This window comes from Micromonospora sp. NBC_00389 (genome assembly GCF_036059255.1).
Lineage (GTDB): Bacteria > Actinomycetota > Actinomycetes > Mycobacteriales > Micromonosporaceae > Micromonospora.
Map to the genome: position 1 here is coordinate 5,076,866 of NZ_CP107947.1, position 57,671 is coordinate 5,134,536.

General features: G+C 70.7%; 50 protein-coding genes and 1 tRNA gene (2 of these 51 running past the window's edge). 20 read left to right on the forward strand and 31 right to left on the reverse strand.

What is annotated here, in order from left to right; translation table 11 throughout:
* The 9 genes in view from OG470_RS24040 to OG470_RS24080 are tightly spaced (at most 35 nt apart) and all read left to right on the forward strand, a layout consistent with a single transcriptional unit that may run on beyond the window.
* Positions 1-680, forward strand: the 3' portion of a protein-coding gene (locus tag OG470_RS24040) for a carbohydrate ABC transporter permease (protein WP_328415669.1). 160 nt of this gene lie to the left of the window's left edge; only the last 680 of its 840 coding nucleotides appear in the window; its start codon lies off the left edge, out of view; the stop codon is at positions 678-680.
* A 35-nt stretch (positions 681-715) separates the two neighbouring features.
* Entirely contained in the window at positions 716-2,008 is a 1,293-nt protein-coding gene (locus tag OG470_RS24045; RefSeq protein ID WP_328415670.1) for an ABC transporter substrate-binding protein, read from the forward strand.
* A gap of 3 nt (positions 2,009-2,011) precedes the next feature.
* Positions 2,012-3,196 (forward strand): ADP-ribosylglycohydrolase family protein, encoded by a 1,185-nt coding sequence (locus OG470_RS24050; RefSeq protein WP_328415671.1) that lies wholly within the window; start codon positions 2,012-2,014, stop codon positions 3,194-3,196.
* On the forward strand, positions 3,193-4,545 hold the full coding sequence (locus OG470_RS24055; protein ID WP_328415672.1) for an ADP-ribosylglycohydrolase family protein: 1,353 nt from the start codon (positions 3,193-3,195) through the stop codon (positions 4,543-4,545). The genes OG470_RS24050 and OG470_RS24055 overlap by 4 nt, the downstream gene beginning before the upstream one ends.
* A 31-nt stretch (positions 4,546-4,576) precedes the next feature.
* On the forward strand, positions 4,577-5,515 hold the full coding sequence (locus tag OG470_RS24060) for a ribokinase (protein WP_328415673.1): 939 nt from the start codon (positions 4,577-4,579) through the stop codon (positions 5,513-5,515).
* Complete coding sequence (locus OG470_RS24065; protein WP_328415675.1) at positions 5,512-7,461, forward strand: SUMF1/EgtB/PvdO family nonheme iron enzyme; 1,950 nt, start codon at positions 5,512-5,514, stop codon at positions 7,459-7,461. Before OG470_RS24060 ends, OG470_RS24065 begins: the two co-directional genes overlap by 4 nt.
* Before the next feature lie 4 nt (positions 7,462-7,465).
* A complete protein-coding gene (locus OG470_RS24070) occupies positions 7,466-9,634 on the forward strand; it encodes an alpha/beta hydrolase-fold protein (RefSeq protein WP_328415677.1) in 2,169 nt (722 codons plus the stop codon).
* Positions 9,631-10,854, forward strand: a complete 1,224-nt coding sequence (locus OG470_RS24075) for a CaiB/BaiF CoA transferase family protein (protein WP_328415679.1) — start codon at positions 9,631-9,633, stop codon at positions 10,852-10,854. The genes OG470_RS24070 and OG470_RS24075 overlap by 4 nt, the downstream gene beginning before the upstream one ends.
* Complete coding sequence (locus OG470_RS24080; protein ID WP_328415680.1) at positions 10,854-11,675, forward strand: HpcH/HpaI aldolase/citrate lyase family protein; 822 nt, start codon at positions 10,854-10,856, stop codon at positions 11,673-11,675. Before OG470_RS24075 ends, OG470_RS24080 begins: the two co-directional genes overlap by 1 nt.
* Before the next feature lie 85 nt (positions 11,676-11,760).
* On the opposite strand, the gene OG470_RS24085 is transcribed toward OG470_RS24080, so the two are convergent.
* The 5 genes from OG470_RS24085 to OG470_RS24105 all read right to left on the reverse strand — a co-directional run bounded on the left by OG470_RS24085 (position 11,761) and on the right by OG470_RS24105 (position 17,739).
* The gene (locus OG470_RS24085) at positions 11,761-12,384 is read right to left on the reverse strand and encodes a DUF305 domain-containing protein (protein WP_328415682.1); all 624 of its coding nucleotides are present in this window, start codon (positions 12,382-12,384) and stop codon (positions 11,761-11,763) included.
* A gap of 68 nt (positions 12,385-12,452) precedes the next feature.
* Complete coding sequence (locus OG470_RS24090) at positions 12,453-13,346, reverse strand: DUF1996 domain-containing protein (RefSeq protein ID WP_328415684.1); 894 nt, start codon at positions 13,344-13,346, stop codon at positions 12,453-12,455.
* A 242-nt stretch (positions 13,347-13,588) separates the two neighbouring features.
* Positions 13,589-14,248, reverse strand: a complete 660-nt coding sequence (locus tag OG470_RS24095) for a C39 family peptidase (RefSeq protein WP_328415685.1) — start codon at positions 14,246-14,248, stop codon at positions 13,589-13,591.
* A gap of 926 nt (positions 14,249-15,174) precedes the next feature.
* Positions 15,175-15,636: a hypothetical protein gene (locus tag OG470_RS24100; RefSeq protein ID WP_328415687.1), complete on the reverse strand. Its 462-nt coding sequence runs from the start codon at positions 15,634-15,636 to the stop codon at positions 15,175-15,177.
* Positions 15,637-15,858: 222 nt separating this feature from the next.
* Positions 15,859-17,739: a Xaa-Pro dipeptidyl-peptidase gene (locus OG470_RS24105; RefSeq protein WP_328415689.1), complete on the reverse strand. Its 1,881-nt coding sequence runs from the start codon at positions 17,737-17,739 to the stop codon at positions 15,859-15,861.
* 254 nt (positions 17,740-17,993) lie between these two features.
* Between OG470_RS24105 and OG470_RS24110 the strand changes: the two genes are divergently transcribed.
* Both OG470_RS24110 and OG470_RS24115 read left to right on the forward strand, forming a co-directional pair.
* The gene (locus OG470_RS24110; RefSeq protein WP_328415691.1) at positions 17,994-18,662 is read left to right on the forward strand and encodes a DUF998 domain-containing protein; all 669 of its coding nucleotides are present in this window, start codon (positions 17,994-17,996) and stop codon (positions 18,660-18,662) included.
* Positions 18,663-18,704: 42 nt separating this feature from the next.
* Positions 18,705-19,145 (forward strand): DUF1801 domain-containing protein, encoded by a 441-nt coding sequence (locus OG470_RS24115; protein WP_328415693.1) that lies wholly within the window; start codon positions 18,705-18,707, stop codon positions 19,143-19,145.
* A 46-nt stretch (positions 19,146-19,191) separates the two neighbouring features.
* Here the strand turns inward: OG470_RS24115 and OG470_RS24120 are convergent, their stop codons facing one another.
* From OG470_RS24120 to OG470_RS24130, 3 genes are all read right to left on the reverse strand, one after another.
* Positions 19,192-19,692: a DUF2231 domain-containing protein gene (locus tag OG470_RS24120; RefSeq protein WP_328415695.1), complete on the reverse strand. Its 501-nt coding sequence runs from the start codon at positions 19,690-19,692 to the stop codon at positions 19,192-19,194.
* Between the two features lie 203 nt (positions 19,693-19,895).
* Positions 19,896-20,531, reverse strand: a complete 636-nt coding sequence (locus OG470_RS24125; protein ID WP_328415697.1) for a LysE family translocator — start codon at positions 20,529-20,531, stop codon at positions 19,896-19,898.
* A 2-nt stretch (positions 20,532-20,533) separates the two neighbouring features.
* A complete protein-coding gene (locus OG470_RS24130) occupies positions 20,534-21,280 on the reverse strand; it encodes a metallophosphoesterase (protein ID WP_328415698.1) in 747 nt (248 codons plus the stop codon).
* 93 nt (positions 21,281-21,373) lie between these two features.
* Here OG470_RS24130 and OG470_RS24135 point away from each other — a divergent pair, with 93 nt between their 5' ends.
* On the forward strand, positions 21,374-21,979 hold the full coding sequence (locus OG470_RS24135) for a CGNR zinc finger domain-containing protein (RefSeq protein ID WP_328415699.1): 606 nt from the start codon (positions 21,374-21,376) through the stop codon (positions 21,977-21,979).
* Between the two features lie 9 nt (positions 21,980-21,988).
* On the opposite strand, the gene OG470_RS24140 is transcribed toward OG470_RS24135, so the two are convergent.
* Entirely contained in the window at positions 21,989-23,035 is a 1,047-nt protein-coding gene (locus OG470_RS24140) for an SEC-C metal-binding domain-containing protein (RefSeq protein ID WP_328415701.1), read from the reverse strand.
* A 191-nt stretch (positions 23,036-23,226) separates the two neighbouring features.
* Between OG470_RS24140 and OG470_RS24145 the strand changes: the two genes are divergently transcribed.
* The gene (locus OG470_RS24145) at positions 23,227-25,311 is read left to right on the forward strand and encodes a phosphocholine-specific phospholipase C (RefSeq protein WP_328415702.1); all 2,085 of its coding nucleotides are present in this window, start codon (positions 23,227-23,229) and stop codon (positions 25,309-25,311) included.
* A gap of 70 nt (positions 25,312-25,381) precedes the next feature.
* Here the strand turns inward: OG470_RS24145 and OG470_RS24150 are convergent, their stop codons facing one another.
* The 8 genes from OG470_RS24150 to amcA (OG470_RS24185) form a co-directional block, all read right to left on the reverse strand.
* On the reverse strand, positions 25,382-25,789 hold the full coding sequence (locus OG470_RS24150; protein ID WP_328415704.1) for a hypothetical protein: 408 nt from the start codon (positions 25,787-25,789) through the stop codon (positions 25,382-25,384).
* 149 nt (positions 25,790-25,938) lie between these two features.
* Positions 25,939-26,775: an aldo/keto reductase gene (locus tag OG470_RS24155; protein WP_328415706.1), complete on the reverse strand. Its 837-nt coding sequence runs from the start codon at positions 26,773-26,775 to the stop codon at positions 25,939-25,941.
* Between the two features lie 214 nt (positions 26,776-26,989).
* Complete coding sequence (locus OG470_RS24160) at positions 26,990-27,661, reverse strand: hypothetical protein (protein WP_328415708.1); 672 nt, start codon at positions 27,659-27,661, stop codon at positions 26,990-26,992.
* A 123-nt stretch (positions 27,662-27,784) separates the two neighbouring features.
* Complete coding sequence (locus tag OG470_RS24165) at positions 27,785-28,447, reverse strand: pentapeptide repeat-containing protein (protein WP_328415709.1); 663 nt, start codon at positions 28,445-28,447, stop codon at positions 27,785-27,787.
* A 71-nt stretch (positions 28,448-28,518) separates the two neighbouring features.
* Entirely contained in the window at positions 28,519-28,701 is a 183-nt protein-coding gene (gene amcA / locus OG470_RS24170; protein ID WP_328415710.1) for a multiple cyclophane-containing RiPP AmcA, read from the reverse strand.
* Positions 28,698-29,834: a cyclophane-forming radical SAM peptide maturase AmcB gene (gene amcB / locus OG470_RS24175; protein WP_328415711.1), complete on the reverse strand. Its 1,137-nt coding sequence runs from the start codon at positions 29,832-29,834 to the stop codon at positions 28,698-28,700. Before amcB ends, amcA (OG470_RS24170) begins: the two co-directional genes overlap by 4 nt.
* Positions 29,831-30,178 carry a hypothetical protein gene (locus OG470_RS24180; protein WP_328415713.1) on the reverse strand — a complete coding sequence of 116 codons (348 nt, stop codon included), beginning with the start codon at positions 30,176-30,178 and terminating at the stop codon, positions 29,831-29,833. Before OG470_RS24180 ends, amcB begins: the two co-directional genes overlap by 4 nt.
* Positions 30,175-30,339: a multiple cyclophane-containing RiPP AmcA gene (amcA, locus tag OG470_RS24185; protein WP_328415715.1), complete on the reverse strand. Its 165-nt coding sequence runs from the start codon at positions 30,337-30,339 to the stop codon at positions 30,175-30,177. The genes OG470_RS24180 and amcA (OG470_RS24185) overlap by 4 nt, the downstream gene beginning before the upstream one ends.
* Before the next feature lie 367 nt (positions 30,340-30,706).
* On the opposite strand from amcA (OG470_RS24185), the gene OG470_RS24190 reads away from it, so the two are divergent.
* A complete protein-coding gene (locus OG470_RS24190) occupies positions 30,707-31,933 on the forward strand; it encodes a helix-turn-helix domain-containing protein (protein WP_328415717.1) in 1,227 nt (408 codons plus the stop codon).
* Between the two features lie 7 nt (positions 31,934-31,940).
* Here OG470_RS24190 and OG470_RS24195 read toward each other — a convergent pair whose 3' ends face one another.
* Positions 31,941-32,621: a YdcF family protein gene (locus tag OG470_RS24195; protein ID WP_328415719.1), complete on the reverse strand. Its 681-nt coding sequence runs from the start codon at positions 32,619-32,621 to the stop codon at positions 31,941-31,943.
* Positions 32,622-32,829: 208 nt separating this feature from the next.
* Positions 32,830-33,549, reverse strand: a complete 720-nt coding sequence (locus OG470_RS24200) for a hypothetical protein (protein ID WP_328415720.1) — start codon at positions 33,547-33,549, stop codon at positions 32,830-32,832.
* A 304-nt stretch (positions 33,550-33,853) separates the two neighbouring features.
* On the opposite strand from OG470_RS24200, the gene OG470_RS24205 reads away from it, so the two are divergent.
* A complete protein-coding gene (locus tag OG470_RS24205) occupies positions 33,854-34,168 on the forward strand; it encodes a phosphotransferase family protein (RefSeq protein WP_328415722.1) in 315 nt (104 codons plus the stop codon).
* Between the two features lie 101 nt (positions 34,169-34,269).
* Positions 34,270-35,160, forward strand: coding sequence for a hypothetical protein (locus OG470_RS24210; protein WP_442931209.1), 891 nt, complete (start codon positions 34,270-34,272; stop codon positions 35,158-35,160).
* On the opposite strand, the gene OG470_RS24215 is transcribed toward OG470_RS24210, so the two are convergent.
* The 4 genes from OG470_RS24215 to OG470_RS24230 all read right to left on the reverse strand — a co-directional run bounded on the left by OG470_RS24215 (position 35,150) and on the right by OG470_RS24230 (position 38,138).
* Complete coding sequence (locus tag OG470_RS24215; RefSeq protein WP_328415726.1) at positions 35,150-35,446, reverse strand: DUF4326 domain-containing protein; 297 nt, start codon at positions 35,444-35,446, stop codon at positions 35,150-35,152. The two genes, OG470_RS24210 and OG470_RS24215, sit on opposite strands and share 11 nt — an antisense overlap.
* 262 nt (positions 35,447-35,708) lie before the next feature.
* Positions 35,709-35,838 (reverse strand) — tRNA-Lys (locus OG470_RS24220).
* A gap of 174 nt (positions 35,839-36,012) precedes the next feature.
* Positions 36,013-36,909 carry a replication-relaxation family protein gene (locus tag OG470_RS24225; protein ID WP_328415728.1) on the reverse strand — a complete coding sequence of 299 codons (897 nt, stop codon included), beginning with the start codon at positions 36,907-36,909 and terminating at the stop codon, positions 36,013-36,015.
* Positions 36,910-37,361: 452 nt separating this feature from the next.
* Positions 37,362-38,138, reverse strand: a complete 777-nt coding sequence (locus OG470_RS24230; RefSeq protein WP_328415730.1) for a DUF2637 domain-containing protein — start codon at positions 38,136-38,138, stop codon at positions 37,362-37,364.
* 303 nt (positions 38,139-38,441) lie between these two features.
* Here OG470_RS24230 and OG470_RS24235 point away from each other — a divergent pair, with 303 nt between their 5' ends.
* Positions 38,442-39,554, forward strand: coding sequence for an RNA-guided endonuclease InsQ/TnpB family protein (locus OG470_RS24235; protein ID WP_328415731.1), 1,113 nt, complete (start codon positions 38,442-38,444; stop codon positions 39,552-39,554).
* 1,031 nt (positions 39,555-40,585) lie between these two features.
* On the opposite strand, the gene OG470_RS24240 is transcribed toward OG470_RS24235, so the two are convergent.
* Positions 40,586-41,083, reverse strand: a complete 498-nt coding sequence (locus OG470_RS24240) for a hypothetical protein (protein ID WP_328415733.1) — start codon at positions 41,081-41,083, stop codon at positions 40,586-40,588.
* 464 nt (positions 41,084-41,547) lie between these two features.
* Here OG470_RS24240 and OG470_RS24245 point away from each other — a divergent pair, with 464 nt between their 5' ends.
* Positions 41,548-41,751, forward strand: a complete 204-nt coding sequence (locus OG470_RS24245; RefSeq protein ID WP_328415735.1) for a hypothetical protein — start codon at positions 41,548-41,550, stop codon at positions 41,749-41,751.
* A 1,114-nt stretch (positions 41,752-42,865) separates the two neighbouring features.
* Here OG470_RS24245 and OG470_RS24250 read toward each other — a convergent pair.
* The 6 genes from OG470_RS24250 to OG470_RS24275 all read right to left on the reverse strand — a co-directional run bounded on the left by OG470_RS24250 (position 42,866) and on the right by OG470_RS24275 (position 49,977).
* Complete coding sequence (locus OG470_RS24250) at positions 42,866-45,214, reverse strand: WD40/YVTN/BNR-like repeat-containing protein (protein ID WP_328415736.1); 2,349 nt, start codon at positions 45,212-45,214, stop codon at positions 42,866-42,868.
* A 243-nt stretch (positions 45,215-45,457) separates the two neighbouring features.
* Complete coding sequence (locus tag OG470_RS24255; RefSeq protein WP_328415738.1) at positions 45,458-45,925, reverse strand: hypothetical protein; 468 nt, start codon at positions 45,923-45,925, stop codon at positions 45,458-45,460.
* Positions 45,926-45,943: 18 nt separating this feature from the next.
* Positions 45,944-46,825: a carbohydrate ABC transporter permease gene (locus OG470_RS24260; protein WP_328415740.1), complete on the reverse strand. Its 882-nt coding sequence runs from the start codon at positions 46,823-46,825 to the stop codon at positions 45,944-45,946.
* Positions 46,822-47,832 (reverse strand): ABC transporter ATP-binding protein, encoded by a 1,011-nt coding sequence (locus OG470_RS24265; protein ID WP_328415742.1) that lies wholly within the window; start codon positions 47,830-47,832, stop codon positions 46,822-46,824. The genes OG470_RS24260 and OG470_RS24265 overlap by 4 nt, the downstream gene beginning before the upstream one ends.
* Positions 47,825-49,126 carry an ABC transporter substrate-binding protein gene (locus tag OG470_RS24270; RefSeq protein WP_328415743.1) on the reverse strand — a complete coding sequence of 434 codons (1,302 nt, stop codon included), beginning with the start codon at positions 49,124-49,126 and terminating at the stop codon, positions 47,825-47,827. Before OG470_RS24270 ends, OG470_RS24265 begins: the two co-directional genes overlap by 8 nt.
* Entirely contained in the window at positions 49,123-49,977 is an 855-nt protein-coding gene (locus tag OG470_RS24275) for a carbohydrate ABC transporter permease (protein ID WP_328415745.1), read from the reverse strand. The genes OG470_RS24270 and OG470_RS24275 overlap by 4 nt, the downstream gene beginning before the upstream one ends.
* 354 nt (positions 49,978-50,331) lie before the next feature.
* Here OG470_RS24275 and OG470_RS24280 point away from each other — a divergent pair, with 354 nt between their 5' ends.
* Positions 50,332-52,245, forward strand: a complete 1,914-nt coding sequence (locus tag OG470_RS24280; protein ID WP_328415747.1) for a Xaa-Pro dipeptidyl-peptidase — start codon at positions 50,332-50,334, stop codon at positions 52,243-52,245.
* Between the two features lie 42 nt (positions 52,246-52,287).
* Here OG470_RS24280 and OG470_RS24285 read toward each other — a convergent pair whose 3' ends face one another.
* Positions 52,288-53,517 carry a PucR family transcriptional regulator gene (locus OG470_RS24285; protein ID WP_328415749.1) on the reverse strand — a complete coding sequence of 410 codons (1,230 nt, stop codon included), beginning with the start codon at positions 53,515-53,517 and terminating at the stop codon, positions 52,288-52,290.
* Positions 53,518-53,873: 356 nt separating this feature from the next.
* Between OG470_RS24285 and OG470_RS24290 the strand changes: the two genes are divergently transcribed.
* Positions 53,874-57,671, forward strand: the 5' portion of a protein-coding gene (locus OG470_RS24290; protein WP_328415751.1) for a DUF4011 domain-containing protein. The gene runs 2,211 nt beyond the window's last position; 3,798 of the gene's 6,009 nt are visible here — the first part of the coding sequence; it begins with the start codon at positions 53,874-53,876; the stop codon falls past the right edge of the window.

Below are 57,671 nucleotides of genomic sequence, written 5' to 3' on the forward strand. Positions count from 1 at the left end.
CGACGGTGCAGAACTTCGTCCAGGCATTCACCGAGCAGGAGCTGGGCCGGGCGGCGCTGAACAGCCTCCAGGTCTCGCTCGCCTCGGCGGTGCTGACCGTGCTGGTCGCCATGCCGGCGTCGTACGCGCTGGCCCGGTTCCGCTCCAAGCTCGGCACCGCGGCGCTGGGCTGGGTGCTGCTGTCCCAGCTCTTCCCGTTCGTGCTGCTGATCATCCCGATCTTCCTGGTGCTGCGGCAGGTCGGCCTGGCCAACACGCACGCCGGGCTGGTGCTGATCTACGTGGTGTGGGCGCTGCCGTTCGCGCTCTGGATGCTGCAGGGCTTCGTCCGCAACATCCCTCGGGAGCTGGAGGAGGCCGCCTCGGTGGACGGTGCGAGCCGGGTGCAGGTCCTGCGCCGGGTGGTCTTCCCGCTGCTCGCCCCGGGCCTGGTCGCGACCGCGCTGTTCTCCTTCATCTCGGCCTGGAACGAGTTCTTCTTCGCGCTGGTGCTGATCAAGACCCCGGAGCTGGCCACCCTGCCGGTCGCGTTGGCCCGGTTCGTCGGCATCGAGGGCACCGCCCGACTCGGGCCGCTGGCCGCCGGCTCACTGCTGGCCACGCTGCCCAGCCTGATCTTCTTCGCGTTCATGCAACGCCGGCTCTCATCCGGGTCGCTCGCCGGCGCGGTCAAGGGCTGAACCGTCCCCCACCCACCACCAAGGAGGTAACCCCCATGCTCCCTACCCGATTTCGTCGACTCGCCGCGGCCACCGCGGTCGCGGTCGTCGGCCTCGGCGCGCTCACCGCGTGCGGTGACAGCGGCGGCGACGAGGCCACGTCCGGCCCGGCCAAGCTGCGCTTCCTCAGCCTCGCCTGGCAGAAGGAGTCGCTGCAGGTCAACAAGGACCTCGTCGCCAAATGGAACGCCGAGCACCCGGACATCCAGGTCGAGTACGTCCAGGGTGACTGGAACTCGGTGCACGACCAGCTGCTGACCTCCTTCGAGGGCGGCGACGCACCCGACATCGTGCACTACGAGGCGTCCGCGATCGGCGAGTTCAGCAAGCAGGGCTACCTGGCCGACCTCTCCGGGCTGGTCTCCGACGACCTGAAGGGCCAGATCGACCAGGGCGTCTGGGACACGGCCACCGTCGACGGCAAGATCACCGGCATTCCGTTCCTGCTGGAGTCGCAGGTCGTCATCGCCAACAAGAAGCTGCTCGACGCCGCCGGTGTCGCGGTGCCGCCGGCTGACGGCGGCTGGACCTGGGACGAGTTCCAGGGCAACGCGCAGAAGCTCACCAAGCCCGGCCAGTACGGCGTGGCCTGGGCGCTGAAGTCGCCGACCAACCGGGTGCTGAACCTGGCGCTCAACTACGACGGGAAGTTCTTCTACACCGACGGCGGGCGCACCGAGGTGCGGGTCGGTGACGCGGAGAAGGAGATCCCAAAGCGGATCCACGACATGATCTACACCACGAAGTCCGCCTCCCCGGAGGCGCTCGGCATGAGCGGCGCGGACACCCTGCCCGGCTTCTTCGGCGGCAAGTACGCCATGCTGCCCGGCTCGGTGTCGCTGCGTCAGCAGATGGTCGAGCAGGCGCCGGCCGGCTTCGAATGGGTCACCCTGCCGCCGGTGAAGGGGCTCTCCGCCAAGCAGGCGGCCAACCCGCAGACGCTGTCCGTATCCGCGGATTCCAAGCACAAGAAGCAGGCCGCGCAGTTCCTCGAGTACTTCCTGAACCCGACCAACATGGCCGCGCTGGCCAAGGGTGACTGGCTGGTACCGACCGGCAAGCAGGCCAACGAGGAACTGGTCAAGCTCACCGCCGGCAAGCAGGGCTGGGACGTCGCCGCGGACAGCGCCGCGGACCTGACCGTCGCCCCGTTCCAGCAGGCCGACGGCTACCCGGAGTGGAAGACCAAGTACGCCACCCCGGCTCTCCAGCAGTACTTCGCCAACAAGATCACCCTCGATCAGCTCGGTACGCAGCTGGTCGACGGTGGCAAGCAGGTTCTGAGGTAGGACATGTCACTCTTGCTCGACACATCGGTCGGCTGCCTGGTCGGCGCCGCGGTCGGAGACGCCCTTGGCGGCGCCACCGAGACGGCACTGCCGGAGCAGATCCGCGCGCGGTTCGGCGGCTGGGTCGAGGGCATCGTGCCCCCGTACCACGCCGACTGGTCCACCGCGCGACCGCTCGCGCCGTACCACAAGGGCGACGGGCACATCACCGACGACACGTTGATGACCCACGCCCTGGTCCGCGCCTATGCGGCCAAACGGGACCACCTCGACGCGTACGACGTGGTGGAGCTGCTGGTCCCCGATCTGATCGAGCGGGTGGTCTACATCCCCGACCTGGAGCGGGAGGGGGTGACCTTCCACCGGCTCGCGGCCGCCGAGCGGTGGTTGGTCACCCGCCTGCACCACGCTCACGCGGACCCGCGCGAGGCCGGGGTCGGCAACATCGTCAACTGTGGTGCGGCCATGTACATGGCCCCGGTCGGCATCGTCAACGCGGGCGACCCGGCCGGGGCGTACGCCGAGGCGGTGGAGATCGCCGGAGCGCACCAGCACAGCTACGGGCGGGAGGCCGCCGCCGTCTTCGCGGCGGCGGTCGCCGCGGCGGCGACCCCCGGCGCGGGCGTCGAGGACGTCGTCGCCGCGGCGCTGGACCTGGCCCGAGACGGCACCCGGGCGGCCATCGACGCGGTCGTCAAGGAGGCCCGGAGCCACCACGACTGGAAGCAGGCGATTCCGGCGTTGCGCGCCGCGGTCGCCCCCTACGACACGGTGGGGGAGGAGTACCGGAGCCCCGGGCTCGGCGCGCGACGGCCCAGTCGGCTGCACGCCATCGAGGAGCTGCCGGTGGCCATCGGCATGCTCGTGGTGGCCGGCGGCGAGTTCCGCCCGGCGGTGCTCGGTGCGGTCAACTACGGCCGGGACGCCGACTCCACCGCCACGATGGCCGCTGCCATCGCCGGAGCGCTCGGCGGCGCCGCGGCGGTGCCGGCGGAGTGGTCCGAGGTGGTCGCCACCGCCTCCCGGACCGACCTGGTGGAGCCGGCCCGGGTTCTCGCGGCGGTGGCCAGCGAGGTCTTCGAGCGGGACCAGGCCCGGTTCACCCGGCGGGCGGAGCGCTTCGCCGGGCTGGCCGGCGGCGCCGGTCGGGCCGTGGCGGACGCATCCGACGGCGAGTCGACCCGGTGAGGATCACCTGGGTTCAGCCGGAGGACCTGCTGCCGCACGAGTTGGCGGCCAGCCGGGACGAGGGGCGCGACGTCGCGGCCCTCGCCCAGCGGTGGGCGGTGGCCGGCGGGGACCTGACCCCGCCGGTCAGCGGGGCGTCGCCGACCCCGGCGTCGCCGGCGCTGCGGGCGCTCGCGGCGGAGCTGCTGGACGCCGCCGACGCGCTGCCCGCCGTCGCCGCCGACGATGAGCCGGATGAGCTGGCCGCACTCCGGGCCGAATGGCCGACGAGTTGGTCCCTGCCGACCGACGTGACGCACGACCGGCTGCACGGCGCGTGGCTCGGCCGGGCGGCCGGCTGCCTGCTCGGCAAGCCGGTGGAGAAGATCCCCCGGGAGGGAATCCGGGAGATCCTCACGGCGACCGACCGGTGGCCGCTGCGCGACTGGTTCACCGCAAAGGGGCTGCCGGCCGAGGTCGCCGCCCGCTGGCCGTGGAACCGGCGCAGCGCACCGACCAGCCTCGCCGAGAACATCGACGGCATGCCCGAGGACGACGACCTGAACTACGCGCTGCTGGCGCTGCGGGTGCTGGAGACGCACGGGCGGGACTTCACCAGCGCCGACGTGGCGCAGGCGTGGCTGGACTGGCTGCCCGCCGGGCGGGTCTTCACCGCCGAGCGGGTGGCGTACCGGAACCTGCTGCTCGGGCTCGCTCCACCAGAGAGCGCCCGTCGGCACAACCCGTTCCGGGAGTGGATCGGCGCGCAGATCCGCACCGACGTGTACGGCTGGGTCAACCCCGGCCGGCCCGACCGGGCCGCGGAGCTGGCCTGGCGGGACGCGACCGTCAGCCACGTCCGGGGCGGGGTGCACGGCGCGATCTGGGCCGCCGCACTGGCCGCCGCCGCGCCGGTCGCCGCGAGCATGGACGAGGTGCTGGACGCCGCCGAGGCGGTGCTGCCGCCGCGCAGTCGGTTCGCGGCCACGGTCCGCGAGGCGCGCGCTCTCGGCGAGGGGGCCGACGACTGGGAACGCGTGGTCGACGAGCTGTATGTCCGGCACGGCCACCTGCACTGGGTGCACGTACGCAACAACGCCGCGCTGGTGGCCGCCGCGCTGGCGTACGGCCGAGGCGACCTGGAGCGGTCCATCACCGCGGTGGTCAGCGGCGGCTGGGACACCGACTCGACCGGCGCGACGGTCGGTGCGGTCACCGGGGCGCTCACCGGGGCGTCCGGGCTGCCGGCGCGGTGGGTCGCCCCGCTGCGCAACCGGCTGGCCAGCAGCATCGCCGGCTTCGACGGGATCGGCTTCGACGAGCTGGCCGAGCGTACCCAGGCCCTGGCCCAGTCGGGGAGCGGATCGTGAACCAGCACCGGTGGACGGAAAGGAGCCCCGCATGAGCGCGCGCGTGGCGGTGGTGGGCAGCAGCAACCTGGACCTGGTGGTGACCGCGTCGCGGCTGCCCCGCCCCGGTGAGACGGTGCTCGGCGAGAACTTCCGGACCGTGCCCGGCGGCAAGGGCGCCAACCAGGCGGTCGCCGCCGCACGGGCCGGTGCCGCCTGCGACTTCGTCGGCGCGGTCGGCGACGACGAGTTCGGTACGCAGATGCGGGCGAGCCTGGTCGGCGCGGGGGTCGACGTTCGCGGCCTGCGGACCGTCGCCGGTCCCTCCGGCATCGCGCTGATCGCCGTCGACCGGGACGCGGAGAACTTCATCGTGGTCGCGCCCGGCGCCAACGGCACGTTGACCGAGCTGGACGCCGACGACCGGGAGACGATCGCCGCGGCGGACGTGCTGCTGCTCCAACTGGAGGTGCCGCTGGCCGCCGTGGTCCGTGCGGCCGACTGGGCCCGGGCGGAGGGCACCACCGTGGTGTTGAACGCCGCGCCGGCCGCCGTGCTGCCGACGGACCTGCTCGACCTGGTCGACGTGCTGGTGGTCAACGAACACGAGGCGGCGGTCGTGGCCGGGGTCTTCTCCGACGACCCGCCGGTGCTGCTCGACGCCCTGCTGGAGCTGGTGCCCCGGGTGGTGCTGACCCTCGGCGCGCGCGGTGCCGCGTACGCCGACCGGCGAGGTCTGCGCCTGACCGTCCCGGCCCCGCGCATCGACGCGGTGGACACCACCGCCGCGGGCGACGCCTTCACCGGCGCGCTCGCCGTGGGCTGGGCCGAGCGTGGCGGCGCCAGCACCGAAGACACCGTCACGGCGAGCCTGCGCTGGGCGTGCGCTGCCGGCGCGGCCTGCGCTCAGCGGCCCGGCGCGTCCACCGCCCTGCCTGAGCGGTCCGCCATCGACGCCCTCTACGACGCGACCTACCGAGGTACCCCGTGAGCTTCAACCCGTATGTCCCGCGCCCGATCGACCGGCCGACCGAGGTGCCGCTCGGCGGGCACGCCGACCTGACCACCCTGGACGAAGCGAAGATCTTCGCCGCGCCGGCCGACCCGGCCGTCTGGCCGGCCTGGCGGGAGCAACTCACCCGCTGGCGGGCCGACGCCCGGGCCCGGATCGGCTACACCGGCACGCACTACGACGAGATCGCCGGCGACTGCTTCAGCGTCTGCCTGACCTGGCTCTGGGACGAGGCGCTCTACGACCACGAGCGCGGCGTCTTCACCGTCGACGACTTCCTCGACGCGGCCGGGCAGGATTTCGGCGGCTTCGACGGGGTGGTGCTCTGGCACGCGTACCCGGTGATCGGCCTGGACGACCGTAACCAGTTCGACTGGTACCGGGACGTGCCGGAGCTGCCCGAGGTGGTGCGCGCGTTCCAGGAGCGCGGGGTGCGGGTCTTCATCGACTACAACCCGTGGGACACCGGCACCCGCCGCGAGCCGGGCAGCGACGCCGAGGAGGTCGCGGCGCTGGCCGGCAAGCTCGGCGTCGACGGCGTCTTCCTGGACACCCTCAAGGAAGGTGCCGGAGAGCTGCGCGCCGCGCTGGACGCGGTCCGCCCCGGCATGGTCCTCGAAGGCGAGAGTCGGGTCCCGCTGGCCCGGATCGCCGACCACTCGATGTCGTGGGCGCAGTGGTTCGCCGACTCCGAGGTGCCCGGCGTGCTGCGGGCGAAGTGGTTCGAGCGGCGGCACGTGCTGCACCACACCCGCCGTTGGCACCGCGACCACCTCGACGAGTTGCACTCGGCCTGGCTCAACGGCGTCGGGGTGCTGGTGTGGGAGAGCGTCTTCGGCGTCTGGGTCGGCTGGAACGACCGGGACCGGGCGGTGCTGCGGGCGATGCGCCGGGTGCAGGCCAGCCACGCGGCGTGGTTGCGCGCCGAGGACTGGGTCCCGCTCGCCGACCACGCCGGCCAGGGCCAGGTGTACGCGTCCCGCTGGACGCACGAAGACGAGCCCCTGTGGACGGTGGTGAACCGGGGCGCGGACCACGACGGGCCGTGGCTGGTCACCGAGGCCCAGGCCGACCGACGATTCGTCGACCTGGTCACCGGCGCCGAGCTGACCGTCACCGAGACCGGTGACGGCCGGCTGGCGGTGGGCGGTCCGCTGCCGGCCGGCGCGATCGCCGCCGTGGTCGTCACCGACGCCGCCGTGCACCGGCACGAGCCACCCACCGGCGACCCGTCCTTCCCGGCCCGCTCCGCGGTACGCGTCCGGACTCCATGGGCACCCCGGCCGCAGTTGCCGCGAGGCATGGCCACTGTCGAGGCCGGCCGGCGGGAGCTGGTGGTCCGGCACCGGGTGCGGGAAACCGGGCTGTACGGCGAGGCGCCCTACGTCGACGAGTGGAAGCCACTGCCACCCCGGCTGCACCACACCGGCACGCTGCGCCGCAGCGTCCGGCTCGGCCGGTTCGCCATCGCCACCCACGAGATCACCCACGGCGAGTACGCCGAGTTCCTGCGGGCCACCGACTACCGGCCGGTGCGCCCCGAGCGGTTCACCGCGGGGCACGGACCGGCCGACGCCCCGGTGACCGGGGTGGACCTGGCCGACGCCCGGGCGTACGCGGCGTGGGCCGGGCTGCGGCTGCCCACCGAGGACGAGTGGCAGGTGGCCGCCGAGGCAGGGCTGCTCGTCCGCCGGGAGCCGCTGGTGTGGAACCTGACCGAGAGCGAGCACTCCGACGGGCGTACCCGATTCGTCATCCTCAAGGGCGGCGCCGGGTACCGGGCGGACGGCTCCGACTGGTACCTCGACGGCGGCCCGCAGCCGGCGGACGTCTCGGTGAAGCTGCTACTGACCGGCGCCGGGCTCACCCGCTCCGACCAGGTGGGCTTCCGCTGCGCCGCAGACCTTCCGACCCCCAAGGAGTGACCTGATGGGCAGACGCTGGCGGATCGGCGGCGGCGTGGCCGCCGTGCTCCTCGCGCTGGGACTGACCGGCGCGGTACCGGTTGGGGCGAGTGCGGAGCGCCTCCGCGCGGGCACGCTGACCACCGCGTCCGCGCCGTCCCCGGCGTTGGACGGGACCATCGACTACACCGTCTACCTGCCGTACGGGTACGCCAATGCGACCGCCGCCCGCTACCCGGTGCTGTACCTGTTGCACGGGCGGGGCGACACCATGCAGGCGTGGACCCAGGTGAAGGCCGACCTGGACCGGATGATCGCCGACGGCGAGGTGTCGCCGGTGATCGCGGTGCTGCCCGACGCGCCGTGGAGCAGCCGGGGTAACTGGTACGTCGACTCCTCCTACACCGGCGCGGACGACCCGGGCCGGCCGGTGGAGACCGCGCTCACCCGCGACCTGGTGGCGCATGTCGATGCCACCTACCGCACCGCCGCGCACCGCGGCGCCCGCCTGGTCGGCGGCTACTCGATGGGCGGCGCCGGGGCGCTGCGCTACGCCCTCGCCCACCAGGACCTCTTCGCCAACGCGCTGGTGCTCAGCCCGGCGGTCTACCGGCCGCTGCCGCCGGCCGACTCGTCGGCGCGCGAGTTCGGTGCCTTCGGCTCGGGCGCGCAGCGCTTCTCCGACGAGGTCTACCAGCAGCTGAACTACCCCGCCCTGCTGTCCGGCCTGGACCCGGAGTCCCCGGTCCGGATGTACGTCGCGGTCGGCGATGACGAGTGGGCCAACCCCGACCCGGCCGACGCCGCGCACGACCTCGACTACGAGGCGGCCACCCTCTACAACACGGTGCGCCGCGCCGACGGGGTCGCCGCCGAGCTGCGGGTGCTCGACGGGGGGCACGACTGGGATGTCTGGCGACCCGCCTTCGTGGACGGTCTGAAGCACCTCGCCGGCACGCTGAGCGTCACTCCGCCGGCCGGGCTGCCCGGGCCGGTGCACGGCAGCGCGGGCACGGACTGGGCCGGCGGCGTCGCCGCCCACCAGGATGGCACGACCACCATCGGCTACGCCGCCTCCGGCCCGGTCGACGGCCAGCCGTACGCCGGCGGGCTGGACGCGGTGGTGAGCCGGCTCGCCGCCGACGGCACGACCGCGCGGTGGACGACCCAGTTCGGCACCGCCGCGAACGACCGCCTCTACGGGCTGATGCCGCTCGCCGACGGCGGGGTCATCGCCGCCGGCTACACCCGCGGCGACCTGGACGGAAAGCACCCCGGCAACCCGGCCGACGACGCCTTGGTGACCCGGCTGACCGGGTCCGGGCAGCGGGCCTGGCTGACCCAGGCCGGTGACCCGACGAAGGCGGACCGGTTCTACGCCGTCGCGCCAGCGCCGGACGGCGGTGCGTACGTCGCCGGCTACACCAGTGGCTCGTTCGCCGGCGAGACCGGTGCCGGCGACAAGGACGCCGTGCTGGCCCGGATCGGCCCGGACGGGCGCGTCGCCTGGAGCCGGCAGTTCGGCGGGCCAGGCGAGGACAAGGCGTACGCGGTGATGGCCGACGCGCAGGGCGTGTACGTGGCCGGCGGCACCTCGGCCGGCCTGCCGGGCACGACGGCGCTCGGCGGCGCAGACGGCTGGCTGGCCCGGTACGACCCGGCCGGCACCCGCAGCTGGGTGACCTCGGTGGGCGGCGCCGGAGACGACCTGCTCGGCGGCGTCGCGATCAGCTCCACCGACACGGTGCTGGCCACCGGCTCCACCGGCGGCGAGGCGACCAACGGTGGCAGCGACGTGCTGACCGTCGCGTACACCTCGACCGGTCGGCAACGCTGGCGGACCGTGACCGGCGGCCACGGGGCCGATGCCGGCGCGGAGGTGGTGCCGCTGCCCGACGGCGCGGTCGCCGTGGTCGGGTTCACCAACAGCACGCTCGGGCTGCCGGTCGGCGGCGCGGACGTGCTGACCGTGCGGCTCGACGCCCGGGGACGCCAACTCGGCGTCGCCCAGTACGGCACGGTCCGGGACGACGCAGCCGACCCGTTCGGCGAGGAGAACGTCTACGCGACCCTCGGCGCCGACGGCCGGCTGCTGGTCAGCGGGCTCACCGCCGGAGCGCCGGTGGGCGGCGGCGCCCTCGGCAACGGCGACGTCTTCCTCACCGCCCTCGACCCGACGAAGGGAACGCCGTGACCGCCGCGACTGATCCGGGGGCCGGGCGTGCCACCCGTGGCCCGCTCGACCGGGTGAAGGTGGTCGACCTGGCCACCCTCTTCGCCGGGCCGCTCGCGGCCGCGTTCCTCGGCGACTTCGGCGCCGACGTGATCAAGGTGGAGCACCCGGCCAAGCCGGACCCGTCGCGGGGTCACGGCCCGGCCCGGGACGGCGTCGGGCTCTGGTGGAAGGTGCTCGGCCGCAACAAACGGACCGTCACCCTCAACCTCTCCGACCCGGACGGCGCCGCCCTGCTGCGCCGGCTGCTCGCCGACGCCGACGTGCTGGTGGAGAACTTCCGTCCGGGCACGCTGGAGCGGTGGGGGCTCGGCCCGGCCGAGCTGCACGCGGTCAATCCCCGATTGGTGATCACCCGGATCAGCGGCTTCGGGCAGGTCGGCCCGTACGCCCGCCGGCCCGGCTTCGGCACCCTCGCCGAGGCGATGAGCGGCTTCGCCGCGGCCACCGGGGAACCGGACGGCCCACCCACCCTGCCCCCGTTCGGGCTGGCGGACTCGGTGAGCGCGCTGGCCGCCGCGTACGCGGTGATGCTGGCCCTCCGGGCCCGGGACGCCACCGGCACCGGGCAGGTGGTGGACCTCGCCATCATCGAGCCGATCATGGCGATGCTCGGCCCGCAGATCACCTGGTACGACCAGCTCGGCTACATCCAGCCCCGGCTGGGCAACCGGTCCAACAACAACGCCCCGCGCAACACCTACCGATGCTCGGACGGGCGCTGGGTGGCGGTCTCCACCAGCGCGCAGAGCATCGCCGAGCGGGTGCTGCGGCTGGTCGGCCGACCCGAGCTGATCGACGAGCCGTGGTTCGCCACCGGCAGCGGCCGAGCCGAGCACGCCGACGAGTTGGACGCGGCCGTGAGCGCCTGGGTGGCGAAGCGGGACCGGGACGAGGTGGTGGCCGCGTTCGAGGCGGCGCAGGCGGCGGTCGCGCCGGTCTACGACGTGCGGGACATCCTCGCCGACCCGCAGTACGCGGCGCTGGGCACCGTGCGCAGCGTCCCGGACGAGGAGCTGGGCGAGGTGCGGATGCAGAACGTGCCGTTCCGACTCACCGACACGCCGGGGGAGATCCGGCACGCCGGTCGGCGGCACGGCCAGGACACCGACGAGGTGTTCGGCGCGCTCGGCCTGAGCGCCGACGAATTGGCCGCGCTGCGCGAGCGGGGCGTGCTCTGATGCTGCTCAGCTGGCTCTACGTGCCCGGCGACCGCCCGGACCGGTTCGCCAAGGCGGTCGCCTCGGGTGCCGACGCGGTCATCCTCGACCTTGAGGACGCCGTTGTCGCCGGGCGTAAGGCGTACGCCCGGGACGCCGTCGCCGAGTTCCTCGCCGAGGTGCAGCCGGTTCCGGTGCAGGTCCGGGTCAACGAGCTGACCGGGCCGGACGTCGACGCCGACCTGGCCGCGGTATCCGGTCGGCCCGGGCTGGCCGGGCTGCGGCTGCCCAAGGTGGAGTCGGCCGCAACGGTGGCGGCGCTCGCCGACCGGGTCGACGTGCCGCTGCACCCGCTGGTCGAATCGGCGCTCGGGCTGGAGGCCGCGTACCCGATCGCGTCCGCCCACCCCGCGGTGGCCTCGATCGGGCTCGGCGAGGCCGACCTCCGCTCAGACCTCGGGGTGAGCGACGACGACGGGTTGCTCTGGGCACGCGGTCGAGTGGTGGTCGCGGCCCGCGCCGCCGGACTGGTCCCGCCGGCGATGTCGGTGTACGCGGACGTCGCCGACCACGCCGGTCTGGCCGCCTCCTGCGCGGTGGGTCGGCGGCTCGGCTTCCTCGGCCGCGCGGCGATCCACCCGCGCCAACTGCCGGTGATCGTCGAGGCGTTCCGGCCGGCCGATCGGGAGGTGGCCCGCGCCGCGGAGCTGCTGGCCGCAGTGGCCGAGGCGCACCGGCGGGACTCGGGGACGGTGGTGCTGCCGGACGGCCGGTTCGCCGACCGGGCGATGGTCGCCGCAGCCCGACGCACCGTGGACCTGGCCGCCCGCTACACCGCCTGAGCGTCGCTGTCACCGGGCTCGGCGGGATCGGCTGGCGAGTGTCCGGCGCTGCTCGACCAGATCGTCACCAACCGGGGCTGAGGGGTCAGCGGCTCGGCGCACTGTCCAGCCGGTCGAGCCGCGCGAGTTCGGCGTTGCCGCCCCGGACCACGGCCGCGGCCAGCGCGGTGGTCGCCGGGTGAACTCCACCCTGCTGCTCGGCGGCGGCGATCCGGACCGACTGCGCCAGGTGCGCGCGCAGGTGCTGAGCGAGCAACCGGTCGAACGGCTTCCCGGCGGCCGACCGCAGCGCGGTCAGCTCCTCAGCGGTAATCATGCCGGGCATGTCGTGCCCCTCATGCGGGTTGGTCGCCGGCGCACCCGAGTCGGCCAGCAGCCGGCGGGACCGGTCTAGGTCGACGCGGTGGGACGCCCCGACCTGGGCGGCCAGCCGCCGCCATGCCGGGTCGGTGGTCCGGGCCGGCACCAGGTCGAGTACAGGCTGCAGTCGTTCGGCCATCGCCACCGTCAACTGGAGCCAGGCGTTGTCGGTGCCGCTGAACGGTCCTGCCGTACCCGTGGCTTGCACCGCGCTCGGCGCTGCGACTGCCGGCGGCACGGTCGCGGACCGTGCGGTGCTGCCGGCCGGGGCCGGTGACCCGGCAGCGCAGCCGGCGACGAGCAGAACTGCGATGAGCAGAGCGGGCGGTGCGGCGACGAGGGCTCGCATCCGACCTCCTTTCCGCCCGGGCGGGCGGGCCCGGTGACCGGGCCCGCCCTCGAGTCGAACGTGTCGGCTCAGATCGGTCGGCCGTCGTGCCCGCACTTGATCACCGGACGGATGCAGTCCTGGACGCGGCGTGCCATCTCCGCCACCGGCCAGGCGTTGAAGAAGTCGCCGTGCATCGTGTAGCCCGCACCGGAGGCCAGCCGGAACTGCGCCGGGTTGCCGTTGACCGGGTACCGCAGCACCTGCCGCAGCTTCGGCACGTGCACCGGGTGCGTCGCCGGGCAGGCCTGATTCACCGGGTACGCCATGTGGCTCTTGTGGTCGGCCGAATCCAGGTCGCGACCGTTCCAACACTGCGGGAAGTCCAGGTACGACTCCAGCATGGTGCCGGACGGGCAGTTGACGAAGTCCTTCGACGGGGGCACGTGCCCGGCGTGCAGGCACGACCAGCGGGCGATGCTCTCGTTCGGCCCGGTCGCCCGAGCGTTGCCCGCCACGATCCGCAGCCCCTGCGGGATGGGCTGGGTGGCCGCGACGACGTCGGCGCGTACGCCCTCACCCAGGTAGTAGAACGTGGAGATGGCCGGCTCGACCGGCACATTGTTGTTGTACAGCGTCGGCACCCAGTACGACGAGACGTCCGTCCGCGGGTTGCAGGTGGTCGGAGAGTTCACCAGGTCGGGGAGCGTGGTGTGGGCGTTCGTCACCGTGCTGCCGAAGAAGCTGTGCATGTGCGAGGCACCGGGCAGGCCGGGGAAGATGATCGGGTCGTCCGGCAGCCGGTGGCTGTACGTGCAGTCGGCGGGGAACTCGGCGACCCGGATGACGTTGACGCCCGGGGCGGCGTCGGCCCGGTCGGTGGTCGACACGATGTACGTGCCGAGTAGCGCCAGCAGTGCGCCGATCGCCGTGGCGAGGCGCAGCCGGCGGTGGATGCCGGAGAGGGGTGCGGCCCTGTCCATCTCGTGACTCCTGTCGGGGGGACGGGTCAGGGACAGCTCCGGCGCCGCCGCCGAAGACATCGGAGTTTGCCCTGGGCCAGACTTTGGTGGTGGTCTGTTGTGGCCGGGTGCGAGAGAGCGCTCTCCCGTCCTAGCCTCACCCCGACGTCGACACTTGTCAATACGTGCCGCAGTTCGTGGAAATGACGACGAAGGGCCGGACCCCTGTAGGGGTCCGGCCCTTCGTTGTTGGTTGCTGGGTGTCAGCTGGTGGCGTAGCCGCGGGTGGCGATCCAGTCGGCGAGGTGCTCGACGGTGACCTCGTAGGAGGCCTGGTTCGGGTCGGCCGAGTCGGCGATCTTGACGATGTTGCCGTTGTCGCGGTAGCCGACGACGCTGATGTAGTGCCCACCCTCGAAGGAGTGGCTGGTGCCGTCGACGTCGACGCTGGTGCCGGCGATGTTCGCGACCACAGCCCGACCGTCATCCACGGTCTTCACGACGTCGGTGCGCAGCTTGTCGGTCTGCTTGCTGTCAGCGTTGGGGGTGCTGATCTCGACGCTGCGGTAGGCGTCGTTCTTACCGGTTTCCTTGTTCAGGACCGGGGTGATGTCGTTGATGGAGTTGGTGCCGGCCTCGGTGGTGCCCATTTCCTTGGCCATGGCGTCGACGCTGATGTCCTTACCCTGCACGGACAGGGCGTTGCGGGCGGCGGCGGGACCGCAGTAGTAGAAGTTCGGCTGCGCCTCGTAGCGCACACCCAGCTGACGCTCACCCGACGGCTTCCGATCGGACTGGGTCTGGCTGGCGGGCTTGGCATCCGACGCGGCGTAAGCGGCGGTGACGGGGCCGGCGATCGCGCCGCCGGTGAAAGCGAGCCCAGCAGCGGTCAGAGCGGTCTTACGAATCAGATCGGTACGCATGATGGCGTGCTCCTCTGCATCGGGGGTGCGCGGCACACAAAGGCGGGGGCGTGCCGCGTCAAGGAAGTTCAAGAAGGGGGGAACGGCCCGGCGATCGGAGGGGACCTGCTCGGGGTTCCGGGGGATGTAACCGTGGCGGCCGGTCGGGTGTTCCCGGCGGCTGGCGGCTGGCTACAGGGGGATGTAACCGGGGCGGCCGGTCGGGTGTTCCCGGCGGCTGCCGCGCACCGGGCCAGGGGGCCACGGCCGCATGCCAGGTATAACGACCCGGGCCGGCCCCCGATTCCACGCTGAGGGTGGCCCCGACCACGGGACGGCCCACCCCAAACGGGACGACACCCCAGCCCGCCACGGGCCGACAACCCCAACCCGCCCGTCCGCCCCCACAACCGGGACCCACCGGCGATCTACCCCGAGCGCGTCACACCCGGGCTCGCATCCCGAACCGGACACCACACCCACGTGGCCGCCCACGTCGACCGGCGTCCAGCCACGCACTTTCAGGGAAAGTGCTGCCTCGACGCGCCGAGGCCACACTTTCCCGGAAAGTCCGCAGACCTAAGAGGCCGCCGTGGCTCGGCGGGCGGGTGCGTGCTTTTGAGCGTGATGACTCTGAGGTATCAATATGACTCTCAGGTATCACGCTCAACGATGCGGATGTCCCGCCGTCGCCGACCCGCCCGACTGTCGGTCTCCCAGCAGGGCTCACCGCCCGCGAGGGCCTGGGTGACGGGTGAGGTGAGGTCGCGGGCGTGACGCGGGCCCGCCGGGCGTGACGCAGGCTGCGGGTGTGGCGGGGGCCGCCGACGTGGTGTGGGGTGCCCGTGTGACGGCGGCCCGTGCGTATGACGCTTTCAGCGCGCGTGAGTGGGGCGCGCATAGGACGTGGGCGCGCATGTGACGTGGGGCAGGGTAGGCGTCGAAGCTCAGGTCTTCCGCGCCGTACGCCGGTTGCCGAACGACTCCATGGTGGTCGCCTTCTTGGCCGGAGCCCTGGTGGCGGACGTGGTGCGGGCCCGGGTCGGCGCGGCCTTCTTCGTGGGCGCCTTCTTCGCCGCGGCCCTCGCCGTGGGCGCCTTCTTCGCGGCGGCCCTCGCTGCAGGCGCCTTCTTCGGTGGTGCCTTCTTTGCGGCGGCAGCCTTTGCCGTCGGCCTGCGGCTGGGCGAGGCCGTGGTGGCGGAGACGTCCTTCTTCCGGGCGACGCGGGGCGTGGTCGGCGTGGGCTTCTCCCCGGGCGTCTTGGCCGCGCTCGCGCCGGTGGCCCGCTTCGTGGCAGCGGCGACCTTCTTGGCCGCCACCTTCCGGCTCGGTGGCATCTTCGTCGCCCCGGTGGCCTTGGTGGGCCCGGGTGACCTGCGCGCCGGGACGGTTGTCCTGCGTGGGCTCATCCTCGCTCCTCCTCGGGTCTCGCCGGCATCGCCAGCGCTGCCGGACGACGGACGTGGCGGGTCGCCTGGGCCCGATCGGCGAGGTCTTCCCGCGCCTCCGGCCGCCAAACGCGGGACGGAAGGGCCGCGTCCAGCAGCCCGGACGGGTCAGGGGCGGTCGGAACGCGCAGGTGGGGCAGTCCGACGCGTCGGACTGCCCCACCTGTTCGGGAGAAACTGGTGTCAGAACCCGAGTACGGACCGGCCCCCGACCACCGGCAGCCGCAGCTCACTGTCGTTCGGCGCGACCCGTAGTTCGGTGCCACCCAGTGGCAGCAGGGTGTACTCCTGATCGCTGGAGAAGACGACCACACCGATGCGGTGGCCCGCCGGGAAGATGTAGTCCTTCGGCTCCAGGGTCCACCGGTAGTCGTACAGCTTGCCCTGTTTCACCGGCTCGGTGCGGGCGGGGCCCTTGCGGTTCTGCGGGTCCATCCAGCCCCTGGTCACCACGGTCGGCGCGGCGGTCGAGCCGGCCGGGCCGTAGTCGACCAGGTACGCGGTGAGGTTCGCGTCCGGCTTGTTGTCGATCGCCATCCGTAGCCGCATTTCCGGGCGCCCGGAGATGCGGACGTTCTGGGTCAGGGTGGGGGAGCGGTAGGCGAGTCGGTTCGGGCTCGCCGTATCGGGATTGGCCACCAGGGTGTCCGGGTGGATGGTCCGGCCCTCGTCGACGAAGCCCTGCTCGATCCTGGCCTTCGGCGCCTTACCCGAGGTGAGCGTGCCCGGGGCGGTGGCGTCGGTGGTGGCGAACGTCAACCCGACCGTACGGGCGGCAGGGTCGGGCCAGTTGGCGTACGTGGTGTAGGCCCGGTCCTCCCGCTGCAGCACGGCGGTCGGTTCGTCCATGATTCCGTTGCGCACGTTCCACAGCCAGAAGTCGAACCAGCGGTTCTCGGTCTGCTTGTAGGTCCACGTCCGACCGTTGGGCAGGGTCACCGACGCGCTGCTGCCAGGGCCGCCGTGCCCGCCCTGGTGCAGCCAGATCTTGCGCGGTACGTCGCGCTTGGCCAGTTCGTCCCACCAGCCGGCGAAGTGCTCGGTCTTCACGTTCCAGTCGTTGAGGCCGTGCACGACGAAGACACTCGCCCGCACGTCTCGGGCGTCGAGGTAGTCGCGATCCTGCCAGAACTTCGAGTAGTCGCCGGTGACCCGGTCCTGCTCCTCGGTGATGTCGGCGATCTCGTCGGCGCACTGCCCCTCGGCACGAGCCTGCCCGGCGGTGTACTGGGCCAGGATGTCGGTGTCCTCGCCCTGGAACGTCCCGGGCGCGACGACCAGACCGTTGGCCCGGTAGTAGTCGTACCAACTGCTGATCGCGGAGACCGGCACGATGGTCTTGAGTCCCTTGACGCCGGTGGTGGCCACCTGGTTGGGCAGCGTGCCGTTGTAGGAGACGCCGGTCATGCCGACCGCGCCGGTGGTCCAGCCGGCGGTGACCGGGGCGCCGTTCGCGTCGTACCCCTTCGCCCGGCCGTTCAGCCAGTCGATGACCGCCTTGGTGCCGAGCGTCTCGGCCTGGTCGCCGCTGGTCGGGCAGCCGTCCGAGTCGCCGGTGCCGACGCTCTGCCCGAGCACCACCGCGTACCCCCGCGGCACGTAGTAGTCGTCCAGCGAGCCGGGCAGGTTGGCCTTCGCCTGCGCCCGCTGCGCCTCCACGTCGGCCGCCCGCAGCCCGGAACGGTTCGTCGAGCCGTTCTGCGGCAGGTCGTCGACCAGCACGCTCGGGTACGGCACGTCGCCCCAGGTGCCCTTGCGGTACGGGCTGTGCTCGAAGATGACCGGCACCTTGAAGCCCTGCGTGGCGGTCTCCCTGGGGCGGGAGATGTCGATCGCCACCCGGTCGGGGCGGCCATCGTGGTCGGTGTCCAGCGGCGTCTGGACGAACACCCGCTCCTCGATCGCGTCGGCGAAGGAGAACACCGGTTGGGTCATGCCGTCGCTGACCACGATGCCGGTCGGCGGGGTCGCCGCAGGCGGGGCGGCCGATGCCGCCGGAGCTGCGGTAATCAGTAGGGCGCCGGACACACCGACGCCGAGTAGTGCCAAGGGGGTTCGACGCACGCGCGTTTCCCTTCGGTCGGACTGGTTGCCAGGGGTCGGCCGGGGGCTCGATCCCGAAGATCCATTCGTGCCCATGCTAAGTCCGGGCTGACCTTCCCGTCGATCCCTTCGAGTAGGGATGCGCCCTTTGTTCACAATGGATTACCAGGCTCGCGCCCGTCGTAGATCCGGTGCCCGGTACTTCTTTCGCCGGAGGTGTCGATCCGGCGGGGTCTCGTTCGTCGTGACGGCAGTACGTGACGAGAGGTCCGCCAATGACGTCCTTGACCGCTGCCCCCGACGGGGCGGTGTCGGCCCGGCGCCGCCGGACCCGGTACCTCCTCGGGTGCGGCACAGTCGCCGGCATCCTCTTCCCGGCCCTGTCGTTCGGGCAGGCCTTCACCCGACCCGGGTTCGACCTGCGCCGGCACGCGCTGAGCTCGCTGACCCTCGGTGACCTCGGTTGGCTGCAGTTCATCGCGTTCGTGGGCACCGGCCTGCTGGCCGTCGCGTTCGCGGTGGGCCTGCGGCGGGCGTTGCGCCCGGGCCGGGCCGCCACGCTGGTGCCGCTGCTGGTCGGTGTGTACGGGGTGGCGATGGTCGGCGGCGGGGTGTTCGTCCCCGATCCCGCGCTCGGCTGGCCGCCGGGCGCCCCGGCGGGGCTTCCCGAGCACGCCAGTACGGGCAGCATCCTGCACACGGTCTGCGGCGCGGCGGCGTTCCTGTCGCTGATCGCGGCCGGTCTGCTGCTCGCCCGGAGGTTCGCGGGGCAGGGGCGACAGGGCTGGGCGGTCTACAGCGCCGCCAGCGGTGTCGTCGCGTTCGTGCTCACCGCCCTGCCGTGGAGCGAGGAGAGCGCGAGCATCCGTTTCGCCGTCGGAGCGGTGATCATCTCGGCTTGGCTCGTGGCCCTCTCCTGGCGAGCGCGCGAGGAGGTGTCCTGACCGCGGCGACGCTTCGCCGTACTCGCGTGGCAGCATCAGCTCATGGCCACATCGAAGCAGCCAGTGACGGTCCCGACCGAGGTCAGCGTCGACGATTTCCTGGCCGCCATCCCCGACGAACGTCAGCGGGCCGACGCGGGGCGGCTCCGCGCGATCATGGGCGAGGTGACCGGCGAGCCGGCGGTGATGTGGGGCCCGAGCATCGTGGGCTTCGGCAGGTACCGCTACACCTACGCCAGCGGGCATTCGGGCGAGGCGCCGCTGGCCGGCTTCTCGCCGCGCAAACAGAATCTTGTCGTCTACCTGGTGGGTGGTTTCGAGGATCGGTACGGCCCGATCCTCGCCCGCCTCGGTCCACACCGCGCCGGAAAGGGATGCCTCTACCTGAAGCGGCTCGACGACGTCGACGGGAGCGCGCTGCGCGAGCTGATCGACCGCACGGCGCGGGTGCACAAGGGCGTCGACCGGGCCAGCCAACGCTGACGCTCCGTGGCTGCGGCCGGCCCGTTCGGCCCTGACCCACGGGGGGTCACTGACCCGTCCAGACCGCCTTCGCGCCGGAGTCGCCGGTGCGGATCACGTAGTACAGCGCGATGCCCGCGGCCACCAGCGACAGCACCTGCAACGACAGGGTCAGCGCGCGACCGTGCCGGGCGCCTCCGGTGGCGCTCGCCTCGGCAGTCCGCGGCGGGACGAACCACACCAGTGCCAGCGCCACGACCGCCAGCCCGATGGTGGCGTAGAGCGTGAAGTTGCCAAACTGCTGGTGCGCCTCGATCGTCGGGACGAACTCGGGGGTGACCCGGTTGGCGGCCCGCATGCGGTCGAAGAATGCGTCACCGGTGAGCTTCGCCAGGAGCGCGGAGACCGGTGCGGCCAGGGCGAGCAGCCCCAGCACCCAGCGGGTGTGCGGACGGATCGGCGCGACGAGCGCGTAACCGATCGTCAGTAGGGCCAGCAGCGGCACGAACACGACCGCGGCGTGCAGCACGAGAGGGTGGGCGGGAATGCCCATGAACTCCTCGAACATCGGCGTCTCCTCTGACGGGTGACGAGCGGGCCTCGATCGTCCAGGTATGGACGCTATCGGTACCGGCCGGGCGTGTCAGCCCCCAAGATTGCCGGCAGCGCCCGTCCGGCCGGCCACCGTGCTGACCGCCGGATGGGGTACCCGTCGCTCAGCGGTCACAGCCTATGCGGCCGCGCCGGCGGCGGCCGGGCACGACGTCGGACTCAGGTCACCGCTGTACGCACACCGAGGCCGAGCAGGACCACACCGGTCAGCCGATCGAGCATGCGTCGCACAGTTGCTGTACGGAGCAGCCGGGCGGCGGCGCCGGAGACGGCGGTCCAGCCGGCGAGCCAGCAGGTGTGCAGCGCCGCGTGTGCCGTGGCGAGGAGCAACATCGGCACCAGCACCGGTCGGCCCGGTTCGAGGAACTGCGGTGCGAGGGTGAGGTAGATGGCGGCGGCCTTGGGGTTCAGGACGTTGCCGAGCAGCCCCTGCAGGTATGGATGGTGGACGCGCCACGGCAGCCTCCGGGCACGAACCGTCGGTGGCCGTCCCGCACCCGCGGGGCGGCGGGACGCGGACCAGAGCAGCCAGAGCCCGAGCCCGACCAGATAACCGGCGCCGACCAGCTTGACGACCCAGAACGCCTGCGACGAGCGAAGCACCAGCGCGGCCAGGCCGACGGCGGCCAGGGTGGCATGCAGGTAGATCCCGGTGACCGTACCCAGGATCACCCACCACCCCTCCCGCCGCCCGCCGGCGGCGACCCGCGAGACGACCAGGGTCAGGCTCGCTCCCGGCGTGGTGGTGATCGGCGCGACGGCGAGAAGGAAGCCGAGCACCGCGACTCCGTGCATGCTCAGACCACCACCCGGTAGTGGGTGGTGAGCAGCCCGCTGTCGTCGTACACGTGGAATGCGACGCCGGGCGGCTGGGTCTGGGTGGTCAGCCGCCCATCGCCCTCCCAGGGCATCCGGAGGGTGGAGACCACACCCGGTGCGATCCGCAGCGGGCGGCCGGCGAAGGTGCTCGCGGCGGCGGTGTGGAAGTGCCCGGTCAGCACGGCGACGACCTGCGGGTGGGCGGTGACCAGTTCGGCCAGAGGGTCGGCGGGCAGCAGCCGGGTCGGGTCGATGACCGGGTGGTGCAGCACGACCGGCGGGTGATGGAAGGCGATGAACGTCGGCGTTTCGGCCGGCACCGAGCCCAGTTCGTCGGCGAGCCACGTCGTGGTCTCCTCGTCCAGGTGGCCGTCGTCCTCGCCGGGCACGGAGGAGTCGGCGAGGAGGAAAACCGCTCCGGCCACGTCGTAGCGGGCGTTGATCGGGCCGGTGCCGCCGCGGTCGTCACCGAGCAGACCCTTGCGGTACGCGTCGCGCACATCGTGGTTGCCGGGGCAGACCATGACCGGCAGCGGGGATTCGAAGAGCTTCGCGGCAGTCTGGTATTCGGCCACCTCGCCGTGGTCGGCGATGTCCCCGGTGATCAGGATCGCGTCGACCGGTCGCGGCAGGGTGTGCAGGTAGTCCATCACCCGGGCGGTTCGCTCGGCCGATCGGGGATGGCTGTCGAGGTGGGTGTCACTGAGGTGCGCGATCACCAGCACGAAGGCTCTCCTAATGGTTACTACCGTTAAGGGCGTTAGGGAAGCTACTCTGGGCCACGCCGGCCGCACAAGCCGGATCGGGGAGGAGAGCCCATGTCACCGCACCTCGCGCTCGCCCTGGCCAGCACGATCCGGCACGACGGCAACGGCGGGGTCGCCGACGACCTCGGCGATGTCGCGGGCTTGACCGCCTGGCTTCGTGAGCAGGCCGAGCCACTGCGGGAGTACGTCGGCGGGCTCGACGCCCTCGCCAGCGCGGTCGAAGAGCGGACCCGGCTCGACGTGGTGGCGGTACGGCGCGCCGCACGTACCCTCTTCGCGGTGGCGGTCCGCCCGGGGCCGCCGAGCCGGGCCGACTCCTCCTCGCTGCTCTCCCCGCCGGAGGCGGTCGACCGGCTCAACCAGGCCGCCGCGGCGCTGCCGGTCCGGCCGGTGCTGAGCTGGGCGCAGGAGGGCGCACCGACGCTCACCTGGCACGGCGAGACGGCTGACGCGGGACTGAGGCTCTCCGCAGGGCTGGCACGCGCCGCCATCGAGTTCCTCGCCAGTCCGGCCCGCGACCTGTTGCGCGCCTGCCCCGCGCCACGCTGCGTCCGCTATTTCGTCAAGGACCACCCGCGCCAGGAGTGGTGCAAGCCCTCCTGCGGCAACCGCGCCCGCGTCGCGCGGCACTACCAGCGCCACACCGCGGCTCGATAGCTGACTCCCTCAGCTACGGGAGCGCGGCAGGCAGTCCTTCTTGTACTTGAGGCCCGAGCCACACCAGCAGGCGTCGTTGCGCTCCGGCGGCCAGGGGATCCGCGCACTGGGCCGAGCCGACAACTCAGCCGCGTAGCCCGCCCGGATCGCCGCATCGGCAGGGTCGCCGTTGCGTCGACCAGCGAAGGCGTTCAACCCGGCCACGGTCGCGCTGAACACACCCAGCCCGGTCTGACCGGCACTCGTCTGACGCACCAGCTCCTTCTCCAGCCGGGCCCGGTGCGCGTCCCAATCCGGGCCGTACACCTCGGTCAGCGCGGCGTGCTCGGCGAGCAGACGATCGAACTCGGCCCGCGGCCAGAAGAGCAGATCAGACTCGGCGCCCCTGCGCTCTCCGGCCCGGCGGACGAGCTGATTCTCCAGCCGGTCCGCCAGATCGTCCTGCCGGTCGTGCGGCAGGTTGAGGTCCCGGCGTACCCGGTGCCGCTGTTGCAGCAGGAAGAAGAGAACACCCGGTGCTTCCGGCGGGCCGAGATCCACCACGGGGTCGGTTGCGGTGATGGCCTGCGCGGCCGCCCCGGCGGCGGCACGCTCGCCGAGCAGGGTGCCGACCGCCTCGCTCAGCCACGTCTCGGCGGTCGCCGAACGACCACCGGCGTCCAGCGCCGCGCTCAGGTAGGCGGGGGCGTCGGGCTGCACGAGCAGGAGCGGGCGCAGCGCGGTCAGCTCCGCCATCGCCTCGTCGTCCCGACCACCGGTCCGGAACAGGACCCGGGCCCGCAGCGCGTGGGCCAACCCGGCCCGGGGGTCGTCGCCCGACGGGTACGCCGCCAGGGCCTGGTCCGCGTACCGCAGGGCGGCATCCGGTCTGGCCCGGATCTCGGCGATCTCGGCGGCCAGGGTCAGCGCGTCCCCGGCGTCGTCCGGATCCTCCAGCCGGCCCTGCTCCGCCGCCTCGGCGACATCGGCGGCGACACCGAGCGGGTCGGCCGCCCCCAGCGCAGAGCGGCGGAGTTCGGCCAGGTCACCCTTGGTGATTACGTCTCTCGTCGGCACGATCTCACCGTACGTCGGAGGGCTTCCGGCATGCCGGCAGATCACCTGTAACGCTGCTCGCACACTGCCACGGCACCCGCCGCCGGTCGTCGAGTGGTCGCAGAACCAACCAACTGCAGCCATCTCCCGTCAACCCGCCGTCGGTAGCGTCCGGTCGCCAGTTTCCCGACCAGACGTACAGAGGGTGAGCTATGGCCACGGTGGATCGGCGCACATTCCTCAAGGCGATGGGAGTCCCCGCGATCGGCGCGGCGCTCCCGTTGGACCTCAGCAAGGCGCTCGCCATCCCGGCGAACAACCGGACCGGCTCGATCAACGACGTCGAGCACGTCATCATCCTGATGCAGGAGAACCGGTCCTTCGACCACTACTTCGGCACCATGCGCGGGGTACGCGGCTTCGGTGACCCGCATCCGGCGACACTGCCGTCCGGCAGCGACGTGTGGCACCAGCCCGACGGCGCCGACGAGCTGCTGCCGTTCCGGCCCGAGGTGAAGGACCTCGGCCAGACCTTCCTGCCGGACCCTCCGCACGGCTGGAACGACGGGCACGCCGCCTGGAACGACGGCCGGTTCGACCAGTGGGTGCCGAACAAGGGCGTCACGGCGATGACCTACCACACCCGCCAGGACCTGCCCTACCACTACGCTCTCGCCGACGCCTTCACGGTCTGCGACAGCTACCACTGCTCGCTGATGGGGCCGACCGACCCGAACCGCTACCACATGTGGAGCGGCTGGGTCGGCAACGACGGCAAGGGCGGCGGCCCGGTCATCACCAACGCGGAGGCCGGCTACAACTGGTCGACGTACCCGGAGCGGCTGGAGCGCAACGGCATCTCGTGGAAGATCTACCAGGACGTCGGCATCGGCCTCAACGCCGCCGGCTCCTGGGGCTGGACGAACGATCCGTACATCGGCAACTACGGCGACAACTCGCTGCTCTACTTCCACCAGTACCAGAACGCGCAGCCCGGCACGCCGCTGGCGGACCGGGCCAAGACCGGCACCGAGATCAGGACCCAGGGCCGCGACCCGGAGGCGTTGCTGGCCGACTTCCGGGCCGACGTCGAGGCCGGACGACTGCCGCAGGTCTCCTGGATCACCGCACCCGAGGCGTACACCGAGCACCCGAACTGGGAGCCGGCCTACGGCTCGTGGTACATCTCGCAGGTCATCGACATCCTCGCGTCGAACCCCGAGGTGTGGAGCAAGATGGCGCTCTTCATCACGTACGACGAGGAGGGCGGCTTCTTCGACCACGTGGTCCCGCCGACACCCCCGCAGACCCGCGAGCACGGGCAGTCGACCGTGCCGACCACCAACGAGATCTTCCCGGGCGACGCCGACCACCCGGCCGGGCCGTACGGCCTCGGCATCCGGGTGCCGATGATCATCGTTTCGCCGTGGACGCGGGGCGGCTACGTCAACTCGCAGGTGTTCGACCACACCTCACTGATCAAGTTCCTGGAGGCGCGGTTCGGGCACGGCCGGCCGGACCTCATCGAGCAGAACATCACCCCGTGGCGGCGCGCTGTCGTCGGTGACCTGACCACGGCCTTCGACTTCCGGCACCCGAACCGGTCGCAGCACCCCACCCTCCCGGACACCGACGACTTCAAGCCCGACGAGCTGGTCCGGCACCCCGACGAGATGCCGGTCCCGCCAGCGGACCAGCGGCTGCCGAAGCAGGAGCGCGGCGTACGCCCGGCGCGGGCGATCCCGTACACCCTGCACGCCGACGGGCGTGTCAGCGACGGCGCGGTCCGCGTCGACTTCCGTAACTCCGGCCGTGCCGCGGCGGTCTTCCAGGTACGCCGGGCCGGCAGCGCGGATGCCCCCCGCAGCTACACCGTCGAGTCGGGCAAGCACCTGACGGACACCTGGGAGGCCACGTCCGGGTACGACCTGTCGGTGCACGGGCCGAACGGGTTCTTCCGACGGTTCACCGATGGCCCGTCGAGCCGGCACGCCACGAACCTCGACATCACCCCCTCGTACGACGAGCGGGACGACAAGGTCACCCTCACGCTCAAGAACCGTGGCGCCAAGCGGGTGGAGGTGACGGTCCGGGACGGCTACCGCACCCGTTCGGTCAAGCTGTCGCTGCGGCCCGGCGAGACGGAGCGCGCGACGTGGACGCTCTCGCGCACCCACGGCTGGTACGACCTGACCGTCACCGTCGCAGGTGACGCCGAATTCGCCTACCGCTACGCGGGCCACGTCGAGAACGGCAAGGACAGCATCAGCGACCCCTCCCTCGGCGGGCTCGTCTGAGCGACGTCGCGTGACCCGGGCCGCTGCTGGCCCGGGTCACGCGACGTCCAGGGGGTCGCGGACGCACCCGCTACAACTGCAGGAAGCTCTGCACCCCGGCCAGCTTGAGGGCCTCGGTACGTACGTCGGCGCACTGCTCCTTGGTGAGGGTGTCGATCTGGGAACCGTCGGGCACCCCGCCGCGCTGGTCGTACCACCCGCTGAGCCCGGTGGCGAGCCGCCCCATCACCTCGATCTCTCCGGGGGCCTTGCGCAGCGCCGGCAACTCACCGCGCAGGTAGTCACAGAGGGCCGTCGCCGTGACCCCACCCGATTCGGTTCCCGCTCCGGTGGTCACCGACGGCGCCGCCGCGGCGCTCACCTCGGCGCTCGCTTCTGGAGACGACGAGGCGGTGGTGTCGTCGTCGCTGCTGCCCCCGCACGCGGTGAGCGTCACGCTCGACAGGACGACCAACGCGAAGAGCCTCACCTTGATCATTCTGATTCTCCGATCGGTGCCGAGGCAGGCCGGTGACGATGCATGCGTCGACGCTAGGCCGGATCCGCCAGCGGGGAATCGGGTGATTCCCTATCCACCGGATCGGCCGGCGACACGGGCGCGCCCACCCGTACCCGTGATCGGGCCACTCAGAACTCCTCGTACACCGCCGGGTCCTGGTCCGCGAGGCGCCCGTCGGCGCGGCCCAGCGCGGAGATGGCCTCGACCTCGTCATCGGTGAGCTTGATGCCGAAGATGTCCAGGTTTTCGGCCTGCCGCTGCGGGGAGGCGGCCTTGGGCAGCGGGATCACCTGACGCGCCACGTGCCAGGCGAGGATGGCCTGCGCCGGGCTGACGCCGTGGGCGGTCGCCATCTCCACGATCACGGGGTGCTGCTGCAGGTCGTTGCCACGACCGAGCGGGCTCCAGCCTTGCACGAGGATGCCGTGCTCCCGGTGGTAGTCGATCGCCTCCTGCTGCGGGAAGTACGGATGCACCTCGATCTGGTTGACCACCGGGGCGACACCAGTCTCGGCCACCAGCCGGTCGATGTGCTCGGGCAGGAAGTTGGAGAGTCCGATGTGCCGGACCAGACCACGCTCGCGGGCCTCGATCAGCGCCCGCCATGCCTGCACGTACAGGTCGACCTTGGGGTTGGGCCAGTGGATCAGGTACAGGTCGATCCGGTCGAGGCCGGTGCGGAACACACTCTCCTCGATGGTGGTCAGCGCCTCGTCGAAGTGGTGGTGCCGGCCCGGCAGCTTCGAGGTGACGACCAACTCGTCGCGTACGTCGCCGGCCGACCGGACGGCCCGGCCCACCGCGCCCTCGTTCTCGTAGTTCACCGCGGAGTCGATCAACCGGTAGCCCGCCCGAATCGCCTGAGCCATGGCGTCGACGCCCGCCGAGCCGTTCAGCCGGTACGTGCCGAGCCCGATCGCCGGCAACGTCGTGCCGTCGGCGGCCGTCAGGTGGGGGATCGCCATGGTTGATCTGCCTCTCGTCGACCCGTGAATTGGACCCTACCCGCACGAGCCGCGTGCCGGCGGAGGCTCGATGCTGAACGCGTTCCGGTTATCGGGTGATTGCCCGCCCCGTCGAGGATTCGCCGCTGAGCAGCGGGTCGGTACGCCGCTCGATTTCGGGTAGATCCATCGCTGCGGCCAGGAGATTGCCGAGCCGGCGGGCGTTGTCCAGCCCTTACCCCTTGCCGGCCCAGTCGTCGAAAGTGAGCCTGATGTTCTCGTCCGTGGTGATGACGTCCAAAACGGGGCCTCGCTTGTCGCGTTCGCGGAACCGCACGTAGCGAATGTCCGAGAGGGGGAACTCGCGCTCGATCGTGCCTTGTTTGCGCACTGCGTTCTGTGCCGAGATGAAGAAGCGTTCGGGTGTCACTCTGAGGTAGGCGTTTTCGTCGACGAGGCGGTCGAGATTGACATCGGCGATGGCCAGCAAGGGGTCCTCGCCAGGCACCACCCAACGTAGGATCCGCAGTACCTCTGCTGGCACAGCCTCATTGAACACCGTGAGAGGCGGATCCAGCGGAGCCGGTTGAGTGTTAGCACGGTTGCGAAGGGCCGCCACCCGCTCGGCCAACGCCTCGGCCATGCCAGCGACGTCTCGGATGCTCTGACGCTTAGTGGTGAACGGCAGACTGCGCTCGGCCGGGAGTTCGGCGATCAAACGGCACTGACGCTCAAGGTCGGCGAGGAGACCCGCGACGTCGTCCATGGCTCGAGTGTGCTCGCGCTGAGTGTCGGCGGCCAACTCGGCCAGAAGTCGTTCGTTCTCGACAGCATTCGCCTCGTCGCGGCTGATGTGACCGGCGCGCAACACCTGAGAGCGATACCAGGACCACTGCGCCATGAGCATGCCGTGAGCGTCGGCGAGAATCTGCTCGATGTTCTTCAGAATGTCGGCGCGACGGCTCTGTCCGTCAGTATCGAGCGCCTTGATGTGCCCGCGGACGAGCGCTCGGTGCCTTTCTTGATGAAGTCAGTCGTTGCGCACGGTCAGGCCCAAGGCGGCGATGGCCAGCTCGGTGAGATCGGGCAGTTGGTCCTCGGCGAGGGTGACGCCGGACAGGTTGTCGAGTGGCGTGTTGAGCCCGCGGAGCCGGGTGCCTCGCAGGTCGGCGCCGTCGAGGTGACAGGAGTCCAGTTCCAGACCGGCGAGGTCGCAGGACCGCAGCGCGATTCCGGGCAGACGGCAGGTGGACCAGGTGCCGTGGGTGAGGGTGCAGTCGGTGAAGGCGACCGAGCCGACGGCGGTAACGCGCTGGAACGTGGTGTAGTCGAAGCGGCAGCCGTCGAACAGGACGTCCTTGAGGCGTACGTCGGTGAGCCTGGTGCCGGTGAACCGTGAGCCGGTGATGGCGCACCGTTCGATGGTGACGCCGGTCAGGGTCGCGCCGGAGAAGTCGGTGCGGGTGATGTCGCAGCCGTAGATGCTGCCTGCTTCCCAGGTGCTCTCGCTGAGGTCGCCACCGGTGATCAGGCTGCTGCGGATGCTGCAGTCCTCCAGCTGCACACCGCGCCACGACGCACCCTCGACGAACGCCTCGGTGAGGACATCGGCCAGGTCGGTCACGCGGTCGAGGTCCTCCGGGTCGAGGTCCGGTAGCAGGATCCTCACGTCGCCGACTGTCGTGGTGCGCATGTGTCCTCAACCTGTGTGGGCGCGGGGTAGGCACGCCACCCCGCGCATCCGGTCGTTCTCGCCTACAGCGGTTACTTCTTCTTGTTCCAGTTGTCCCAGCCGGGCCGGCTGTCAAACTTGCCCTTGTTGGCCCAGGCAGGGCGGTTGTCGAACTTCGCCGCATCGATCGACGCTACCGACCGGTCCGGGTCGACACCGAGGCGGGCGAGCTGTTCCGGTGCGGCGTTGACGAGGGTGGCCAGCGCGTTGGTCATGGTGGTCCTCCTTCAGGGGTGAGGTGGTCGGCGGTGGCGCGGACGAGGGCTTGTCGGGTGGTGCGGCAGTAGGTGGTCTCGCGGGCGGTGAACGTCGCATGCTCGAAGTAGCGGTTCCCGGCTTGGGCGCCACGGCAGAAGTCGTAGAAGGTGCAGTGGTCGGCGCAGTCGTTGAGCGCGGTGACGAATTCGGTGACGTAGCGTAGGTCGCCGGCACGAGCGATCATGGCGGTGATCGGCTGACGGAGAACGTTGCCAACGATGAAGTCGCCGTAGCGCGGCTCGGTGATGCCGAGGAGTTCCGGTGACAGCAGCACCACCTGGCCGTCGCAGGAGACGGTGGGGATCGGCTCGTATGGAGCGTGGTCGACCTGGTTGGCACGGGTGGCGGCGAGGTAGTCGGCCAGCCGGTCCAGGTCACGAATCCGTAAGGGACTGCCGTTGACACGGCGTTGGACGAGGCGGAGCCAGAATCGGTACGCGGACTCCTCGGTCACCGTGGTCCGGTCGGCGCCTTCCTGTTCCTCGATGTTGAAGCCCACCGACTGGCAGCCCGGCAGGTCGGTGAAGAAACCGACGAGGGTATTGGCGTGGTCGATGGTCTCCGGTGTGACGACACAGATCACCGAATACCGCAGACCGGCCTCGGCCAGGGTCCGCATCCCACGCAGGGTCCGACTGTCCGTCGGGTTGCCGGCCCGGTCCAGGCGGTTGCGGTTCAGCGGGCCGGGCCCGTCGATGCTGACCCCGACGTCGAATCCGTAGGCGGCGAAGAGCTCGCACCACCGCCGGTTGATCAGCGTGGCGTTCGTCTGGATCTCGTGCCGCACCCTCCCTGCACGCCGCAGGTCCTCGAACGGGGCCAACAGATCCCGGAACACGTCGACGGGTGTGGCGGTGGGTTCGCCTCCGTGCCACACGACGCTCACGGGGAAGTCGCTGTTCTGCTGCGCGATCGATTCGGCGCACGCCTGCGCCACCGCGTTGCTCATGATGCGGCGGGACCTGCGGTCGGGTAGGTAGCAGTAGCTGCAGTCGAGGTTGCAGAAGCTGGTCGGTTGCATGACCAGGGTGTGGAAGGTACTGGCGATCGCCGGATGGCCGGTCGCGTTGATGACACCAATGCCGTTCACGATGGTGGTTCCTCGGCCGGCGCGCCTTCCACGATGGTGACGCGGTAGGCGTGGGTGTGCCGGGCGGGCCAGCCGAGGAACCGGTCGAACATGTCGGCGGCGCTGCCCGTCACGCTCGGGTTGAGCCGATGCAGATCGTCGATCGCGTCGTGCAGGCACGCGGCCAGATAGAGGAACAGGCTCACCGGTGCGTCCTGGTACTCGGCCAACAGCGCGAGCTTCGCCGCGCCGCAGGGCCATGGCTGCCCGCACCGGCGGCACAGCCACAGTGGACGCATCGGCAGGTGCTCCACCCCGGCCGGTGTGCTCCGTTGCGCCGCGGGACGGCCCTGCGGCCCGGTCACCGCCGACCGCTTTCGCGGGCCTGCTGGTCGAACAGCCGACGCCACACGTAGGTGAGCAGCGGCGGATCAACGGGCCGCACCGGCCACTGCGAGGACGCCGGCCCGGCCTGGGGGCGCCGGGACTGGTCGGCCATCGCGTTACGCGAGACGTACACCGTCATGCCGCCACCCTCATTCGAGACGATGAGCGGTGGGCTCGCCGGGGGAAGGGCGAGCCCACCGCACCGCGGCGGCTGGGAGGAGACCGCCGGTCACCCACCCACGCAGCCCTCACGGCGGTACGCAGGCGGGGAAAACGCCGAGACAGTTCGCTCCTGGACGGGCCGAGCCGGCGGCCCAGGCCGTGGTGTGGTGTGCCGGTCATCGATCCCTCCATCTACAGCTCTTTGTCAGGCCCTCCCGGCACCGGCATCGACACGTGCCGGTGACCTGGGGTGAACTGAACGTAGGGGCGACCTGTACGGAGAACCGGGAAAATCCGTACCGGGTCCGGCGGTCATCAGCAGGCAGGGTGATGGTGTGCGAGGGATGACAGACGACATGACGATCGGCCAGCGCGTCGCCTTCTACCGGCGCAGGCGAGGGCTCTCCCAAGAGGTGCTGGCTGGTCTGGTCGGCAAGACACAGGAGTGGTTACGCAAAGTCGAGACGAACCGGGCCGACCTGGATCGCCTCTCGGTCATTCGCGCGATCGCCAAAGCCCTCGACGTATCCCTGGGGGACCTGATCGGCGCACCAAGCCTGTTCGAGTGGTCCGACGACTCAGGTCGCGAGACCATCCCCGCACTGCGCGCCGCGCTCCACGACTACCGGCATCTCGCGCCCATGCTGGCCAGCACAGCCGACGTCGAGGCTCCCGCCCTGCGGGAGATCGAAAACGACGTCGCTGAGATCTGGACCGCCTACCAGCACTCGCGGTACGGCACTCTCGCCCGCCGGCTCCCTTACCTCATCCACGACTGCCTCACCGCCACCGAGGCCTACCACGGAGACGACGGTCAGCGCGCGCACGCGATGACCGCCTACGCCCATCAGCTCGCCGCGCTTTTCCTCACCAAGCTCGGCGAAGGTGACCTCGCCTGGACCGCCGCCAGCCGGGGCCTGGCCGCCGCCAACGCCAGCCATGATCACGTCGTGATCGGCTCGCTCAGCCGCTCCGCCGCGCATTCCCTCGTCTCCATCGGCGAATACGCTCAGGCTCGCGGCCTCGCCGCCACCGCCGCGCAGTTCCTTGAACCACGGCTCGCCAGGCCCACGCCGCAACTACTGTCGGTCTACGGCAGCCTGCACCTCGTCTGCGCGCTCGCCGCTGCCCGCGACGACGACCGCGCCTCCGCCGACACCCACATCACCGAGGCCGATGCCGCCGCGACCCGGCTCGGTGCCGATGGCAACCACGTGTGGACCGCCTTTGGGCCGACCAACGTGTCGATCCACAAGACAACCGTGGCGATGGAACTCGGCGACGTGCAGCGCGCCATCGCCATCGGAGCTCCACTCGACACGACCGCCCTGCCCGTCGAACGGCGGGTTCGGCACGCCATCGAAACCGCCCGAGCCCTCGCCCGGTGGAACCGCATCGACGACGCGCTCGCCGCCCTCCTGAACGCGGAGGTCATAGGGCCCGACCAGGTGCGCTACCACCAGCTCTCTCGCGACCTCGTCCGGGACGTCCTCACCCGCCCCCGGCCGCCCCGACTGGCTGTCGAACTCAGCGAACGGATGGGCGTCCGGTCGGGAGGACCTCGCTGGTAACTGGGGCTCAGATCAGCCGGGTCGTGTAGCCGACCGCCACCAGGCGACCAAAGGCCACCTGTACCTCGTCCGGCATCTCCTGCGGAATCGCGAATCCACGCTCCGCGTACACCTCGATCCGCTGCGTGTCACCGACCAGCATGTTCACGACCCGCCGAGGGTCGCCGATGCTGCTCACGTAGTCGTCAAGGTCCAGAGGATTCGACGCGCACACCACATCCACCTCCGGCCAGATCAGCTTGCAGGTGGCGTAGGCCCGACGTTGCTGATACGGCCGCGACATGATCAGCACCGACTTCACCGCGATACCCCGTTCACCCAGGAGCTGACGCGAGTACTCCAGGTTCTCGGCGGTGTTCGTCGCCCGCGGCTCCACGAGAATCGACTCCGCCGGCACGCCCTGCTCAATCGCGTGCTCGCGGTAGTGCACCGCCTCTCCACGCGGGAACCGCTCGACAGTCGTCGGTGCGTTCGCACCGGTGAACACGATCCACGGGAACAGGCCTTCATGGAACAGGCGCGTCGCGATGACGGCTACGCCGAGATCATGACTGCCCAGCCCGATCCCCACGTCGCACGGACGCAACTCGTGGTGCATGTCGTGGTAGCGCCACAGCGTCTCCACGTCTGCCCGGATATCGTCAGGGATCGCGTCGACCGGCGCCGCTGCATGCCGGTTCATCAGCACCTACTAGACAGGGCAGTCACCGGGGCCCCTCGTCGGACCTTCCCAGGGCCGCCAGCCCCGCCCTCGCCACCCCCAGGAACGACGGCGGCCACCGGCTCGTCCCGCTCACTCAGCTGGCCCTGGCGCGCAATCCGCAGCAGTTCAGGCAGCACAGCCGACACTGGGAGGCTGCCAGGCGTGGCGTAGGTCCGGTCCGCGCTGGGCTCCCTCATGCCGCCAGCGTAGGGGTAGCGAGACAGCGGGGCGACGCTGACTCCACGCACCAGGCCACCCGGCCTGGTCGAGTTGAGGACGTTGGCGGCGGCCGCGGCGTCCTGGCGCGGTGAGGTGAGGCTCCAACCTCGATGAGGCGGCGTCTGTCATTCTCGCCAGCGATCTGCCACACCTGCTCATCAGGCCAGTGGCGGTACAACGACTTCCTCGTGGTGGTGGCGACAGGATTCCGTAGAGGCCTGCGGACCAGATCGGCCAGCAGTTGCTCTTCCCGTTCGGCGTCCTGAGCGATCATCAGAACTGCTCCGACCGGCACCACTCGGTCGGTACGCCGGTAGCCGGTGAGCAGCCCGCCCAACCCCGACGTCCGCCGCTCATGCTCGGTGATAGCGTCCCCGACCACGCCACGGTCGACGTGCACTAGGAACCGCAGGCACCGCCCGTCCTCCAGCCGTACGCCGTAGCCGTCGGCCCGCAACTGCGCCAGGTCGTGCTGGCGCAACCACGCCGAGGTCTCCATGGTCGCCAGCCACTGGAACAGCTCGCACCGCCCCGGGTTCCGCCGCGACACCTCGACCAACGGTAGGAACAGCAGAGCGTGTGCCGCGCTTGGTAGCCGACGGCCCAGCTGCAGGGGCACATGCCGCCCCGAGGCCACCAGATCGCCGCGCACCACCTCGGCACCCTCGGCCGTGACCTCGTACCACCAGGACATCCAGGAAGTCCACGCCTATTGCGCCTGGTTCCCGCCCTCGGCGACAGGGCACCCCAACTGCTCGCGGAAACCGACGACCCACCGGCAATCATCATCACCGCCGTACCGGGCATCCCGCTCAGCCAGCGGCAGCTCGACCCCGAAGCCGAGCAGGATGCGTACCGACAGACAGGGCAACTACTCAAGAGACTGCACTCCGCCGGACCGCCTCGCCTCACCGGACTGGACAGCCTGGCTCACCGAACGCGCCGAGTACTAGTTCCACCGCGCTGGGGACGGCATCACGGCCAGCTACCGGGCCCAGGTGCGCGCCCACATGCGAACCCTACGGAACCTCGTACCCCTGCCGGCCGTCCCGTGCCACCTCGACTTCATGCCCCGCAACCTGATCCACGGCGACGACGGCATTATCCGGTTGATCGACTTCGGGCGCAGCCGCTACGACCTGGCCGCCCGCGACCTCGTACGCCTCGCCGCCCGCATCTGGCCACTACACCCAGACCTCCGCAGGAGCTTCGTCGACGAGTACGGCCAGCTCAGCAGAGTCGACCACAACGTCCTGGAATACTGCGCCCACCTCGACGCCCTGACGGCATTGTGCACCGCACCCCTCAGATGACCTCAAGCGCCAGCCAGGTCGTCCCTGTTGGCTGGCGCCCTCTCGAGTTTGATGCGAGACTATCTATGTAACGCTAAGCATGTGGGAAGCTACATCTAGCGATATTGGTGGTTGCCTTGGGACAGCTTCCGTTGTGGGGACCGGGCACCGGCGAGCATCCGGCACCGAAGCCAGTCCTGGCACGACCAGCGACACTCCGCCTCCTGATCACAGTGAAGGCGGCACCCAACCCCTCCGCACGCTATGGAGAGACAGTCTGCGTCGGTGCACTGAGCATGGGCCCTCCATGGACGGGTTGGGTTCGGCTCTACCCCATCCACTACCGCGAATTGGACGACGACAGCAAGTTCCACAAGTACGACATCGTCCACCTCGAGGCACTGCCGGCCAGGCAGGACCAGCGCCGCGAGAGCTGGAAGCCGATCGTGGACACCATCACCACCGAGCGGCACATTGCCAGTCGGCAGTCGCGTCGAAACCTCCTCGATCCACTCGTCGAAGACTCCATGTGCCGGCTCAACAAACAGACGCGCGACGACCCGAGCGCACGATCGATCGCGCTGATTCGCGTCGCCGACATCTCGGCTCTGCAGGTCAAGCGCCACCCCGGCTGGTCGGCGGAGGATCGCAAGAAGATTGCTGGCTACCTCAACCAGCTCGACCTACTGGAACCGGCCAAGCGCAGCCCGCTTCAGGCACCGCGATTCACCGGCGCCTACCGCTACCGTTGCGCAGACCGTCATTGCCGCGGTCACCAGCAGACGCTCTGGGACTGGGAGTTCGTCGCCCTACAACATCGCCTGAGCCAGCTCACCGACGCGGAGGCTGCGGATCAGCTGAGACACAAGTTCCTCACCCAGCTCTGCGCCGCCGACCGGGACGTCGCCTTCTACGTGGGCAACCAAGCGGCAAGACCACAGTCCTTCAGCATCGGCGGTGTCTACGCACCGAGACGGCCCATCAATCGATACCGATTGCGCGTCAACCGATGATCTCGGTCAGCACATCAGCGTGGCACGTATCCTCGACGCGGCACCAACACGCCAACTGCTTCCCCGTAAGCTCCCGACGCGCCCGATCAACAAGCGCTGGCTGCCGCACAAGCCACTGCCGGTAAAGACGTAACGCCTCAGCCCGATCGTGCCTTCGAAGGCTGAACGGATTGGCCCAGGGAGAACGCCGCAGCCCGAACCCCTGCCGCCCCACATAGACGGCACCGGTCGGCACCACCGGGTGGTAGAGGTCCCCCTGCACGCGAACCCGCGACTGTGCCACCACGGGGCCAGCCTAACTGGCAACGACAGGCATCCGGTTGATGCTCGCCGCCGGCCGGGCAGGCCGGGCCGCTGCAGTAATGACATCGATCGGCTCCTCCGTGCTGCCCGCCCCGGATAACGAGGAGCCGTGTCCACGAGACGTCGCCGCGTCCTGGCCACGCTAACCAGGTCCAACGGCTCCCGAGCACCCATCGAGCGACCACCCCCACCGTCAGACGCGAAAAGGGCCCCAGTGAGAACCGCCAGGTCAAGGCCTTGATCGTTGGTGCGCCGCCAGGGACTCGAAACCCGAACCCGCGGATTAAGAGTCCGCTGAGAAGCGAGAGCGTCAAGGAAGCGCTGCGCCTACCGGGACTCAGGCTGGCGGGGGTAGTCCTTCTCCTCGACCGGCCCCCAAGCACTCGTTACTCGGCTGAGCACGAGGAAGTTGGCGTGTTCCATCTACGACGAGGTGCCGCATCTGCACATACCCGAGCCCTACAAGCGGACCATCCAGCGCTGGCGTGAACGCACGCTGACCGCCTAATGGGGCCCCGCCTCACGACCACGGGGCCCAGAGGCGCGGGCTCAGAAGGCGATGTCTTGGTCGGCGGCGGTGTATGGCAGATCGACCAGCCGGACCCGACCGGCGGTGCCCCAGACCTGCCATACCGGCTCGGCAGGGCTGGCGCCGAGTGCGGTGCGCAGTTCGGCACTGGCGGTGGCGATGGCCGCCTGGGGTGCGAGGGCGGCGAGTCGATGGTGCAGGTTCGCCTCCCGCCGGGCGGACGGTAGGTGGAACAGGACCGGCCATGTCCAGGTGGTCATCGCGACCAGCCGCTCGTACTTGGCGACTTTCTCGACGAGGATGTCGAGGCGCTCCCCGCCGGTGTCGTACTCGAGGAAGAACGGCACGGACCGCCGGTGTTCGGTCCAGACGCCGGCCCCGTCCGGGCGGGGCAGCCCTGTTGGTCCGCGGGCCATCATTTGCGGGTCGTCCCCGACGCGGTAGAACACTCCTGGGCTGTGGAAGGCGGAGGCCGGCTGCCACCGGTCCAGGCTGGTGTTGGGGTGGGTGCGGGAGTGGGCGGCGAGGTCGATGAAGACCTGGTTGCCGCCGAGCAGGTGTGGCAGGTCCCGCCGCGACGTGAGGGACTGTTTACGGCGGCGTGCTTGGTCCCGGCGGGGTGCTCCCAGTCCGCGTTGGGCGTGGACGTGGTCGTAGCCGAGCTGGTTCAGGACGTAGTGGTAGGGGTAGGAGCCGCCGTAGGCCCGGTTGGGTCGGAACCGGTCCGCCGCCTGTAGGAGGGTGAGGCGGCGCAGTCGGCGTTGGGCGAAGTCCAGGGATGGGAACAGGGCCTCGGCGATCTGGTCGGTGGTGAGCACTCCGTGGTCGTACAGCCAGCCGAGCAGGTGGTCGTCGCGGGCGGTGATGCTTGCCTGCAGGCGCAGCAGCGGATCCGCAGCAGGTAGCCGGTTACGCATAAGCGTCCCCTGGGGGGAGACCCCAGAGTCGAGGGTCTGTCTGGAGCTGGTGTGAAGTCGTGAAAGCCGATCTGGCCTGGGCTGTTGGTCGGGACAGGGGGTCGGTTCGGGGGTCGGTATCAAGGCGGACGGTCAAACGGAGACCGACACCGACATCGGCACCGCCGGTCACCTCCATTGCCTTGCCGTGGTGACGTGAGAAAAGGCGCGACGCGGCACGGTGACGGTGCTGCCGACGCGGAGAAGGGTCGTTGAGCCGAATCAGCATGATCATTCTTTCCTTGATCGGGATGCGGGATGGCGGGCGAAGCGCACCGGCCGTTGCGGCGAGGTGGGCGGGCGGATGCGTTGCCAGGTCGGGTCAGGTTCTGTCAGTCGGCGCAGGCCCTGACAAACGCACGGTGTCTGACAGCGATGGCTCGGGCTGACAGGAGTCGCAGGTCGTGGTTCCGTCACGCGGCGGCCTTCTGCGACAGATCCGGCGCGGCGGGGATGGGTGGAGTCGTTTCGGCGCGCAGGACGCGCACGAGCGCCGAGGCGGTGGCATTGGACAGCTGGTGTCCCTCCGCGCGCAACTGTCGGGCGAGCGCCGTACGGGACAGCGGCGTCCCCTGCACGGCGAGAGTGCGAGCGGCGGTCCGGGCGTCCGGGACCAGCGCGACGAGCTCCGGACGGCCGTCCCTGTCCGGCGCGCTACCGCCCCGTCGGTCCGGGACCGCCGGACCCTGGTCCGCTGCGGCCGGGACCGCGGCGGTGGAGTCCCGGACGGCGGCCGTTCTGGGGTGGACCGGCCTCCGGCGGACCCGGACCGACTCGCGGCCGTCCGGGACCGGGGGTGCGTTGACGGGCGCCGGTCCGGATGTGGTCCGGACGGGCCGCGTGGTCCGGTCGGGCGGGGCAGGGTCGGCGCGGCCGAGAGCGATCTTCACCATCGCCAGGAAGCCCAACGCCGGCAGCGCGGCGGCGATCCAACCGATCACCGACGCCTCCGCCTTCACCACCTGCGCCGCCAGAGACAGGACAACCGCCACCGTCAACACCGTGGAGGGAAAGGCGACGCTCTTGCCCAAGCGCCGGTTGCGGCGCAGCTCCAGGCCGCCCGCGATCGATGTCAACTCCAGCACGACCGCGTCGGCCCACGCCAGCCAACCCGGCTGGCCATGCGCAGCCGCGACGTCGTGGACGTGACGAAACGACGCGGCGCCGGCCGTCCCGCCGATCACCAGCATGATTAGCACCTGGACCTGGTTCTCCAGTCGCTCCCGCCCTGACCGCGCCTGGCCGGACGGACCCTGCCGCCGATGCTCAGCCTTCGCCAAGGTCACCCCACCTGCCGGGAGGGATTCCGTGTATGGCGGTGAAGAGGGTGTCTGGGCAGGCGCGGACGGCCATGACCGCAAGCCCCGCCGTGGTGATGTTGAGTGAAGTCATCAGGATCGCGGCGTGGAAACTCGGCCGTTTAGGGCCGGGAGGTAACGCCGCTGCCTCCCCTCGATGCTCGTCTTGCATGATGGGTGGATAGATTGTGAGGCGTGGGTAAGGTGGTGAAGCGGGCATACAAGTACCGCTTCTATCCGACCCCGCTGCAGGCCGATCAGCTCAACCGCACCTTCGGTTGCGTGCGCAAGGTCTACAACCTCGCCTTGGATGCGCGCACCCGCGCGTGGGCGGTGCACGGGCAGCGCAGCACCTATGTGCAGTCCTCGGCGTGGCTGACCGAGTGGAAGCGCACCGAGGAGCTGGCGTTTCTCAATGAGGTCAGTTCCGTGCCGTTGCAGCAAGCCCTGCGGCACCTGCAAGCCGGGTTCGCCGCGTTTTGGGGCAAGCGGTCGCGCTACCCGCGTTTCAAGGCCAAGCGCAAGTCCCGGGCGTCGGCGGAATACACCCGCTCGGCATTCCGCTGGCGCGACGGGCAACTCACTCTGGCCAAGATGGACGCCCCGCTGGGCATCGTGTGGTCTCGGCCCCTGCCCGAAGGGGCCGAACCGTCGACGGTCACGGTGTCCCGCGACGCGGCCGGTCGGTGGTTCGTGTCCCTGCTGGTCGACGACCCCACCGTCAAGGCACTGCCGTCGCTGTTCACGGCGGTCGGGGTGGACGTGGGAATCACGAGCCTGCTCACCTTGTCCAACGGGGAGAAAATCACCAACCCGCGTCATGAGCGCGCCGACCGGCGCAGGTTGGCCAAGGCGCAGCGGAACCTGTCCCGTAAGGGCAGGGACACCAAGAACCGGGCCAAAGCCCGGCTTGCCGTGGCCCGCATCCACTGCCGCATCGCCGACCGGCGGCGGGATCACCTGCACAAGCTGTCGACTCGACTCGTCCGCGAGAACCAAACGGTCGTGATCGAGGATCTCAGTGTGCGCAACATGCTGCGCAACCACTCGCTGGCCCGCGCCATCTCTGACGCGGCGTGGACACAACTGCGCAGCATGATTGAGTACAAGGCCGCCTGGTACGGGCGGCAGGTTATCGCCGTCGACCGCTGGTATCCGAGCACGAAGACCTGTTCGGCGTGCGGGCGGATCAACACCGCGATGACCCTCGGCGTTCGCGCCTGGACGTGCCTCGGCTGTGATGCCGTGCATGACCGGGACGTCAACGCCGCGTGCAACATTCTCGCCGCCGGGCTGGCGGAGAGGTAAAACGCCTGTGGAGGGACGGTAAGACCCGACCCGCGCAAGCGGCGAAGGCACGGCCCGGTGAAACAGGAACCCCCTCGGGCGACCGAGGGAATCCCCGCCCTTCAGGGCGGTGGAGGATGTCAAGTCGTTGCTCCAACTTCCGTTACAAGAAACCGAGGTATGTGGATTGTGGTGGTCGCATTCGCTACGGCGTCCTTACGGGCACCGTGACGCGGCGGGCCGGCCGTGCGGAACCGATCGCGTGCAGCGGCCGGAGAACCACCGAACGAGCGGACCCCGCGCAGCGGCAGGCAGCAGGACGACAGGCGTCGCCACAACCTGCACAACAGACTGGGGTTATCGGGCGGACACAGGGCAGACGGCTAAGCCGAGCCACGAGGGTCAGGAACCACCACGGCGTAAGACAACAGACGCCGTAATGAGGTGGCTCAACTTGCCGGCGGGCGAACCTTCATGGGGCCTCCCATCTCTCGACGTTCCCGGCTGGCATCGACGCGAACAAGAGCAGGCATCTGGTCTTGAGGATGCCTGACCGCCATCAATCGCCGAGCGCGCCAGCCGACAGTGCGGGAACGTGTATCCAGTACGCCCCGTGAGTAGCCGTCGCGTCAACCCTCCCGTCGCCTCGCGGCTGACGAGAGCCTTCGCGCGCCCTACTTCACCGTGGACATCGCCTCGGGCGGGCAGACGGCCCGCGGTGGCAGGTCACCGTCATGCCGGACGGCCCGACTGAAGAACCCGCCTGACGGCGGCCGACCAGGACTCGGCACCCGCGTTGCTCCGCACAATCATGGGCTGGCCGAAGGCGGTGCGATTCTGGCTGGCGGCGTCGGTCCACGACCGGGCGGCGATGCCCGGTCGGGTCGACAAGGCACTCATCCGAGCCGAGGTCGTATGCGTCGAGCTCATGGTGCGCGCCCGGGCAGGGATGCCTCTGGCGGAGCTGAGCGACGTGGAATCGCTGTAGCGCCGGCGGTGCCGCTGGTCTGGCTGCTGACGTCGAACCAGCGGTCCGCCACATTGTGGGAAGTTCAGCCGGCGAGCGGGTTGAAGGTGCGGCCGTCGAGGACGTTGATGAGCGCGTCGTCGCGGTTCACCTCGTAGCCGCGCTGGCGTAGCTCCGCCGCGAGCTCGGCCTCTCCGGCGAGCGGAATCATGAGGATGTCCCCGTTGTGCACGGTGGACTCCCGCTTGCCGAACTGGACCTGCAGGTCGTCGGGGAGCAGCTTGAACGCCCGCTCCGTGACCATCGGGGGCCAATCGCCTTCCGCGACGGAGCTCACCTCGTTGATGTCGAAGGGCTGGTCGTCGGCGTAGCCGTCTGCCGGCTCGTAGTGGTCCGGGCCAGCGGGGTTCCACAGGTGCGTCATCTGGACGTGTCGGGCTTCGCCCCAGGTGCGGGCGGCGTCGAGGGCCTTGATCTCCGCGGCCTCCGCGGCGGCGGTGTTCGCATCGGCGAAGGCGAGGCAGTCGTGCAGTTGCGCGTGGCCGTAGACCAGGCGCTGGGTGGCGGGGTGGTGCGTCGTCATGAGGCACATCGTGCCGTAGAAGTACGACATCCAAGATCAGATCTTGATGTGGCGAGTTGAACCGGGAGCGGCCATTTCATCGGCCGGACAGGTCACTGATGATCACGAAGGGACGATGGTGATCGCGCACCGGATGGATGATCTTGCCCAATCGGTCCAGCCACCCCGCGGCGCTACCGCCCCTGGTCTGATCCGCACAGCACCGATCCCCCGCATGACGAAACCCACAGGACCCCCGGACCCGGGCAGCATTGCCGGCCGGAGCAGCGGCGTTGAGGGTCGCAAAGAAGGCCGCTTCTGTCGATCCCTGTCCGTGCCGCGCGGGTTGAAGATCAAGTTGGCGGGAACCGCTCTTATCAATGATGTACGGCCGGTTCTGACTGGCTTGTGTCTGATGCCGACCTGGTAGCGAAGCTGCTGCACTCGGGGCAGGTTGACACCACCGGGTGCGCGCAGGTGAGTACGTGATCAAGGAAGTCCTGCGCGGCGTGCAATCGGCGGATCTGGTCGACGATCCGGTCCCGCCGGTCCCGCACCAGCGCGGCGCGGCGCTGACCGTCGCCGCGATACAGGTCTCCGGTCTTCTGCGACCTCAGGTTGCCTGGCGGCCGGCGCTGCCTCCTCCGCGCCGACCACGACGGCCCTGCGCCCGCCGGTTGCGCCGCTGACACAACCAGACGATCCGGCATCTCAACTGCCCGTTGTGCCGACTGCGATGATGATCATCAGGCCGCTAACGTGCGCAGCACGGGAGGTGGCGGGGATGGTCGCTCGGCGTTGGAACGCCTGGTTCGAGGAGGAGCACCTTGTCCTCCGGCGTCGGCGGTTGCTGCCGTGGCCGAAGGCCTACGTCAGGCGGATACCGCTGGCCGCGATCCTCGATATCGGGTCAATCACCGCAGCCGACCACGCGAAGCGACGCGCGCAACTCACCGTTCAGGACCCGTCGGCACCAGACCTGACCGAGGTCATCCCGGTCAGGTTCACGTCAGAGCAGTGGGAATTCGCCGGCTGGTTCGTGGGGGAAAGGCAAGCGGCCCCGACCGAGCCACCGCAACTTCCTGGAAAGGCATCGTCGGGAGGGGCGGCCTCGCCCCGCCCGACTGTCGATGTCCCGGCACAGTCGCGGCGACGAGTGCAGCCGCCGGCCGCTCTGCAAGCCCACCTCTTGGCCAAGCCGGCCTCGTCCACACCGTCGTCGAAACCAGCTACCCCATCGACAACTCCGGCAATGCGGGCCGGCGATGGCAAGCGGCCGGTGTGGCTGTGGCTTGAGAATGGGGAGATCCACGGGTCCCTCGTCTCGGCCGGCAACGCCTCACCGCGCAATCTGACCCCTGCCGATGTCGCCCATCTCCTGCTCGCTGACCCGTCCCGGGCTATGCCGGCCATCCGTGCGTTGACCGGCACAGCTGACAGCCGGCAAGCTCTGGCTCGCCTTCGGGGCTGGCAGCGGTCAGCACGGGTTGTCGTCGACCTGAGTGCCTCCGACCTTGCCGGACGGCGGGTAACAGAGGCCCAACAGAAGCCGGGCCGGAGCAACCCGGACGGTAGCGTGCGGACCGTGTCCGGCGGCCTTCCGAGTCTGAACAAGCGCCGGCGCTGAGCGCTAGCCACGGAGACGCCGGCTCGCGCCGGGCCGACCGACCACCGTCGGTGGGCGTTGGCCGACCACTCGAAGGGCTTCGGGTGTCGAATGCGTTGCGCGTCGACGAGCAGGCCACCTCCCGGGTCCGGGAGGTGGCCTGCCAGCCGCGTCAGACGCGACGAACTACCGATCGATCAGCCCGCTCGGCAGGAGGCGAGCACGCCGATCACGCCGAGGCCGGTCGGCTTGAGCGGCAGCCTGGTCGACGCTGCCGGGCAGCGGGGCACGGCGAGGTCGTAGACGCCCCGCCCGAAGGTCGCCGCGGTGAGCTGCCGGCTCGGTTCGTGGTAACGCAGGTACATCACGGCCGCCTGCGGCAGGTTGGTGCCCAGCGCCGCCCACTCGCCGCCGTTCCACGCCGACATGAACACCCCGACGTCGGTGCCGACCAGCAGCAGGCCGTCGGCGGTCGGGACGACGGAGTTCACTGGCGCGTCCGGCAGACCTCGGCCGATGTTGCTCCAGGTACGGCCGCCGTCGCGGGTCATCATCACGTGCGACCGGTCGCTACCGGACCGGAAGGCGGAGAAGGTGGCGTAGGCGATGTTCTTGTCGGCGGGGTTCACCGCCAACCGGGTGACCCAGGTTCCGGGCAGTTGCCCCGGGTCGACCTGCTGCCAGTTCTGCCCGAGGTCGTCGGTCCACCACAGCCTCCCGTCGTCGGTGCCGACGTAGAGCTTGTTGCCGTCGGTGGGCGCGGCGGCGACGGTGGTGATCGTGCCCCACGGGTAGCCGTTCGGGTCGTTGGGGCCGCCGCCGGTGAGGTCCGGGCTGATCGGCGTCCAGGTGCGGCCGTTGTCTGTCGAGCGGTTGAGGATGTTCCCGGCGTAGTACATGACGTTCGGGTCGCTCGGGTCGAACTGCAGCGGGGTCAGCCAGTTGCGCCGCTGCGAGGTCGTCTGGCCGGTGCCGATGTTCTGGCGGGGGGTGCCGCCGGAGTTCTCCGACCGGTAGCAGGAGCCGTACTGGCTGCACCCGAAGACGATGTTCGGGGAATCCGGGTGGATGACCACCTGGAGGCCGTCACCGCAGCCGATGGCGTTCCACGGGCCACCGACGCCGTTGTAGCCGCGATTGCAGCCGTTGTCCTGCGCGCCACCGACCTTCAACACCGGATCGGTCTGCGCCACGTCCACCGTGTAGAACTGGGTGTAGGGCTCGTAGGTCGCCTTGACCCAGCCGCTCGCGCCGTTCGCCTCGGATCGGTAGAGGCCGCCGTCGTTGCCCAGGTAGACCCGTCCGGGCACCTTCGGGTCCCAGCGCATCGCGTGCTGGTCGGCGTGCACGCCGCTTACCGACGAGAAGCTCTGCGCGCCGTTGGTCGAGCGCATCAGGTTGACCCCGGTGAGGAAGACGTGATCGGAGTTGCCGGGGTCGACGAAGAGCTTGCCGAACCACCAGCTGAACGTGGACTGGGATGCCTGACCGGCGGTGACCGGGGTCTGCGTCCAGCTGTCGCCTCCGTCGTCGGAGCGGTAGAAGGCGCGGAACGGGCCGAGTGCGGTGCCGACGTACGCGTACAGCCGCTGGGGGTTGTCCGGGGCGACCGCGATGCCCCAGCGGCCCTGGTCGGCGTCGGTGGGCAGGCCGTTGGTCATCCGCGACCAGGTGCGGCCGGCGTCGTCGGAGCGCCAGAGGCTGGAACCGAGCCCGCCGTAGGTGCGCTGATGCGGTTCGCGCAGGTGGTCCCACATCGCCGCGTACATCCGGCGCGGGTTGCTCGGGTCGATGACGACCTCGGTGGCGCCGGTGGTGGCGTTCGGCGGCGCGAGCACCTGCTTCCAGCTGTTCCCGCCGTTCTCCGAGAGGTAGACGCCGCGCTGACCACCCGGTACGAAGAGGTTGCCGCTGGCGGCGGCGAAGATCCGGTCCTCGTTGCTCGGGTCGATGGCGAAGCGGCCGATGGCGTGGCTGTCCTTCAGGCCGACGTGCCGCCAGGTCCTGCCTCGGTCCTTCGAGCGGTAGATGCCGTCGCCGCCGAAGGTGATCGAGCCGCCACCCGGCTGGGCCTCGCCGGTTCCGGCGAAGAGGACGCCGTCGCTGGTCATCGCGACCGCGCCCATGCTCTGCGTCCCGTCGTCCGGCCAGGCCGTCTCGAACGTGGCGCCGGCGTCGTCGGACTTCCAGACGCCGCCGGAGGCGGCGGCGATGAAGATCTGGTCGGGGACCTGCGGGTCGACGGCGATGTCCACGACCCGGCCGCCGATGTTGCTGGGCCCGAAGAAGTTCCATTCCCGCTGCGCCAGGTGGCGGTAGAGGAGGCGGGTGCGCAGGTTGAGATCGTGGGCCTCGCCGCGAGCCTTCGCGTACTTGGCCACCGAGAGGTCCCGGCTGCCGTCGCTCATCCGCTGGGCGGTCATCCACTCGTCGGGGATTTCCATCGGACCGGTGGGCGAGTTGGTGGCCAGCGACTCCTGGACCGGCCGGGGTGCGGACGAGGCGGTCAGCGCGAGCGCGATGACCAGCCCCAGGCTCGTTGTCATCGCGAGGCCGCGGTACCTTCGGACGAGCGTGAGTCTCATGCAGTCTCCCTGTCCACGCGCCATGGCGACCGGAAAGTGGCCCTCAGTGCGCACGTTAGACAGTGGAGTGACCGACGTCACCGAGCATCTGTTGCGAGTCGACCGGTCTGATTAGGACACCTGTCGAGAGCGAGCGAGCCCGATCGCGCCGGCGTGCACGGGACGCCCGGTTCCAGGTGGGCGTGCACCAGCTCAGTCTGATGGTCAGTTGCTCTGGAACTCGGGTAGGCCGGCCTCGTCCGAGTCCGGCCCGACCACCGCGGTCAGCGTCGTTCCGTCCGCGCAGAGCGCGGTGGCCCGCAGATACGTCCGTCGTTCCTGCGCCCGCATCAGCACCTCGGCCTCGAACACCTCATCCTCGGCGCGCAGCAGGTCGATGTCGCCACGGCTCTCATAGTGGGCGCGGACGTCCAGCGGGGTCATCCGGATGGTGGCCGCGACCGTGGTCAGGGCGCCCTGCTCGACCACCGAGGTGACCCGCGCGCCTTCCGGCAGGAGCAGGCCGGTGACCTGGCTGTCAACCTCGGCGTCGGCGTCCAGCGGCACCCGGTCGCAGCTGGGCAGGTTCGCGAGCATTCCCGGCCCCCGGTCGGTGGGCTGCCCGGCGTCCGTGCCGCCGCAGGCGACGAGCAGCGGAACCGTGACGACGACGGCGAACATCCGGAGTCTCACCGCAGCAGGATGTCACGCTTAGCGCAGCACCCGCCAGCGTCGCACCATCAGCAGCAGCGCGGTGATGATGCCCCCGGTGACCACCATGAGGACGCTCGTGATCATGGCCCCGTAGGCGAAGCCGGAGAACTCGAAGACCTGGTCGAAGATGTAGACCGGCAGGTAGAGGGTGGCGTTGGCGGGCCGGCCGTCGGTGAGGACGTACGCCGGCACGAAGTTGACCTGCAGGGTGAGGATCGTGTCGCGGACGGCGAGCAGCACCAGCACCGGCGCGAGCAGCGGCAGCGTGAGCCGGCGCAGCTGGCCGAACGGGCCGCAGCCCTCCAGCGCTGCCGCCTCGTACAGCCGTCCGTCGAGCATCCGTCGGGCGGCGAGCACGACGATGAATCCCTCACCGATCGGGAACGCGAGCATCAGCGCCACCGCCACCCGTGCGGAGCCGGGCTCGGCGAGCCAGTTCATGCCCGGGTGGCCGAAGAGCCCGAGCAGTTGGTTGAGCGGGCCGTAGAGCGGGTTGAGCACCCACAGGAAGAGCACCGCCAGGGCCACGTCGGGTACGACGCTCGGCAGGTAGACCGCGACCCGGAACCAGCGGCCGCCAGGGCGGGGCGCGGCCAACAGCAGCCCGAGCCCGATGGCGGCCAGCAGCCGCAGCGGTACGGCCAGCGCCAGGTGGATCGCGGAGGCCCGGATGCTGTCGGCGAGGAAGCCGTCGGCGAGCAGGCGGCGCGCGTTGTCCAGGCCGACGAACTGCGGGTCCCGGGTCAGTCCGGTGTGGTCGGTGAACGCGTAGCCGAGGTTGAGCAGTGCGGGCAGCGCGATCAGCAGCGCGACCGCCACCGCGTACGGCGCGAGGAACGCCCACGCGGTCAGCGGCCGGCTGACCCGGCCGGTGCTCACCGGCGTCGTCCGGTGTCGGCGTCGAAGCGGTGGATCCGGCCCGGGTCGGCGCGCAGTCGTACGTGGTCGCCCGGCCATACGCCGGGTCGCGGGCCGGTGCGGACGGTCAGCCGCGTGCCGTCGTCGCAGCGGGTCAGCAGGATGGCCTCGCTGCCGAGCGCCTCCACCGCCTCGACGGTCGCCGCCACCGGTCCGTCGGGGTCGAGGCTCAGATCCTCCGGGCGTACGCCGAGGGTCAGGTCGGTGCCGCCGCCCAGCACCCCGCCGCCGCGTACCAGGTTCATCGGCGGGCTGCCCAGGAAGCCGGCTACGAAGGTGTCCGCGGGTTCGTCGTAGACCTGCTGCGGCGGGCCAATCTGGCGGACCCGACCGTGGTCGAGGACGACGACCCGGTCGCCGAGCGTCATCGCCTCGGCCTGGTCGTGGGTGACGTGGATGGTGGTGGTGCCCAGTTCGCGGTGCAGGGTGAGCAGGTCGGCGCGGGTGGCGAAGCGCAGCGGCGCGTCCAGGCTGGCCAGCGGCTCGTCGAGCAGGTAGACGGTCGGCTCGCGCAGCAGCGCGCGGGCGAGGGCGATGCGCTGGCGCTGCCCGCCGGAGGTCTCGTCGGGGTAGCGGTCGAGCAGATCGGCGATGCCGAGCCGGTCGGCCGCCGCCCGGGCGCGCTCGTCGGCCTCCGCGCGCCGGACGCGGCGGACCCGCAGCCCGAACAGCAGGTTGCCGCGGACGGTGAGGTGGGGGTAGAGCGCGTAGTCCTGGAAGACCATTGCCACCGCGCGGCGGTGCGGTGGCACCTGGGCCACGTCCTGCCCGTCGACGACGACCCGGCCATGGTCCGGCCGGTCCAGGCCGGCGATCAGCCGCAGGATCGTCGACTTGCCGGAGCCGGACGGGCCGACCAGGGTGACCATCTCGCCGGCGCGCACCGCCAGGTCGACGCCGTCGAGGGCGACGACCTTCCCGTACGACTTGGTCAGCGATTCGAGTCGGATCACGCCCTGCTCAGCCACCGGCGCCTACCGTGAGCGTAAAGAGCGGCCGGAGCTTCTCCTCCAGTTGTCGCAGCCCCTCCTCGCGTCCGATCCGGCCGTAGAAGACCTCGGCGAGCAGCCCCCCGGCCTCGCGCTCCACTCGCGACCAGGTGCCGGTGCGCGGGGTGGCGCGCAGGTGCGGCTCGGCGTCGAGGTAGATCCGCGACGACCGAGGGGGCTGCTGCGGGTCGAGGAAGTCGGGGGAGTTGGCCACGTCGAGCCGGGACGGCACCGTGCGGCCCGACCCGGCGAGGATCCGCTGGCCCTGCCCGCCCATCGCGAACTCGATGAACCGCCAGGCCTGGTCGTGGTCGGGTAGGCCGGCGCTCATGCAGTAGGCGTCGCTGTGCAGGATCGACGCGGGTACGCCGCCCGGCGCGATCGGCAGCGGCGCCGCGTCCCAGGTGAAGCCGTCGATGGTGCGCAGCGTCGGCACGGCGACCCGGCTGTTGAGGTACATGCCGAGCGTGCCGCGCAGGAACCGGGCCTCACTCGACTCGCTCTGCTCCTCGGCGTCCGGCGGCACGACGTGGTGCTTCAGTTGCAGGTCGAGGAACCAGTCGACGGCGGCGCGGCTGGCCGGGTCGCCGGTGAGGGTCAGGGTGGTCGGCTTGTCCGGGTGGTCGACCAGCTCACCCCGGTTGGACCAGACGAACGGGGCGAGCCGCGGCAGGGACGGCTCCACGCCCACGCCGTACTTCCCGTCGCCGGTCAGGGCCCGCCCGGCGGCCAGGAAGTCGTCCCAGGTCCAGCCGGCCTTCGGCAGTGGCACGCCGGCCGCCGCGAACAGGTCGGCGTTGTAGTAGACGACCAGGGAGGACATGTTCTGCGGCAGGCAGGTCAGCGTCTTGCCGTCGAACCGGAAGGCGTCCAGTGCCCGCGGGGAGAAGTCGCTCTCGTTCAGCGCCGCGCTGCGGTCGAGGTACGCCTGCGCTGGTTCGATCGCCTGCTGGGCGGCGAACTGGCCGTAGCGGCGGTAGTTGAGCAGGAACACGTCGGGTGGCTGCCCGCCAGCGAACGAGGTGGTCAGGCGGGCCATCAGATCGTCCTGGGTGGCGACGGGGGAGAGGTTGACGGGCACGTCGGGGTGGGCCTGCTCGAAGGCGGCGACCAGGCTGCGGTAGCCGGCGATCTCCTCAGCGTCGCCGAAGAGCACGACCGTGATTCCTGGCCGGTCGGCCGCGCGGTCGCCGGCGCCGCAGCCGGCCGCGTAGCCGAGCAGCAGCGCGGCGGTGATCAGGGCAACCCATCGTCGAGCGCGGACCGTGCTCATCTACGACCTCCAGATCTCAGTGCCGCTAGCGGATCGTCGTTGAGCAGGATTCGCTGAGCGAGCAGGAACACCACCACGCACGGCGCTGTCGCGACAACGCAGGCGGCCATCAGCAGCGGCCAGTCCGTCGGGTTCAGCAGCCGCAGGAACTGCAGGCCGAGCGGGTATGTGTAGCGGTCACCGCTCTGCAGGTAGAGCAGCGGGTCGATCAGGTTGGACCAGTGCAGCGTGAAGGCGAGCACGCCGACGGCCAGCGTCGCCGGGCGCACCTGCGGCAGCGCCACCCGGCGCCAGATCGTCAACCAACCGGCGCCCTCCAGCCGGGCCGCCCCGAGCTGGGTGTCCGGCACGCCGCCGAAGCTCCACGCGTAGAGCAGCACCAGGAAGGGGCTGCCGGCGAGCAGCGCCGGGGCCAGCAACGGGAGGTACGTGTCGACCACGCCGGCCAGCCGGAACAGCTCGAACCGGGTGGCCCACACGGCGGTGACCGGCACCAGGAGCACCGCCAGCAGGCCCAGGACCGCCCGGCGGCGGGCCACCGGCGTCAACAGCCGCAGCCCGAAGCCGGTCAGTGAGGCGACGATGACGGTCAGGGGCACGGCGACCGCGACGACCAGCGCCGAGTTGGCCAGGTACCGGAACAGCGGGATCAGCTCCGGCAGCCGGGCGTACGCGGCCGCGGTCGGTTCGGGTGGGAGTACCTCGAAGGTGCGGGGCGGGGGCAGGCCGGCGGGTCGTAGTGAGCCGACCACCATGAACCACAGTGGTGCGGCGAAGAGCGCCGCGAACGCCGCCGGCACCAGGAACCGCCCAATGAACCGCGGGATCACGGCTGGGCCCGAGAACTGCACATCCCGCCCTTCCCGTCGCCCGGCAACCGGTGGCGCGCTCGTCTCCGATGCCGCCGATGGGCTCCGCCGGTGACCCTGGGTGACGGTCGGGTCGACCGGCGGAGGTGGTGCGGCGAACCTATGGCCGGGCGGCCGGCGCGTCATCGGGCACCTGTTGGAATCACCCGCTGTCCGGTCCTACGCCTGTCGAGATGCGACAGACGTAGGACCGGACGACGATCACCTCCCGCATCTGTCCGATGACCATCCGTGAATCGGTTTCTAGGGTGCGAGGCAACTGCCGCACCGCCGGCACGTCGTCCTCGCCTGGGACGACCGGGTCCACGGCCGGTGCCGGAGATGGGGAGGAGCACGATGCGAACCACAAGGAGCTGGTGGCGAGCGTCGGTGGTGGTCGTTGCGGCCATCGCCGTCGGCCTGCCGGCGGCAACCGCGACGGCGAACCCGACGGCGGGCCGGGTCAGGCCGGTCATTCAGCACGGAGTCACCCAGCCGGTGTTCGGGTATGCCGACGCGATCCGCGAGCGGGTATTCGTCACCTCCGACGTCGACACCGATGGCGACGGCGCCCGCGACGTCGTGGCGATGGACATCATCCGGCCCAAGGCCAGCCAGGCGGGTCTGCGGGTGCCGGTGATCATGGATGCCAGCCCCTACTACTCCACCGTGTGTCGCGGCAACGAGAGCGAATGCAAGGCCGACATCGACGGCGACGGCCTCAACGACCAGTGGCCGCTCTTCTACGACAACTACTTCGTCCCGCGCGGCTACGCGGTGGTCCTGCTCGACATGATCGGCACCAACAACTCGACCGGCTGTCCGGTCACCGGTGGTCGCGCCGACAACATCAGCGCGCCGACCGCGATCGACTGGCTCAACGGTCGTCGGGCCGGCACCGACGCGGCCGGCACGCGGGTCGTCGCCGACTGGCACAACGGTAAGACCGGCATGATCGGCAAGTCGTACGACGGGACGCTGGCTAACGCGGCCGCCGCCAGCGGCGTGCGGGGGCTCACCACCATCGTGCCGATCTCGGCGATCTCCAGCTGGTACGACTACTCACGCAGCAACGGCCTGGTCACCCGGGCGAACAACTACTCCGGCAGCCTCTCCAACACGGTCACCAACCCGGAGCGGCGGGAGCACTGTGCGGCGGTGCGGACCCAGCTCGGCGTCGACGGCGACGACGTCACCGGCGACTACAACGCCTTCTGGGCGGAGCGAGACTACGTCCCGCACGCGGACCGGGTGCGAGCGAGTGTGTTCGTGGTCCACGGCATCAACGACAACAACGTCCGCGCGGACCACTTCAGCAAGTGGTGGGACGCGCTGGCCGAGGAGAACGTGCCGCGCAAGCTCTGGCTGACCGGCACCGGTCACATCGACCCGTTCGACTTCCGTCGGGGTGAGTGGGTGGACACCCTGCACCGGTGGTTCGACTTCTGGCTGCACGGGGTGAAGAACGGCATCATGGCCGAGCCGATGGCCGACATCGAGCGCACGCCGGACGTCTGGGAGACCTACCGCAGCTGGCCGATCCCGGCCGTCCGGAGCACCCAGGTGTTCCTGCGCCCCGGCGACGAGGGGGCGGCCGGCGGGCTGTCGGTCCGCCCGCAGCCGGGTAAGGCGTCCCGGACGTTCCAGGACACCCCGTCGATGAGCCAGACCAACGCGATCCGGCACCCGTCGGACCCGGCGGCGAACACGGAGAACCGGTTGGTCTTCCTCTCCCAGCCGCTGCGCAGGCCGCTGCACATCTCGGGTACCCCGATCGTCAAGATCAACGCATCGGTGAACGGCGAAGACACCAGCTTCGCCGGCCTGCTGGTGGACTACGGCACCCGGCCGCGGTTCAGCACCTCGGGCGACGGTATTCGGACGCTGACCACCGAGGACTGCTGGGGCAACTCGGCCACCTGGGGCGGACACGCCGAGGACGCCTGCTACCGACAGACCGAGAAAACCGTCGTCACCGATTCGCAGGAGCTGGTGACCAAGGGCATCCTGGACGGCCTCAACCTGAAGTCGCCGTCCGTGACGACGCCGCTGGTGCCGGGCAAGAAGAACTCCGTCGACGTGCCGCTGCTTCCCGAGGACTACGTCTTCGCGGCTGGCAACCAGGTCGGCGTGGTGCTGCTCGGCTCGTACTCCGGCTACAGCAGCCGGGCGAAGCAGAACCGGGCCGACATCACCGTCCACTTCGACCGCAGCCGGATCGAGCTACCGATCGTCGGTGGCCGGTTGGCGGCCGTGGCCGCGGGCCTGTAATCGGGGACCCGGTGGGCGGGGCGGCGGCCCTGCCCACCGGTGTCACTCCTGCGGCCGGTAGGCGCCGGTCAACCGGCCCAGCTTCAGCGCCAGGTGCAGACAGAGCCGCTCGTTTCCGTTCTTCAGGTCGGTGTCGGCCAGCTCCTCGATCCGCTGTAGCCGGTAGTAGAGCGTGGTGCGGTGCAGGCGTAGCTGCTTGGCCGTGGCGTGCGCGTTCCCGGCCAGATCCAGATAGCGCTCCAGGGTCTGCAGCAACACCGGGTTCGGCTGCTCCTGCAGCAACCGTTCAAGCCCGGGGTGCACGTCGGCGATGTCCAGGTGCCGACCCTCCATCCGCGACAGCACCCGGTATATGCCCAGCCCCGCCCACGACACCACCGGGCCGAGCGCCGGCAACCGCACGCCCACCCGGGCCGACTGCAGCGCCTCCCCGTACGACGCGATCGCCTCGGTCAGCCGGGGCCGCGGCTGCCCGACCCCGACCACGATGCGCTCCACCGAGCCGAGCCCGCGGGTCGCCTGCCGCAGGTTGTCGTCGAGCAGTTTCGCGACGACCTCGGGAGAGGGGCGCCCGGCACCCCGCTCGCCGCAGAGCAGTAGCACCCCGTGGTCGTCGCGGACCAGGTGCAGCGCCTCCCGGGTGCCGATCCACCGCCGGGTGGTGACCAGCGCCTGCTCCAGCGCCAGCCGGGCCACCTCGTCGGGCGGCTCGCCGTGCAACGGCACCAGCTGCGCGACAAGGGCGGTGGCCGGCCCGTCCCCGGCGATCAGGCCGGCCTCGCGCAGGGTCCGCACCGACTGGTCCCGGCTGGCCTCGCTGTCGGAGAGCAGGGTCCGCGCCGCCTCGCTCTCGCGTTGGGAGGCCAGCTCACCGAGGAGGTTCTCCCGGTACAGCGCCAGCGACAGCTCGCTCATCAGACCGGTGGCGGTGATGTCCGCGTCGGCCATCGTGCCGTCGGGGTCGATGAACCAGACAAACCCCAGCAGCAGGTCCTGGTGACGGATCGGCACGCAGACCCGCGGCAGCAGGTCGAGCTCTCGCGACGCCTGCGTGCGCACGGCGGTACGGGCGTCCATGATGCCGAGGTCCCGGAACCACGCCATCACCTCCGGGGTGGTCTGCCGGCGCAGGATGGACGCCTTGCGCACGTCGTCCATCAACCCGGTGTGCTCGCTGTAGACCACCACCCGCTGACGGCGGTCCTCGATCAGCGCCGGGCGGCCCGCGTACACGGCGAGAGCGTCGACAAGGCGTTGCAGCTCCCCTTGCATGAGATCCTCCCGTCGCCTCTTCACTGCGTCACCGCAGCGGTACCCCGAAGGGGCTCTGCCCGAGTCTCCCGGCGGCCCGGTGCCCACCGCGCCACAGAACGATCATGCTGGGCGACGCGGACCTTCACAACCGTCTATCGGGCCGTAGCCGGCGATTCCGGCCGTGGACGGACCTGTACGAGCTGCGCATGGGGCCAGCTGCGCCGCGCGTCATCGGTTTGAAGCGGACCTCGGCTGGCTGCCGCCGGCGGCCCGCCGACTGGTCGGTCCGACGCCGCTCACGGCCGGGGCCCTCTCCACCGGTCGGGTGACCGCTAGGCTGACCATTCCTGGCCTCGCCACCTGGAGAAACGCCCATGTCCGACAGCGTCTTCGCGCAGTTCAGCGCCGACGACGACCAGCTCGCCGTCGGGCTGCTCGTGCAGCCGGCGATCAACGCCGCCCTGGTGCACAACCGGGTGCCGTTGGTCCGTCACCTCACGCTCGTCAACCGTGGCGCGGTGCCGCTGAACGAGGTGACGCTGACGCTGGAGTTGCTCGGCCCGGACGGTGCGCTGACCGAGCCGTGGACGCGTACGCTGACCGCCCCGTTGCGTCCGGGGGCGAGCACGAGCTGGGACGACTTCCGGGACTTCACGCCCGACCGAGTGCTGCTGTACCGCACCGACGAGGCGTTCCCGGTCGACTACCGCCTCATCGTCGAGGCAGTCGAGGCAGATGACAAGGCGTTGACGCTGGTTGCCCCGTCAAGAGTGTTGGCCCACAACGAGTGGTTCAACAGCCCTGCCCTGTACGACAGCCTGGCGGCCTTCGTGCAGCCGAACACCCGGGCGGTGGAGGCGGTCCTGCGGGCTGCCGCCCAGATCCTGCTCGCGCGGACCGGCTCCGGCTCGCTGCAGGGCTACCAGGAGGGTTCGGAGCGGGCGGCGCTTATCGCCGGCGCCGTGTACGAGGCGCTGCGCCAACTCGAGATCACCTACCAGACCCTGCCGGCGTCCTTCGAGAACACCGGCCAGAAGGTACGGACGACAGCCGCGGTGCTCGACGGCCGGCTCGGCAACTGCCTCGACTTGTCGGTTACCTACGCCGCGTGCCTGGAGGCGGCAGGGCTGCACCCGCTCATCTTCATCACCGACGGGCACGCCTTCGGCGGCTTCCTGCTGGAGGAAGAGCGGCTGGGCTCGGCCGCGGTCATCGAGAGCAACCTGCTGATCTCGATGGTGGACTCCGGCCGGGCGGTGCCGGTCGAGCTGACCCGCATCGGGCCGGGCGCGCAGTCGGCGGCCTTCACCGAGGCGGTGCAGGCTGGCCTCGGCCACTTCCGTAGCCAGGGGCAGCGGCCGCAGGGCGTCGTCGACGTACACCTGGCCCATCGCTCGGGGATCCGCCCGCTGCCGTCAGCCGACGAATTGGTCACCACGACGCTGGTCAAGGAATCGACCGCCGACGCAGGGGCGTCCCTCGACCTTCCGCCCGGCGTTGCCGCCGCGAAGCTGCGCCAGCTCGCCGACGACGGTGACGAGGTGCCGCAGCAGTCCGACGGTTCGCCGGCGCGCGTCCAGCAGTGGAAGAAGTCGCTGCTCGACCTGAGCCTGCGCAACCCACTGCTCAACCTGCCCAAGCGTGGCCGCGGCCTGGACCTGCACGTGCCGGCGGGTGCCCTGGCCCTGCTCGACGACCTCATCCACGACGGCCGTCAGGTGCAGGTTATCCCGCAGGACGCCATCAGCCACGTCCACGAGCTGGCCGGGGCACGTCGGGCGCAGGACCTCGACGCCGAAATTCTCACCCGGGAACTGCGCACCGACCGTCGGGTCTACGGCGCGGTCACCGACGCCCGCTACAAGACGGCGATGCGGGCGCTGCAGCGCGAGGCGCGCACGATGGAGCAGGAGACCGGCAGCAACTACCTCTACCTGACCATCGGCACCCTGGTGCACACCAAGACGACCGGGGGAGAGGCGTACGCGCCGCTGTTCCTCCTACCGGTGCGCATCGAGGGCGGCAGCGGCCGTCGCCCGTACGCGATGGTCATCGACGGCACCGAGGTCGCCAGCCCGAACTACTGCCTGATCGAGTGGCTGCGGGTCAAGCACAGCGTCCGGATCCCGGCGTTGGAACAGCCGGTCCTCGACGAGCACGGCATCGACATCGCCAAGACCCTGGCCGCGATCAACACCGGCCTGCTCGACAACCGGCTCAACTACCGCATCGACGAGACCGCCAGCCTCCGGCTGCTGCAGTTCTCCACCTTTCAGATGTGGCGGGACCTCACCGACCACTGGCCCCGGTTCATGGAGAACCCGGTCGTCCGGCACCTGGTCGAGTCGTCCGGCGCCACGTTCGACGACCCGGCTCGCCCCGAGCACGACGTCGATGTCGCTGTCGACGAGGCGGACCTGCACCTGCCCATCCCCGCCGACGGGTCGCAGATGCAGGCCATCGTGCGCGCCGAGCGCGGCCACTCCTTCGTCCTGGAGGGCCCGCCCGGCACCGGCAAGTCTCAGACCATCACCAACATGATCGCCCGGGCGGTCAGCGCCGGCCGGTCGGTGCTGTTCGTCGCCGAGAAGCAGGCCGCGCTGGAGGTGGTGAAGCGCCGCCTCAAGCAGATCGGCCTCGGGCCGTTTGCGCTCGACCTGCACGGGCGCAAGCAGTCCCTCAACGCGATCCGCCAACAGCTGCGCGATGCCCTCGACCAGTACGACCAGGGCGGCGACGGCACCTGGACGGCCGTCGAGACCGCCTACCGGACCCGGCTCGCCCCACTGACCGAGTACCCGGCTCAGGTGCACACCACCAACCCCGTCGGGATGTCGCTCTGGTCGGCCTACGAGCAGGTCCTGGCGTACGGAGACGGCCCGGTCGCCCCCATTCCGGTGAGCTACCTGCACGCGCCCGCCGAGGCACGCGCTCGGGTCGAGACAACCCTGCGGGAGTTCCCAGCGGCCGCCCGCTCGGCGCGGATCCGGGCCGCGCACCCGTGGGCGCTCGGCGGATGCCGCAACCTCGACGGGCTGCACGGCGCCGCCGTCACCGAGATCGCCGCTGAGCTCGAACGTCTCCGTGCCGACCTCGCCACCCACCCGCACCTGGTCGAGCTGCTGCGGACGCTGCCCGCCCCGGAGACCGTGAGCGAGCTGCAGGCGGGCGCCTGGCTCGCCGTACGCGGAATGTTGCCGGACCGGCAGACCACCCTGCACGCCAGCGACCGACGGTGGGACGAGGCGATTGCCCGGCTCCAGGCGGACCTGGCGGCCTTCCGGCAGGGCTTCGCCGGTGAGCTCGCCACCTTCCGGCCGGACGTGTTCGCCCGCCCGGAGTTGACCGCCTGGCACGGTGAGGCCCAGGAGGCGGCGAAGAAGCTGCTCGGCAAGCGCAAGCGCCGGCAGGCCATCGTGGATCGGCTGGCGGTGCACCTGGTTGCCGGTGCGACGCTCGACGTCGATCGGGTGGAGGTTGCCACCGGTCGGCTGGTGGCCGCCCAGGCGCAGGCGGTCGCGCTCCACCAGCATGTTGTCGCAGTGGGCGGGCTGCGGCTGCCGCAGTGGCAGCCCACGGACCCCAACGCGCAGGAGCGGCTGACCGAGGCGGTCGAGGCGACCCGGGCCGGCCGGACGCTCCTGGCCCGGCACCCGCAGGCCTGGGAGCTGTTCCACAGCGGGTTCACCGACGTCGGCGCGACCCTTCTCGACCGGTTCGCCTCGCGGTGGCGAGCCTGGCGCGGGGTGCTGCGCTCCGCCGGGCCGGAGCTGACCCTGTGGGCCGCCGGTTCACACTGGGTCGACGCCTGGCAGCGCGACGGCGCGGCCTGGCTGCACGAGTTGCAGAGCGAGGAGCTGTTCCCGCTGCGCCGATGGGCGACCGTCCTCGCCCACGCCGACGTGCTCGCCTCGGCCGGCCTCACCGACTATCGGGACCAGCTGCTGCGCGCCGAGGTGCCCGCGCAGCTCGCTGAGGAGGTCTATCGGCGGGGAGTCGCAACGGCGTCCCTCGCCGAGCGGGTACGCGCCGGCGGCCTGCAGTACTTCGACCCGGAGCTGCACGACGACGAGATCAGCCAGTTCGAGGCGGCCGCCGGTGAGCTGCGGTCCGCGCTGCCGACGCAGCTGCCGTCGGTGCTGGTCCGTCGCCGCCCCTTCAGCCCGACCGAC

Coding starts and splice junctions, on each gene's coding strand:
- OG470_RS24050 (WP_328415671.1), top strand. CDS start 2,012: ATGTCACTCTTGCTCGACACATCGGTCGGCTGCCTGGTCGGCGCCGCG.
- OG470_RS24270 (WP_328415743.1), bottom strand. CDS start 49,126: ATGAGCACGGTCCGCGCTCGACGATGGGTTGCCCTGATCACCGCCGCG.
- OG470_RS24045 (WP_328415670.1), top strand. CDS start 716: ATGCTCCCTACCCGATTTCGTCGACTCGCCGCGGCCACCGCGGTCGCG.
- OG470_RS24135 (WP_328415699.1), top strand. CDS start 21,374: ATGTCACCGCACCTCGCGCTCGCCCTGGCCAGCACGATCCGGCACGAC.
- amcA (WP_328415710.1), bottom strand. CDS start 28,701: ATGACCAACGCGCTGGCCACCCTCGTCAACGCCGCACCGGAACAGCTC.
- OG470_RS24155 (WP_328415706.1), bottom strand. CDS start 26,775: ATGGCGATCCCCCACCTGACGGCCGCCGACGGCACGACGTTGCCGGCG.
- OG470_RS24090 (WP_328415684.1), bottom strand. CDS start 13,346: ATGGACAGGGCCGCACCCCTCTCCGGCATCCACCGCCGGCTGCGCCTC.
- OG470_RS24280 (WP_328415747.1), top strand. CDS start 50,332: ATGCGAACCACAAGGAGCTGGTGGCGAGCGTCGGTGGTGGTCGTTGCG.
- OG470_RS24165 (WP_328415709.1), bottom strand. CDS start 28,447: ATGCGCACCACGACAGTCGGCGACGTGAGGATCCTGCTACCGGACCTC.
- amcA (WP_328415715.1), bottom strand. CDS start 30,339: ATGACGGTGTACGTCTCGCGTAACGCGATGGCCGACCAGTCCCGGCGC.
- OG470_RS24230 (WP_328415730.1), bottom strand. CDS start 38,138: ATGCTGGTGATCGGCGGGACGGCCGGCGCCGCGTCGTTTCGTCACGTC.
- OG470_RS24225 (WP_328415728.1), bottom strand. CDS start 36,909: ATGCGTAACCGGCTACCTGCTGCGGATCCGCTGCTGCGCCTGCAGGCA.
- OG470_RS24085 (WP_328415682.1), bottom strand. CDS start 12,384: ATGCGAGCCCTCGTCGCCGCACCGCCCGCTCTGCTCATCGCAGTTCTG.
- OG470_RS24100 (WP_328415687.1), bottom strand. CDS start 15,636: ATGAGCCCACGCAGGACAACCGTCCCGGCGCGCAGGTCACCCGGGCCC.
- OG470_RS24120 (WP_328415695.1), bottom strand. CDS start 19,692: ATGTTCGAGGAGTTCATGGGCATTCCCGCCCACCCTCTCGTGCTGCAC.
- OG470_RS24150 (WP_328415704.1), bottom strand. CDS start 25,789: ATGATCAAGGTGAGGCTCTTCGCGTTGGTCGTCCTGTCGAGCGTGACG.
- OG470_RS24240 (WP_328415733.1), bottom strand. CDS start 41,083: ATGACGACGCACCACCCCGCCACCCAGCGCCTGGTCTACGGCCACGCG.
- OG470_RS24200 (WP_328415720.1), bottom strand. CDS start 33,549: ATGTCCTGGTGGTACGAGGTCACGGCCGAGGGTGCCGAGGTGGTGCGC.
- OG470_RS24285 (WP_328415749.1), bottom strand. CDS start 53,517: ATGCAAGGGGAGCTGCAACGCCTTGTCGACGCTCTCGCCGTGTACGCG.
- OG470_RS24190 (WP_328415717.1), top strand. CDS start 30,707: ATGACAGACGACATGACGATCGGCCAGCGCGTCGCCTTCTACCGGCGC.
- OG470_RS24060 (WP_328415673.1), top strand. CDS start 4,577: ATGAGCGCGCGCGTGGCGGTGGTGGGCAGCAGCAACCTGGACCTGGTG.
- OG470_RS24115 (WP_328415693.1), top strand. CDS start 18,705: ATGGCCACATCGAAGCAGCCAGTGACGGTCCCGACCGAGGTCAGCGTC.
- OG470_RS24095 (WP_328415685.1), bottom strand. CDS start 14,248: ATGCGTACCGATCTGATTCGTAAGACCGCTCTGACCGCTGCTGGGCTC.
- OG470_RS24110 (WP_328415691.1), top strand. CDS start 17,994: ATGACGTCCTTGACCGCTGCCCCCGACGGGGCGGTGTCGGCCCGGCGC.
- OG470_RS24070 (WP_328415677.1), top strand. CDS start 7,466: ATGGGCAGACGCTGGCGGATCGGCGGCGGCGTGGCCGCCGTGCTCCTC.
- OG470_RS24080 (WP_328415680.1), top strand. CDS start 10,854: ATGCTGCTCAGCTGGCTCTACGTGCCCGGCGACCGCCCGGACCGGTTC.
- OG470_RS24250 (WP_328415736.1), bottom strand. CDS start 45,214: ATGACAACGAGCCTGGGGCTGGTCATCGCGCTCGCGCTGACCGCCTCG.
- OG470_RS24145 (WP_328415702.1), top strand. CDS start 23,227: ATGGCCACGGTGGATCGGCGCACATTCCTCAAGGCGATGGGAGTCCCC.
- OG470_RS24160 (WP_328415708.1), bottom strand. CDS start 27,661: ATGCTCATGGCGCAGTGGTCCTGGTATCGCTCTCAGGTGTTGCGCGCC.
- OG470_RS24125 (WP_328415697.1), bottom strand. CDS start 20,531: ATGCACGGAGTCGCGGTGCTCGGCTTCCTTCTCGCCGTCGCGCCGATC.